50 protein-coding genes and 2 rRNA genes (2 of these 52 only partly in view) are annotated in these 57,399 nt (G+C 59.7%); 24 read left to right on the forward strand and 28 right to left on the reverse strand.

The annotated features are described in order from the left end of the window. The 8 genes from V8689_RS21395 to V8689_RS21430 all read right to left on the reverse strand — a co-directional run. Nucleotides 1–512: the 5' portion of a PfkB family carbohydrate kinase gene (locus V8689_RS21395; RefSeq protein ID WP_056786879.1), read on the reverse strand. The gene continues 400 nt to the left of window position 1, outside the view; only the first 512 of its 912 coding nucleotides appear in the window; its start codon is at nt 510–512; its stop codon lies beyond the left edge, outside the window. Further along, the gene (locus V8689_RS21400) at nt 505–1,971 is read right to left on the reverse strand and encodes a purine-cytosine permease family protein (protein ID WP_056786881.1); all 1,467 of its coding nucleotides are present in this window, start codon (nt 1,969–1,971) and stop codon (nt 505–507) included. The genes V8689_RS21395 and V8689_RS21400 overlap by 8 nt, the downstream gene beginning before the upstream one ends. Nucleotides 1,972–2,159: 188 nt before the next feature. Beyond that, nucleotides 2,160–3,161 carry an ADP-ribosylglycohydrolase family protein gene (locus V8689_RS21405; RefSeq protein ID WP_056786884.1) on the reverse strand — a complete coding sequence of 334 codons (1,002 nt, stop codon included), beginning with the start codon at nt 3,159–3,161 and terminating at the stop codon, nt 2,160–2,162. Beyond that, nucleotides 3,158–3,871, reverse strand: coding sequence for a GntR family transcriptional regulator (locus tag V8689_RS21410; RefSeq protein WP_056786886.1), 714 nt, complete (start codon nt 3,869–3,871; stop codon nt 3,158–3,160). Before V8689_RS21410 ends, V8689_RS21405 begins: the two co-directional genes overlap by 4 nt. A 70-nt stretch (nt 3,872–3,941) precedes the next feature. Further along, the gene (locus tag V8689_RS21415) at nt 3,942–4,502 is read right to left on the reverse strand and encodes a DUF1285 domain-containing protein (RefSeq protein WP_056786889.1); all 561 of its coding nucleotides are present in this window, start codon (nt 4,500–4,502) and stop codon (nt 3,942–3,944) included. A gap of 15 nt (nt 4,503–4,517) precedes the next feature. Beyond that, nucleotides 4,518–5,123, reverse strand: coding sequence for a DUF4823 domain-containing protein (locus V8689_RS21420; protein WP_003193513.1), 606 nt, complete (start codon nt 5,121–5,123; stop codon nt 4,518–4,520). 244 nt (nt 5,124–5,367) lie between these two features. After that, nucleotides 5,368–5,484, reverse strand: a complete 117-nt coding sequence (gene ccoM / locus V8689_RS21425) for a cytochrome c oxidase subunit CcoM (RefSeq protein WP_019817835.1) — start codon at nt 5,482–5,484, stop codon at nt 5,368–5,370. Nucleotides 5,485–5,627: 143 nt separating this feature from the next. Next, the gene (locus V8689_RS21430; RefSeq protein ID WP_003193515.1) at nt 5,628–5,789 is read right to left on the reverse strand and encodes a hypothetical protein; all 162 of its coding nucleotides are present in this window, start codon (nt 5,787–5,789) and stop codon (nt 5,628–5,630) included. Nucleotides 5,790–5,922: 133 nt separating this feature from the next. Between V8689_RS21430 and V8689_RS21435 the strand changes: the two genes are divergently transcribed. The 3 genes from V8689_RS21435 (at nt 5,923) to V8689_RS21445 (ending at nt 8,535) form a co-directional block, all read left to right on the forward strand. Continuing rightward, nucleotides 5,923–6,795: a LysR substrate-binding domain-containing protein gene (locus V8689_RS21435; protein WP_003193517.1), complete on the forward strand. Its 873-nt coding sequence runs from the start codon at nt 5,923–5,925 to the stop codon at nt 6,793–6,795. Between the two features lie 91 nt (nt 6,796–6,886). Further along, nucleotides 6,887–7,357, forward strand: a complete 471-nt coding sequence (locus V8689_RS21440; RefSeq protein WP_056786894.1) for a RidA family protein — start codon at nt 6,887–6,889, stop codon at nt 7,355–7,357. Beyond that, nucleotides 7,354–8,535, forward strand: coding sequence for an aminotransferase class V-fold PLP-dependent enzyme (locus V8689_RS21445; RefSeq protein WP_056786896.1), 1,182 nt, complete (start codon nt 7,354–7,356; stop codon nt 8,533–8,535). The genes V8689_RS21440 and V8689_RS21445 overlap by 4 nt, the downstream gene beginning before the upstream one ends. On the opposite strand, the gene V8689_RS21450 is transcribed toward V8689_RS21445, so the two are convergent. Next, nucleotides 8,532–8,873 carry a hypothetical protein gene (locus V8689_RS21450; RefSeq protein ID WP_032895681.1) on the reverse strand — a complete coding sequence of 114 codons (342 nt, stop codon included), beginning with the start codon at nt 8,871–8,873 and terminating at the stop codon, nt 8,532–8,534. The genes V8689_RS21445 and V8689_RS21450 overlap by 4 nt on opposite strands. 219 nt (nt 8,874–9,092) lie before the next feature. Here V8689_RS21450 and rapA point away from each other — a divergent pair, with 219 nt between their 5' ends. Further along, nucleotides 9,093–11,939 (forward strand): RNA polymerase-associated protein RapA, encoded by a 2,847-nt coding sequence (rapA, locus tag V8689_RS21455; RefSeq protein ID WP_032895680.1) that lies wholly within the window; start codon nt 9,093–9,095, stop codon nt 11,937–11,939. A 682-nt stretch (nt 11,940–12,621) separates the two neighbouring features. Here rapA and V8689_RS21460 read toward each other — a convergent pair. Then, entirely contained in the window at nt 12,622–13,968 is a 1,347-nt protein-coding gene (locus tag V8689_RS21460) for a spinster family MFS transporter (protein WP_056786899.1), read from the reverse strand. A gap of 253 nt (nt 13,969–14,221) precedes the next feature. On the opposite strand from V8689_RS21460, the gene V8689_RS21465 reads away from it, so the two are divergent. Both V8689_RS21465 and V8689_RS21470 read left to right on the forward strand, forming a co-directional pair. Next, nucleotides 14,222–14,590 carry a YkgJ family cysteine cluster protein gene (locus tag V8689_RS21465; RefSeq protein WP_056786902.1) on the forward strand — a complete coding sequence of 123 codons (369 nt, stop codon included), beginning with the start codon at nt 14,222–14,224 and terminating at the stop codon, nt 14,588–14,590. Nucleotides 14,591–14,729: 139 nt separating this feature from the next. Next, entirely contained in the window at nt 14,730–16,994 is a 2,265-nt protein-coding gene (locus V8689_RS21470; RefSeq protein WP_056786904.1) for a putative bifunctional diguanylate cyclase/phosphodiesterase, read from the forward strand. Between the two features lie 55 nt (nt 16,995–17,049). Here V8689_RS21470 and V8689_RS21475 read toward each other — a convergent pair whose 3' ends face one another. Together V8689_RS21475 and V8689_RS21480 are read right to left on the reverse strand one after the other, a co-directional pair. Then, nucleotides 17,050–21,267, reverse strand: a complete 4,218-nt coding sequence (locus V8689_RS21475; RefSeq protein WP_060766075.1) for a dermonecrotic toxin domain-containing protein — start codon at nt 21,265–21,267, stop codon at nt 17,050–17,052. A 251-nt stretch (nt 21,268–21,518) separates the two neighbouring features. Continuing rightward, nucleotides 21,519–21,824 (reverse strand): DUF2288 domain-containing protein, encoded by a 306-nt coding sequence (locus tag V8689_RS21480; RefSeq protein WP_032895676.1) that lies wholly within the window; start codon nt 21,822–21,824, stop codon nt 21,519–21,521. Nucleotides 21,825–22,165: 341 nt separating this feature from the next. Here V8689_RS21480 and V8689_RS21485 point away from each other — a divergent pair, with 341 nt between their 5' ends. From V8689_RS21485 to V8689_RS21525, 9 genes are all read left to right on the forward strand, one after another. Next, entirely contained in the window at nt 22,166–23,293 is a 1,128-nt protein-coding gene (locus V8689_RS21485; RefSeq protein WP_044267553.1) for a branched-chain amino acid ABC transporter substrate-binding protein, read from the forward strand. A 227-nt stretch (nt 23,294–23,520) separates the two neighbouring features. Beyond that, a complete protein-coding gene (gene livH, locus V8689_RS21490) occupies nt 23,521–24,444 on the forward strand; it encodes a high-affinity branched-chain amino acid ABC transporter permease LivH (protein WP_003193535.1) in 924 nt (307 codons plus the stop codon). Further along, a complete protein-coding gene (locus tag V8689_RS21495; protein WP_003193536.1) occupies nt 24,441–25,694 on the forward strand; it encodes a high-affinity branched-chain amino acid ABC transporter permease LivM in 1,254 nt (417 codons plus the stop codon). Before livH ends, V8689_RS21495 begins: the two co-directional genes overlap by 4 nt. Beyond that, the gene (gene livG, locus V8689_RS21500) at nt 25,691–26,458 is read left to right on the forward strand and encodes a high-affinity branched-chain amino acid ABC transporter ATP-binding protein LivG (protein ID WP_003193538.1); all 768 of its coding nucleotides are present in this window, start codon (nt 25,691–25,693) and stop codon (nt 26,456–26,458) included. The genes V8689_RS21495 and livG overlap by 4 nt, the downstream gene beginning before the upstream one ends. 1 nt (nt 26,459) lies before the next feature. Further along, nucleotides 26,460–27,161, forward strand: a complete 702-nt coding sequence (locus V8689_RS21505) for an ABC transporter ATP-binding protein (protein ID WP_003193540.1) — start codon at nt 26,460–26,462, stop codon at nt 27,159–27,161. A 267-nt stretch (nt 27,162–27,428) separates the two neighbouring features. Then, nucleotides 27,429–27,725, forward strand: coding sequence for a BufA1 family periplasmic bufferin-type metallophore (locus V8689_RS21510; protein ID WP_056786908.1), 297 nt, complete (start codon nt 27,429–27,431; stop codon nt 27,723–27,725). A gap of 22 nt (nt 27,726–27,747) precedes the next feature. Then, the gene (gene bufB, locus V8689_RS21515) at nt 27,748–28,626 is read left to right on the forward strand and encodes an MNIO family bufferin maturase (protein WP_056786911.1); all 879 of its coding nucleotides are present in this window, start codon (nt 27,748–27,750) and stop codon (nt 28,624–28,626) included. Beyond that, entirely contained in the window at nt 28,623–29,399 is a 777-nt protein-coding gene (locus tag V8689_RS21520; protein WP_056786914.1) for an HvfC/BufC N-terminal domain-containing protein, read from the forward strand. Before bufB ends, V8689_RS21520 begins: the two co-directional genes overlap by 4 nt. Further along, the gene (locus V8689_RS21525; protein ID WP_056786916.1) at nt 29,396–29,881 is read left to right on the forward strand and encodes a DoxX family protein; all 486 of its coding nucleotides are present in this window, start codon (nt 29,396–29,398) and stop codon (nt 29,879–29,881) included. The genes V8689_RS21520 and V8689_RS21525 overlap by 4 nt, the downstream gene beginning before the upstream one ends. On the opposite strand, the gene V8689_RS21530 is transcribed toward V8689_RS21525, so the two are convergent. After that, entirely contained in the window at nt 29,872–30,786 is a 915-nt protein-coding gene (locus V8689_RS21530; RefSeq protein ID WP_056786920.1) for a LysR family transcriptional regulator, read from the reverse strand. The genes V8689_RS21525 and V8689_RS21530 overlap by 10 nt on opposite strands. 217 nt (nt 30,787–31,003) lie before the next feature. Between V8689_RS21530 and V8689_RS21535 the strand changes: the two genes are divergently transcribed. The 3 genes from V8689_RS21535 to V8689_RS21545 all read left to right on the forward strand — a co-directional run bounded on the left by V8689_RS21535 (nt 31,004) and on the right by V8689_RS21545 (nt 34,070). Next, nucleotides 31,004–31,603, forward strand: coding sequence for a short chain dehydrogenase (locus tag V8689_RS21535; protein ID WP_056786923.1), 600 nt, complete (start codon nt 31,004–31,006; stop codon nt 31,601–31,603). A 96-nt stretch (nt 31,604–31,699) separates the two neighbouring features. After that, on the forward strand, nt 31,700–32,371 hold the full coding sequence (locus V8689_RS21540; RefSeq protein ID WP_056786925.1) for a COG3650 family protein: 672 nt from the start codon (nt 31,700–31,702) through the stop codon (nt 32,369–32,371). An 85-nt stretch (nt 32,372–32,456) separates the two neighbouring features. Then, entirely contained in the window at nt 32,457–34,070 is a 1,614-nt protein-coding gene (locus V8689_RS21545) for an NAD(P)/FAD-dependent oxidoreductase (RefSeq protein ID WP_056786927.1), read from the forward strand. Between the two features lie 598 nt (nt 34,071–34,668). Here V8689_RS21545 and V8689_RS21550 read toward each other — a convergent pair. The 3 genes from V8689_RS21550 to V8689_RS21560 are packed head-to-tail and all read right to left on the reverse strand — an operon-like array spanning nt 34,669 to nt 37,016. Beyond that, entirely contained in the window at nt 34,669–36,015 is a 1,347-nt protein-coding gene (locus V8689_RS21550; RefSeq protein WP_019817208.1) for an ATP-binding protein, read from the reverse strand. After that, complete coding sequence (locus tag V8689_RS21555; protein ID WP_003193559.1) at nt 36,012–36,689, reverse strand: response regulator; 678 nt, start codon at nt 36,687–36,689, stop codon at nt 36,012–36,014. The genes V8689_RS21550 and V8689_RS21555 overlap by 4 nt, the downstream gene beginning before the upstream one ends. 18 nt (nt 36,690–36,707) lie before the next feature. Beyond that, nucleotides 36,708–37,016 carry a hypothetical protein gene (locus V8689_RS21560; RefSeq protein ID WP_003193560.1) on the reverse strand — a complete coding sequence of 103 codons (309 nt, stop codon included), beginning with the start codon at nt 37,014–37,016 and terminating at the stop codon, nt 36,708–36,710. Between the two features lie 138 nt (nt 37,017–37,154). On the opposite strand from V8689_RS21560, the gene V8689_RS21565 reads away from it, so the two are divergent. Continuing rightward, on the forward strand, nt 37,155–37,871 hold the full coding sequence (locus V8689_RS21565; protein WP_056786930.1) for a 4'-phosphopantetheinyl transferase family protein: 717 nt from the start codon (nt 37,155–37,157) through the stop codon (nt 37,869–37,871). A gap of 103 nt (nt 37,872–37,974) precedes the next feature. Here V8689_RS21565 and V8689_RS21570 read toward each other — a convergent pair whose 3' ends face one another. Together V8689_RS21570 and V8689_RS21575 are read right to left on the reverse strand one after the other, a co-directional pair. Further along, on the reverse strand, nt 37,975–39,585 hold the full coding sequence (locus tag V8689_RS21570) for an ATP-binding protein (protein WP_056786933.1): 1,611 nt from the start codon (nt 39,583–39,585) through the stop codon (nt 37,975–37,977). Continuing rightward, a complete protein-coding gene (locus tag V8689_RS21575) occupies nt 39,582–40,307 on the reverse strand; it encodes a response regulator (protein ID WP_032895658.1) in 726 nt (241 codons plus the stop codon). The genes V8689_RS21570 and V8689_RS21575 overlap by 4 nt, the downstream gene beginning before the upstream one ends. Nucleotides 40,308–41,167: 860 nt before the next feature. Between V8689_RS21575 and V8689_RS21580 the strand changes: the two genes are divergently transcribed. Further along, the gene (locus V8689_RS21580; protein ID WP_032879843.1) at nt 41,168–44,062 is read left to right on the forward strand and encodes a ribonucleoside-diphosphate reductase subunit alpha; all 2,895 of its coding nucleotides are present in this window, start codon (nt 41,168–41,170) and stop codon (nt 44,060–44,062) included. Nucleotides 44,063–44,154: 92 nt separating this feature from the next. On the opposite strand, the gene V8689_RS21585 is transcribed toward V8689_RS21580, so the two are convergent. The 7 genes from V8689_RS21585 to V8689_RS21615 all read right to left on the reverse strand — a co-directional run bounded on the left by V8689_RS21585 (nt 44,155) and on the right by V8689_RS21615 (nt 50,490). Next, entirely contained in the window at nt 44,155–45,255 is a 1,101-nt protein-coding gene (locus tag V8689_RS21585; protein ID WP_177343006.1) for a hypothetical protein, read from the reverse strand. Between the two features lie 178 nt (nt 45,256–45,433). Next, nucleotides 45,434–46,744: a flagellar hook protein FlgE gene (gene flgE, locus V8689_RS21590; RefSeq protein ID WP_056786935.1), complete on the reverse strand. Its 1,311-nt coding sequence runs from the start codon at nt 46,742–46,744 to the stop codon at nt 45,434–45,436. Nucleotides 46,745–46,775: 31 nt separating this feature from the next. Further along, the gene (gene flgD, locus V8689_RS21595) at nt 46,776–47,501 is read right to left on the reverse strand and encodes a flagellar hook assembly protein FlgD (protein WP_032895651.1); all 726 of its coding nucleotides are present in this window, start codon (nt 47,499–47,501) and stop codon (nt 46,776–46,778) included. A gap of 16 nt (nt 47,502–47,517) precedes the next feature. Next, complete coding sequence (gene flgC, locus V8689_RS21600) at nt 47,518–47,961, reverse strand: flagellar basal body rod protein FlgC (RefSeq protein ID WP_044267590.1); 444 nt, start codon at nt 47,959–47,961, stop codon at nt 47,518–47,520. Between the two features lie 3 nt (nt 47,962–47,964). Beyond that, the gene (gene flgB / locus V8689_RS21605) at nt 47,965–48,372 is read right to left on the reverse strand and encodes a flagellar basal body rod protein FlgB (RefSeq protein WP_003193573.1); all 408 of its coding nucleotides are present in this window, start codon (nt 48,370–48,372) and stop codon (nt 47,965–47,967) included. Nucleotides 48,373–48,687: 315 nt separating this feature from the next. After that, entirely contained in the window at nt 48,688–49,515 is an 828-nt protein-coding gene (gene cheR, locus V8689_RS21610) for a protein-glutamate O-methyltransferase CheR (protein WP_434520616.1), read from the reverse strand. 42 nt (nt 49,516–49,557) lie between these two features. Beyond that, on the reverse strand, nt 49,558–50,490 hold the full coding sequence (locus V8689_RS21615; protein ID WP_003193578.1) for a chemotaxis protein CheV: 933 nt from the start codon (nt 50,488–50,490) through the stop codon (nt 49,558–49,560). Between the two features lie 74 nt (nt 50,491–50,564). Between V8689_RS21615 and flgA the strand changes: the two genes are divergently transcribed. The 4 genes from flgA (at nt 50,565) to V8689_RS21635 (ending at nt 53,159) form a co-directional block, all read left to right on the forward strand. Next, complete coding sequence (flgA, locus tag V8689_RS21620; RefSeq protein WP_032895647.1) at nt 50,565–51,329, forward strand: flagellar basal body P-ring formation chaperone FlgA; 765 nt, start codon at nt 50,565–50,567, stop codon at nt 51,327–51,329. Between the two features lie 141 nt (nt 51,330–51,470). Continuing rightward, nucleotides 51,471–51,794, forward strand: a complete 324-nt coding sequence (flgM, locus tag V8689_RS21625; RefSeq protein ID WP_056786938.1) for a flagellar biosynthesis anti-sigma factor FlgM — start codon at nt 51,471–51,473, stop codon at nt 51,792–51,794. Nucleotides 51,795–51,842: 48 nt separating this feature from the next. Then, a complete protein-coding gene (locus V8689_RS21630) occupies nt 51,843–52,313 on the forward strand; it encodes a flagella synthesis protein FlgN (RefSeq protein WP_056786942.1) in 471 nt (156 codons plus the stop codon). 96 nt (nt 52,314–52,409) lie between these two features. After that, complete coding sequence (locus tag V8689_RS21635) at nt 52,410–53,159, forward strand: flagellar brake protein (RefSeq protein ID WP_014719585.1); 750 nt, start codon at nt 52,410–52,412, stop codon at nt 53,157–53,159. 60 nt (nt 53,160–53,219) lie between these two features. On the opposite strand, the gene V8689_RS21640 is transcribed toward V8689_RS21635, so the two are convergent. The 3 genes from V8689_RS21640 to V8689_RS21650 all read right to left on the reverse strand — a co-directional run. Further along, complete coding sequence (locus V8689_RS21640) at nt 53,220–54,593, reverse strand: MFS transporter (RefSeq protein WP_056786944.1); 1,374 nt, start codon at nt 54,591–54,593, stop codon at nt 53,220–53,222. Nucleotides 54,594–54,925: 332 nt separating this feature from the next. Beyond that, nucleotides 54,926–55,041: ribosomal RNA gene (gene rrf / locus V8689_RS21645) — 5S ribosomal RNA — on the reverse strand. A 158-nt stretch (nt 55,042–55,199) separates the two neighbouring features. After that, nucleotides 55,200–57,399, reverse strand: a 23S ribosomal RNA gene (locus V8689_RS21650); it runs 692 nt beyond the window's last position.

The following is a 57,399-nucleotide window of genomic DNA, read 5'->3' on the forward strand; positions in this document are numbered from 1 at the left end:
GGCGCCTTGACCAGCGGGCCTGGGTCGAACACCACCACGATCTCTCGCGGCAGCGCCAGCAGCCAGTCGAGCAACGGCTGCGCCTTGCCTTCAAGCAGCAAGCTGTAGCCACTGACGTATACGTAGTCATCGAAACGCGGGACGATCTGAGCCAAGTCGCCGGCGCTCAGCTCACCCTCGGCGCCGAGATGGGAGATGAAGGTGCGCTCGGTGCTCGCTTCAGTCAGCGACACGCACAACCCGGTGTCTTTGCCAGCGCTGGCCGCCAAGGCTATTTCAATACCCTCAGCCTGCATCGCGGCACGCGCCAGCTCGCCAAAGCGCCCCTCGCCATGGCGACCCAGGTAAACCACCGGCAACCCATTACGCCGCGCCGCAGCCATCACATTGAAACCGCCACCCACTTGAAAACTGGCGGAGTTGGCCAGCACGTCACCGCCGCTTGCCGGCAGGGTGTCGAGGCCCATGACCAGGTCGACAATGACCTGGCCGCTATGCAGCAATCTAGACATTGGCGCTCTCGACTAAAGCCGGACGACGGTCAGACGCCCCGCCCAGTACCGCATATAATCCGCCCGCCACCAGGAAGGTCACGATCCAGCCCAGGCCGTTATGGCCCAGCCAGGAATCGGACAACGGCCCGGCAAACCAGATGTTTTCGGCGGTGGTGCCGATGGTGGTGAAGCTGAACCCCAGCACGATGGCCACAGCCCAGGCGCCAAATGCACGCCACTCCACGCCGCCGCGATACCAGTAGGCACTGCTGGGGCTGACGTCCAGCAGGTCGGTGGGGCTGTAGTAATGCCGGTGAATCAAGTCGACCACGAAGATCCCGACCCACGCCGTGATCGGCACCGCCAGCAGCGAAATGAAGGTGATGAACGGGCCATAGAAGCTGTCGGCGATCAACATGAAGTAGATGGAGCCGGCAAAGATCGCGACGATATCGACAATCACCGCATGCACGCGCTTGACCTTCAAACCCAGGGTCAAGGTGGTGAGGCCGGCCGAATACACCGACAGGTTGTTCGACAGCAACAGCCCGCCGAACGCGGTGATCAGGTACGGCACGGCCATCCAGGTGGGCAGCATGTCGCGGATCGCGATGATGGGGTCGGTGGCCGACGCCAGGTCATTGTTGCCCACCGACAAGAGGCCGCCGAGGGTGATCAACAGCACCAGCGGGATGCCTGCGCCAAACGCAGCGGAGGCCACCAGGCGCACGGCCTTGACGCTGCGGTGCTGGTAACGCGACATGTCTGCACCGGCGTTGGCCCAACCGATACCAGTACCGGCAGCCATGGTGCCCACGCCAATGATCATCGCGCTCAACGGCGCCGGGGTGGCGTTGAACACCGCGCTCCAGTCGATGGTGGCGCACAGAAAGCCGCCCACCAGAATGTTCAAGCCGCCGAAGACGTAGGTCGCCCACTTCTGGATCACCAGCAACGTGGCGTGGCCCAGGCCCGATACGGCCAGGGTCAGCAGCACGAAGATGGCGATGAAGATCAGGGTGAGCACCGGCGCGCTTTTCGCCTCCACGGCCGAGCCGAACAGGATGGAGCTTAACGACAACAACACGAAGGCTGCGGTGGTGGTGTTGACGGTTTCCCAACCCAGGCGAGACATCAGCGACACCAAGGTCGGGCCGATATTGCCGCGCACACCGAAGATGGCGCGGGACAAGGTCAGGCTGGGCGCGCGACCACGGCGGCCAGCGATGGAAATGATGCCCACCACGGCAAAGGAGCCAGCGGCGCCGAGAATCGCGACGATGATCGCCTGCCAGATGGCCAGGCCACGAAACGCCACCAGCGTCGCGCCGAGGGGCAAACCGAGGATGCTGATATTGGCGGCAAACCATACCCAGAACAGTTGCAGCGGATGGCCGTTGCACTCGCCTTCCGGGACCGGCTCGATGCCGCGTGTTTCCAATTGCCCAGCGCTTTGGCCGGAAGAAGGGCTGCTCATGAAAGGGTGCTCCTGGTGCCTGTATTGTTGTGGTTGTGGCAGCGAGTCGAATCTTTATCCGGTCTTCCTGACCCAACGCTTTTTAATGTGGGAGCTGGCTTGCCTGCGATTGCGGTGGGGCAACCAGCTCATCAGCCACTGGAAAACCGCTATCGCAGGCAAGCCAGCTCCCACAATTAGTTCCGTGTTTATCGCAAGGCCAATAAGGCTTGGACCAGCGGCTGCAAGTCCAGGCCATTGACCCGCTTGACCTGTTCAACCAACGCCTCAGGCCAGCACTGCATGCCCAGGCACGCCCCCAGCATGGCGCCGAGGATCGCGGCAATCGTGTCGGTGTCGCCGCCCAGACTGGCTGCCAGGCACAGGGCTTCGAAGGCATTCATGTCGCCAGACGCCACTTGCTGCGCCAGGGCAAACGACACCACTACCGATTCTTGGGAAGCCACCGAAGTACCAATCAACTCGTAAAGCAGGTCGGCAAACAACGCTTTATCGCCGCTGCCGACGCTTAGAGTGCGAGCCCAACTAATGCGGGTAGAAATGCGTCCGCCCGCGATCCAGTGACCCTGGCTTTCGGCCTGTCGGGCAATCTGGGTCCCGATATTCAGGGCTTCCCCCAGGTCCACGCCATTGATGCCGGCCGAGACCACCGCCGCCACGGCCGCAGCGCTGGAAATGCCCAGGCTGGTGTTATGGGTGACCTGGCACGCCTGGATCACCGCCTGGATAAACCGCCCCGGGTCGCCGACATCGGCGGCGATGCCCACCGGGGTGATGCGCATGGCCGCGCCATTGGTGGTGCCGTAGCGCCCGGATTCTTCCGGGGTATGGCCGGCGAGGATCATGTCGATCGCGCGCTTGGTGGACGGCCCGAGCAAGTCCTGGGAGCCTTTGGCGCGCATGTCTGCTTCCCAATCGATCAAGCGTTGGGCAAGCACGGCGGGCTCGATCTGGCCCTGGCCTTGCACCAATAACTCGGCGACCAGAATGGCTTGCTCGGTGTCATCGGTGATGGAGCCGGCAGGCATGTTCGGTGCAATGGGCTGGTCGGCGTCGGCGTCTTCCAGAGCGGTGATGGCACCGAAGCGCTTTTGTACCTGCTCGCGGCTCAAGGATTGGGTGGGCATGCCCAAAGCATCGCCCAGGGCCAGGCCATAGAAGGCGCCAAGGGCGCGATTTTCGCGGGTCATTTCGGCGCTCCAAACTGCAGATGCAGGCGAAAGTGCAGCGGGTCGAGCAGGCTTTCAACATGCTCCATGAAACGCTCGCGACGATCATAGGTGGTGCGCGCAGCCTTGAGAAATACTGTGCCGCTGGGACGCCCGAGTAATTCGGCATCTTCATCAGTCAGCGGCTCGGCACCGATCCACTGATCGCCCTCGGCCCCGACGTAGCCGTAGGCGGCCAGGGTGATGGTCAAGGAGTTATCGATCAGGCCAATGCGCGGCAGGCTTTCCAGGTCGCCAACGGCCGGCATCAGCGAGCGTTCCAGGGACACCGCTGTGCCGTCTGCGGTGCGCCGAAGGCGGTCGAGGGTAATGAACTGGTCGGTGCCGAAACGGCTGAACAGATCCGGGCGCGTGACTGCCTCGAAACGCAGGATGTCGGTGCTTACCTGGGCGCCCGTATCGGCCAAGGCCTGGGCCCAACCGCTACGTTGGTCCAGCACCATGCCGTCAAAGGTGACGATCGAGCCGACCCCACTCTGGGTGGCGATGTAGTTGCGACGCTTGAGCTCGGCCAGCGCCTCACGCAGCGTGCCACGGCTGACCGCAAACTCCTCGGCCAGTTGATGCTCGCCCGGCAACAGGAAGCCGTCGGCCATGACTCCACCCTCGATACGGCGGATGAGTTCGTCGACGACGCGTTTTTTCTTATCAAATCGAACATGTCTAATCATGTACAAATTGATAACCGAAAGCGCGCGTTTACCGCAAGAGGATTATTTCAGGCTGAAGACAAAAACCGCCTCAGGGCTCCAGGCCGATGGGGAAAAACTCCCCGCTGCTCCATACGCCAAGCCAGTTCTGACCGTTGATCGGACGGCTCACGGCCAGCTCCACCAACTGGTAAAAAGCGTTGCGATGCACGAGGGCTTCAAGATTGGCGCGCACGCGCACGTAGGGTGCGGGTTCCTGGGTGACGGGGTCGATCACCACCCGCAGCGGGTGTTCGAGGCCTGCCTCGACCTGTTCATCGACGTTGGTGGTAAAGCGCAAAACCTGGCTTTCGCCCTGCCCTTGCACGTCCAGGGTCACGGCGACAAAGGGCGCATCATCGACCTGGATGCCGACCTTCTCCACGGGTGTCACCAGGAAATAATCATCGCCATCGCGGCGGATGATGTTGGAGAACAGCTTGACCATCGGCTTTCGCCCGATGGGCGTGCCCTGATAAAACCAGGTGCCATCGCGGGCGATGCGTATGTCGATATTGCCGCAGAAAGCCGGGTTCCACAGATGCACCGGTGCCGGCCCCTTGCCCTTGGGCAGTTGGGCCAATAAATCATTGGCCTTGGCGGAATCGGTCATGACGGGCTCCTCTGTTTACTGATTGCTCATACCCAGCAAACCGCGGGCATATTGCGCCAGGGGGCGGGCGATCAGATCTTGTGGCGATGTGTCGTGGAACGTCAGTAAACCGCCACGACTGCGAATACGTGCAGTATCAATCAAATACTGGGTGCTGGTCTCGATCAACATGACCTGGATTACGCCGCTGTCCAGGCCAAGGCGGTCCAGGGCTTGTTGGTCGGTCCACTCGTCGGCGTTGCCGATACGGTCATCGGCTGCCGCAAAGCGGCAATACAGCAGGTAGTGAGCACCGGCGTCGCGGGCTTCGGCCATGGCTTGTTCCAGCCCTTCCGGCTGGCGGGCGCGACGGACCATGGGGAAATATTCGACGAAGCCATTGAATGCTTCCTCGGCCACCACATTGGGCCGCGGGTAGGCGCTGCCTGGCGGCACGAAGGCGCCTTGGGCGATAAACACAAAGGAGTCCGGCTGTATGCGCACCGAGGCAGTACGCCGCGTATCGCTGTGGTCGAGCAGCCCGGCATCGCTCATCTGATAGCGGGTGCCTTCGGCCATATCGCTGACGGTCATGCAACCGCCCAGGGCCAATGACGCCAGCAGCAAAACCAGACTACGCATCCTAATCCTCCAGAAGCCGGTGACAGGAAACCGGCGAATGGGGCGTGGGATGCAGGTTCTACGCCAGTTCGAGCAGCGCATGGCAAATGTGGGGCTTGCCTGCGATGCGCATAGGTATCTACACAACGTCGCTACGACGCTGGACCTGTGGCGAGGGAGCTTTTCATCCATCAATTGACAGCCAAAAAAAAGGGCGACCGAAGTCGCCCAAAATGCCTTGCGTGCTCATGTAACCCGGAAAAACTTAAGGTTTTTTACGCTTGTTCGCGTCTTTCCAGATAAAAAATCCAAACCCTACAAAAAACAGCACCATGAGGCTAACAGTCAGCACTCCGGCAAAAACCACATTATCGAAAAACATGACCGGCCTCCTGCACTTGCCCTGTTGCGATAGGGCTAAGTTAATGGAGAAGGCGCAGTGGGAAATTGACCAGGATCAATGTCGCCCACAACGGGGCGTAAAGAAGGGGAATAACTGACCTGCATCAACGGATGCAGGGTGTTTCAACGCTTTTTCGGTTTGTTCTTGGGCTTTTTCTTGGGTTTGCCCAAGGGCATGGCTTGTTCAAAAGCTTGGCGCACTTCATTCAAGCGTTTGTCATTGAGGTCGTGCACGCGCTTGGCGCGTTCGGCGTTCAGGTCGATCAGCTTGTCGTCATCACTCATGGCTTGGCTTACGTCGTGGCGGGAATGCCTCAATAATGCGGCCTGCCCCGCCCGACGGCAATTAAGCGGGCGACAAAATGCAGGCCATCGACCAGAATCGGCACTTTCTACCCTGCCCAGGAGGCGCATCCAGGTGGCCTTGCACAACGACCTTCCGCCACTGCTGGCCCTGCGCGCCTTCGAAGCCGTGGCGCGGCATTTGAGTTTTATCAAGGCGGCCAACGAGTTGTCGGTGACCCAAAGTGCGCTGAGCCACCAGGTGCATAAGCTCGAACACCACTTGGGCAAGCCGCTGTTTATCCGGCGAACCCGTGCGATTGACCTGACGTTGGCCGGGCAAGCGTACTACGAGCAGATCCGCCCTGCCCTGGACGCCATCGCCGCTGCAACGCGCAACCAACGGGGTGCGCCCAGCGCCAATGTGTTGCGTATCGGCTTGCTGGCGTCCTTTGCCACGCTGTGGCTGGCGCCGCGCCTGGCCGAGTTTCTACAGCGCTACCCGCATATCCAGGTGGAGTTGCTGCCCGCGATTCAATTGGCCAATGTCGCCACAGCCGAGGTTGACCTGGCCATCCGCTACGGCAAGGGCGACTGGCCCGACGTGCACGCCACGCGCCTGATGGCCGAAACCCTGTCACCGGTATGCAGCCCTGCATTCAAAGCCCGGCAGGTCGCCAGTGGCGCGTTATTGATGGCGACCTCCCACCGTCCTTTCGAGTGGACCGACTGGTCCGCCCATTACCAGGTCAACCTCGATCACCACCCCCGCGTAATGCTGCATGACTACAACATCGTGGTCGAAGCGAGCGTGGCCGGCCAAGGGATCGCCATGGGCCGCCATCGCCTGATCGAACGCAGGCTCCAGGACGGCAGCCTGGTGGAGGCTTTTGACTGGCCGCCCTATCACAGCGACATCGGCTATTGGCTGATCGCCCCCCAGGGGCCGCTCAGTGAGGCGGCTGAATGCTTCAGCCAGTGGCTAAAACAAGCGTGCGCCGACGCGTGAGTTTTTTCGATACGTCGAGTGAGATCTATCCGTTTGTCCCCCCTCGCCACCGCCAACATGCTGGAACCTTCTGACACCAGAGGGTTTCACCATGACCGACTCCATCCGCCAGCGCGTACACGCCCTCGGCCTGACACTGCCCACGCCCAGCCAACCCGCGGCCAACTACATCAATCATGTGAGCAGCCAGCATCAACTGTTCATCTCCGGGCAAATTCCCCTGCTCGATGGCAAACCCGCCTACCTTGGCCGCCTGGGTGACTCCCTCAGCGACGAAGACGGCGCCCAAGCGGCAGAACTGGCGGCGCTGGGCCTGCTGGGGCAATTGAGCGATGCGCTGGGCGATGACCTGTCGCGGGTGGTGCGCATCCTGCGTCTGGGTGTGTTCATTGCCAGCAGCGCCGATTTCCAGCGCCAAAGCCTGGTCGCCAATGGCGCCTCGAACCTGCTGGTCAACGCCCTCGGCGACAAGGGCCGGCACGTGCGCACCGCGGTAGGGGTCTGCAGTTTGCCGGCTGGCGTCGCCGTGGAGGTGGATGCCATTTTCGAGCTGCAGCCATGAGCCCGCTGCAAGTGCAGCACTTGCGGGATGCCACGCCCGGTTGCCAGTCGGGCATCGTGCACTTCAACCACGCCGGGGCGTCCTTGCCCAGCCAGGCGACGCTCGACGCCATCATCGAACAGTTGCAACGCGAAGCACGCGACGGCCCGATGGAGGCCGGAGAACAAGGTGCCGTCTTAGTGGAAAAGGCCCGCCGCGCCGCCGGGCAACTGCTCAATGCGCCCGCCTCGTCGATTGCCTTCACCACCAGTGGCTCGACAGCCTGGAGCATGGCCTTCCAGGCGCTGGGGCCGTGGCAGCCGGGCGATCGAATTCTTGTGGGGCGCCACGAATGGGGCGGCAACCTGGCGAGCATGGAACTGGCCGTTCAAGCCGGGGCGCGGGTGGAGGTCATCCCGTGCGATGCCAGCGGCGCCGCCTGCCCGGTGGCGCTGGAGGCGATGCTCGATGCCAAGGTGAAGCTGATCGACCTCACCTGGCTGCCGGCCAACGGTGGATTGATCAACCCGGCCCAGGCCATCGGCGATGTGGCCAGGCGGCATGCCATTCCCTATTTCATCGACGCGGGCCAAGCCGTCGGCCAGCTGCCGGTGGATGTGCAAGCCTTGCAGTGCGATGTGCTCAAGTCCGCCGGCCGCAAACACCTGCGCGGGCCTCGCGGTACCGCACTGCTGTACATCCGGCCGGAGTTTCTCCAGCACCTGAACCCGGCCCAACGCGACGTGTTTTCAGCGCCCTGGACCACCGAAGGCTTCGACCTGCGCAACGACGCGCGACGCTTTGAAACCAGCGAAGTGTCCTTCGCCCTGCTGGCCGGCCTGGGCAACGCGTTGCACGAGATCAATCAACTGGGGGTTGAGCGGGTATGGCAAAGAGTCTCGCAGACCAGCGCGCGAGTCCGCGAAGCACTGCGTCAGATACCGGGGATCAGCTTGCACGACTTGGGCAACACACATTCAGGCTTGATCGCGTTCAACCTGGCCGGCTGGGATAGTTTTGAACTCAAACAATGCCTGGGGTTAAAGCGCATCAACATCGGCGCCAATGGCGTGGCCTACACCCCGCTGGACATGCAAGCCCGTGGGTTGAGCAGCGTCGCGCGCATCTCCGTCAGCCCGCTTAACACCGATGACGAGATTGAGTTGCTGGTGAAGGCCCTGCGCGAACTGAAGGGTTAAACCTCGATATCCACCCACAGGCCCTGGCGCGGCGCGTCTTCGATCAGCGGCGCCACGGGCACGGTGTTATCAGCGTTGAGCAAGTCGCCGGGAATCGGCAAATGCTGCTGCTCGTCGTCGTCAGCTTCGCGCCGACGCTTCTGTTGCTCCTGCTGGCGCCGCTGCTCTTCGCGCAACAGAAAGGTCGATTGCTCGGCATCGCCTTTTTTCAGGTCGATCGTGCTCTCGTTGGAGCCCGCTTGAACGGGCACCACCGGCGGAATATCCGGCTTCTGGCGTGCCGGGTCGAGTTGCGACGTGACCGGCACAACACTGACGGGCAGCATGGGTGGCAGCATGATAATTATTCTCCTGATCAACAGGCTGTCGGCGGGTGGCAGGGTGACTTGAGCACCCGCGTGCCAAGCTGTGACTCAGTCGACACTCTCAAGTGCCCGCCATCCGTCGATTCAATTTCCGCCGGCCCGTACAAACAGCGTAGTTTTTGTCAGAGTTCTTGGGCGCCGGGCCGTGTTCCGTTAACATAGTCGGCTTTTTCACGGCGGGAGTCAGGCAGCATGGCGCAGCAGTATCAACCGGGGCAACGCTGGATTAGTGACAGCGAAGCAGAGCTGGGGTTAGGCACCGTTCTGGCACAGGACGGCCGCTTGTTGACCGTGCTCTATCCGGCCACTGGCGACACGCGCCAGTATGCGCTACGGAATGCGCCCCTCACTCGCGTGAGGTTTTCGCCGGGTGACACCATCACCCATTTCGAAGGCTGGAAAATGACCGTACAGGAAGTCGACGACGTCGATGGCCTGCTGGTCTACCATGGCCTCAATGGGCAGAACGAGCAGGTCACCCTGCCGGAAACCCAACTGTCCAACTTCATCCAGTTCCGCCTGGCCAGTGACCGTCTGTTCGCCGGGCAGATTGACCCGCTGGCGTGGTTCTCGCTGCGCTACCACACCCTGGAACACACCAGCCGCCAGTTGCAGTCCTCGCTGTGGGGCCTGGGTGGCGTACGCGCCCAACCGATTGCCCACCAACTGCACATCGCCCGCGAAGTCGCTGACCGCATCGCGCCACGCGTATTGCTGGCGGACGAAGTGGGCTTGGGCAAGACCATCGAAGCAGGCCTGGTGATCCATCGCCAACTGCTCTCGGGCCGTGCCAGCCGCGTACTGATCCTGGTCCCGGAAAACCTGCAGCACCAATGGCTGGTGGAAATGCGCCGCCGCTTCAACCTGCAGGTTGCGCTGTTTGATGAAGAGCGCTTTATCGAAAGCGATGCCACCAACCCGTTCGAAGACACCCAGCTCGCACTCGTTGCCCTGGAATGGCTGGTGGACGACGAGAAGGCCCAGGACGCGCTGTTTGCTGCCGGTTGGGACTTGCTGGTGGTCGACGAAGCCCACCACCTGGTGTGGCACGAAGACAAGGCCAGCGCCGAATACTCGCTGGTCGAACAACTGGCCGAAGTGATTCCTGGCGTGCTGTTGCTGACCGCTACCCCGGAACAATTGGGCCAGGACAGCCACTTTGCGCGCCTGCGCCTGCTGGACCCGAACCGCTTCCACGACCTGCAAGCCTTCCGCGCCGAGAGCGAAAACTATCGCCCGGTGGCCGAAGCCGTGCAGGAGCTGCTGGACAAGGGCCGCCTGTCGCCGACCGCGCACAAGACCATTCAAGGCTTCCTCGGTGACGAAGGTGAAGCCCTGCTCACCGCCGTCAACGATGGTGACACCGAAGCCAGTGCCCGCCTGGTCCGTGAGCTGCTGGACCGCCACGGCACCGGCCGCGTGCTGTTTCGCAACACCCGTGCCGCGGTGCAAGGCTTCCCCGAGCGCAAGCTGCACGCCTACCCGCTGCCGAACCCGGACGAATACCTCGAACTGCCCCTGGGCGAACACGCCGAGCTGTACCCGGAAGTCAGCTTCCAGGCGCAACCGGACATCGAGGAAGAGAACCGCTGGTGGCGCTTCGACCCACGGGTCGAGTGGCTGATCGACCAGTTGAAAATGCTCAAGCGCACCAAGGTCTTGGTGATCTGCGCCCACGCCGAAACCGCCATGGACCTGGAAGACGCCCTGCGCGTGCGCTCCGGCATTCCGGCCACGGTGTTCCACGAAGGGATGAACATCCTGGAGCGTGACCGCGCGGCGGCTTATTTTGCCGATGAAGAGTTCGGTGCCCAGGTACTGATCTGCTCGGAAATCGGCAGTGAAGGCCGCAACTTCCAGTTTTCCCATCACCTGGTGCTGTTCGACCTGCCGTCCCACCCCGACCTGCTGGAACAGCGTATCGGGCGTCTGGACCGGATCGGCCAGAAACACGTGATCGAACTGCACGTGCCCTACCTGGAAACCAGCCCGCAAGAGCGCCTGTTCCAGTGGTACCACGAAGCGCTCAATGCCTTCCTCAACACCTGCCCGACCGGCAACGCCTTGCAGCATCAGTTCGGCCCACGCCTGCTGCCCTTGCTTGAAGCCGCCGACGATGGCGAGTGGCAAGCCCTGATCGACGAAGCCCGTGCCGAGCGCGAGCGCCTGGAGCAGGAGCTGCATACCGGTCGAGACCGCTTGCTGGAACTCAATTCCGGCGGCGCCGGCGAAGGCGACGCGCTGGTCGAGGACATCCTCGAACAAGACGACCAGTTCGCCCTGCCGATCTATATGGAAACCCTGTTCGACGCGTTCGGCATCGACAGCGAAGACCATTCGGAAAACGCGCTGATCCTCAAGCCCAGCGAAAAAATGCTCGACGCCAGCTTCCCCCTGGGCGACGACGAAGGTGTGACCATCACCTACGACCGTAACCAGGCGCTGTCGCGCGAAGACATGCAGTTCATCACCTGGGAGCACCCGATGGTGCAAGGCGGCATGGACCTGGTGCTGTCCGGCTCCATGGGCAACACCGCCGTGGCGCTGATCAAGAACAAGGCACTCAAGCCAGGCACCGTATTGCTTGAGCTGCTGTATGTCAGCGAAGTGGTCGCCCCGCGCTCCCTGCAACTGGGCCGCTACCTGCCACCGGCCGCCTTGCGCTGCCTGCTGGATGCCAACGGCAATGACCTGTCGGGCCGCGTGTCGTTCGTGACCTTGAATGACCAGTTGGAAAGCGTGCCACGGGCCAGTGCGAACAAATTCGTGCAGGCCCAGCGCGACCAACTCACACCGCGCATCAACGCCGGTGAAGAGAAGATCGCCCCACGTCACGCCGAACGCGTGGCCGAAGCCAAGCGTCGCCTGGCGGCAGACACCGACGAAGAGCTGGCGCGCCTGACCGCGTTGCAAGCGGTCAACCCGACCGTGCGCGACAGCGAGCTGGTTGCCCTGCGCAACCAACGCGAGCAAGGCCTGGCCATGCTCGATAAAGCCGCGTTGCGACTGGAAGCGATTCGAGTGTTGGTGGCGGGTTGATAATCCGCTGAACGTAAAAGGCCCGCGCAATGCGGGCCTTTTTATTGGCCTTGCGGGCCTCATCGCGGCATAGGTATCTGAGGCGATCTACAGTAACCACGATGCGAAGCGAGTCGCTCTTGATCTGCTTTTGATCTGCTTTTGATCTTAGGCGCCCCGTTAAACCACGCTGGCCGAACGCAGGCTTGAATTCGTGGGTAACCCGGCAGGACGCCGGGTTAGCCGCCCCGCGCCATGGATGGCGCGTGGCGGCGGCCCACGGATTCAAGCCTGCGTTCGGGCACACCGAGCCCAAGCGAGGTGCCGAGTGGTGGGGCAAGAGCCTTTTGCTTACTTTTGGGCTCTTTTCAAAAGTGAGCCGCCGTCAGGGCGGAACCCTAGGTGGCCGTTACCGCAGGAATGGATATGTACTCGCTATAACAGCGTCGGCTGTCAGGTCGCATTCGCGAGCAAGCCCGCTCCCACAGTTGGATCGTGGGGTGTCTGGTATATAGGCGTTGGCTTTCAGGGCGTCATCGCAGGCAAGCCAGCTCCCACAGTTGGATCGCGGGGCGTCAGGTAGATAGGCGTCGGCTATCCGGCCATCACGGGCAAGCCCGGCTCTCACAAATTGACCACACAAGGTTCAGTCAACTCGGTCAAAGGTGGGAGCTGGCTTGCCTGCGAAAGGGTCACCTCGATCTCAAGCTGTAGCCGCAGCCGCCGGCACCTCAACCGCACTCAACCCTTCCTTCATCCGCTTGGCATCGCGCACAAAACTGCGCGAGGCCTGGAACAGAAACAGCATGGTCAAGAACAGCGCCACCGGAATCAGGTACATGGCGTCATGCAAGCCCACGGCTTTATAAGCCTCGGTCATCTGCTGCGCCCCGTCCGCATACATCGCCGAATGAGCAAAGTGATCAGACAGCGCCCCGACCACCACCGGCCCCATGCCACCGCCGAGCAAATACAGCCCGGCAAAAAACAGCGCCATCGCCGTCGCGCGCAAACGCGGTTCGACCACGTCCTGGATCGCGGTATACACGCAGGTATAGAAGTTGTAGGCAAACAACCAACCCACACTGAACAGCGCGACAAACACCCCGATCTCGACACGCCCGGCATGCAATGCCCAGGCGGTAGTGACCGTGGAGATGATCAAGCTGAACGCAGCAAACAACAATCGACCATTGGCGACCCGTTGATGAATCTTGTCGGCAATCCAGCCGCCCAGCGTCAATCCCACCAGGCCGGTGAGGCCGACGATGACGCCGGTTGCAACGGCCGCGTCCTGCAACGGCATGAGGAAATAGCGTTGCAGCATCGGCACCAGGAATGAGTTGCACGCATAGGTAGCAAAGTTAAAGCACAACCCGGCCAGCACCAGCCACAGAAAGGTCGGCACGGCCAGCACGCGGCGGATCGGGCGGTCGACGCGCGCCTGGGAAACTTGCACGGTTTCCGCTGCCCCCCGCTTGGGTTCTTTTATATAGAACATAAACACTGCCAGGATCAGCCCCGGCACCGCCGCGATAAAGAAGGGCGCGCGCCAGCTGTCGAACGCCTTGACCATCGCACCGATGGTGAAGAACGCCAGCAACAGGCCCAACGGCAGGCCAAGCATGAAAATCCCCATGGCCCGGGCGCGGCGGTGGGCGGGAAACAGGTCGCCAATCAGCGAATTGGCCGCCGGTGCATAGCTGGCTTCGCCAATGCCAATGCCCATGCGCACCAGCAGGAAGGTCCAGAAACTGCCGACCATGCCATTGACCGCCGTCAGCCCGCTCCAGGCAAACAAGCCCCAGCCCATCAACTTGCTGCGTGAACCGGTATCGGCCAGGCGCCCGAGCGGTAGCCCTGCAATGGCGTAGACGATGGTAAAAGCGGTGCCGATGATACCGAGCTGAAAGTCGCTCAAGTGCCATTCCATGCGGATGGGCTCGATGATGATCGCGGGAATGGTACGGTCAAAGAAATTGAACAGGTTGGCGAGGAACAGCAGGAACAGAATGCGCCAGGCATTCGCCGCTTGGGTCGAGTTCTGCATGGGTCCGTCTCTTTTATTGTTATGAGAGCTGCGATGCCCGATGCATCCTGCTCAGGTCACTGCAACATAGTCAGGCTGGCGGTGATTGTCTGTAATGATTCGTAAAGCTGATAGGGCATGATTTCACCCAGGCAACCGGGGATTTTGCCCACGAAAATATAAGTGCGTGCCCCTCTTCCCAACGGCCATGGCACGGATAGAATGGCGAGCCTTTCGCAGCACCCTCCTCCTACTTTTCTTATTGATGACGCCCATGTCCGAAGCCAGTCCGTGTCTGAATTGCGGTGCCTGCTGTTCACACTTTCGCGTGTCTTTCTTTTGGGGTGAGTGCGCCTCGTCCGGGGGCACGGTGCCCGATGAGCGGGTGGTGCAGATCAACCCCAGCCGCGTGGCGATGATCGGTACCGACCGCAAGCCGGCACGGTGCTGCAGCCTTGAAGGTGAAGTCGGACAAGCCACCAGCTGCTCAATTTATGAGCAGCGCTCCAGCGTGTGTCGCGAGTTCGAGGCATCCTGGAGCCAGGGCGTGCAAAATGTCGATTGCGACGCCGCCCGTGCCGCATTTGGCCTGGCCCCGCTGGAGGCTCCACACTTGGAACTCGACCTGCCTATCAGCGCTTAGCACCAAACGCTATGGAAGGCATATCAAAATAATTTGAGATCAAAACGCCATTACTGATGGCAAAGCTCGAGAGACTCCTATACTCGACCTCATAGGTCATCGCCGCTGGCAGTGACGAGGCTCTGTGACGGGATAAGCTATGGAATGGCTGGGGCAGCATTTTTTTACCGACCTTCCAGACAGCGGGCATTTATTGCTCAACTGCACTCATAACCCGTTTCTGGTGCTGCTGGCGTATCTGGTCGCCTGCGCGGCGGGTTTCGGTACGCTGGACATGGCCGAACGTGTGGGCCATGTCGAAGACCCCACCGCCCGCCGCCATTGGCGTTGGCTGGGTGCGGGATGCCTGGCAGGTGGCATCTGGTCGACCCACTTCATCAGCATGTTGGCCTTCCAGGCCCCCATTGCCATTCACTACGAATTGATCTTGACCTTCGCCTCGCTGCTGATCGCCCTGATCGCTTCGTTGCTCGCCATGCAGACCCTCAGTCATACCCACCTGCGTTTTCATCAGTACCTGGTGGCTTCGGTGTGGATGGGACTGGGTATCGCGTTGATGCACTACGTGGGCATGTCGGCCATGCGTTCCCAGGCCCAGGTGTACTTCGAAACACGGCTGTTTTTGGCCTCGGTGGCGATTGCCATGGGCGCCAGCCTGGCGGCGTTGTTGCTGTCCAGTTACCTGCGCAATGGGGCCGGCGTGTTTCACCAACTGCTCAAATACGCCGCCAGCCTGGTGCTGGGTGCCGGGATCCTGAGCATGCACTTCACCGGCATGGCGGCCATGCAAATGCTGGTGCCCAGCGGCACGGACCTTTCGTTGCGGGCCGATGACAACCCGATTCAACTGGGCCTTTCAGTCGCGATGATCACCTTGCTGGTGATCGGCAGCAGCGTCAGCGCAGCCCTGGCCGACAAGAAGCTGCAACACAAGGAGCGCGACCTGCGCCGGGTCAACGCGCTGCTCAGCGAACTCGACCAGGCCCGCGCCTCGCTGCAACAAGTGGCCCACTTCGACGCGTTGACCAGCCTGCTCAACCGCCGTGGTTTCAATCAGATCTTCGCGGAGAAAGTCGCGGAAAAAACCCGCACTCAGGGCATGATGGCGGTGATCTTCCTCGATATCGATCACTTCAAACGTATCAATGACAGCCTGGGCCATGATGCGGGCGACCAACTGCTCACGGTGCTGGCCGGGCATATCAAGGGTTCGATACGCAGCCATGAAGATGTGGTGGCACGCTTTGGCGGCGATGAGTTCTGCATCCTGGTCAATATTCATCACCGCGACGAAGCCCGGAACATGGCCCAGCGCATCATGCAGAAGATGAAAGAACCCATCGAACTGGCCGGCCGGCGCATGGTGATGACCACCAGCATCGGCATCAGCCTGTTTCCCGAAGACGGCCACACCTGCGAAGAACTGCTTAAAACCGCCGACCTGGCGCTGTACCAATCCAAGGATGCCGGGCGCAATTGTCTGAACTTCTTCAGTTCCAACCTTAAAACCCGTGCCTTTCTTGAGCTGCAACTGGAAGAAGAGCTGCGTGCCGCCTTGCGTACGCGCAGCCAGTTGGTGCTGTTTTATCAACCGATATTCGACATGAAGCTGGGCAAGGTCACGCGTCTGGAAGCCCTGGTGCGCTGGCAACACCCCCAACACGGGCTGCTGGCCCCGGACCGCTTTATCGGCATTGCCGAGAACAACGGGCTGATCGCCGAGCTCGACCACTGGGTATTGCGCCAGGCCTGTCACGACCTGAGCCTGTTGTCTGACCGGGGCTACACCGAGCTGATCATGGCGGTGAACTGCTCGGCGTTGAACCTGGCGCGTGACGAACTGGCCGATGAAATCGAAGATGCCCTGCGCTTCGCCGGCATCGGCACCAATCGCCTGGAACTGGAAGTCACTGAAAACGCGTTGATGGGCAATATCAGCAGCACCCTGGCCCTGTTGCGGCAGATTCGCGCCCTGGGTGTTTCACTGGCCATCGATGACTTCGGCACCGGCTATTCGTCGCTGGCTTACCTCAAGCGCTTGCCGCTCAACACCTTGAAGATCGACCGCTCGTTTATCCAGGACATCCCCAAATCCACCGCAGACAGTGAAATTGTCCAGGCGATTATTGGCATGGCCCACACCCTGCACTTGCAGGTGGTCACCGAAGGCGTGGAAACCCAGGCACAGTTCGAGTTGCTGCTCAAGCATGGCTGTGACTACATCCAAGGCTACCTGCTCAGCCCGGCGGTGCCCTTCGACGACATCATCGGCGTGATGCAGGGGATTGCCATGCGCAATCCGCTGTACCCGCTCAGCGTGGAAACCAACAGCGAAACCCCTGCCCCCAAGGATCCCGCTACGGAACGAATGGGTTCGCAGTCTATCGTCAGGCCGATTCGCTGATACCGCCTCCAGCCCAAAACAAGCCGTGTGCAGGGGATACACGTAGAACCAAGCGCTAGGTATCCAACCTGATAATGAACAGCTGAGAGGGCTGGACGCTACGCCTGTTGTGTTGGAGCCCGCCAATCAGATTAATGACCTTTTGGTTATTCAGCGCCGTACCGAAGTCCGTATTTCTGAAACTGGTGTACTGCAGCTCAAATTGCCCCCTACTCACCTCCCGATAGTCCCGGGGTCGCTGTAAGGATCTTCGGAACCCCCGGTCAGCGATAAACGCCTCCGACGTATCGACCAGGTGCAAACAATACAACCTATCGTCCCCGGCTCGCCTGAACAGCAGTTTGGTGCCTGACACCTCCAGAAGCTCTCCATGGGCAACCTTGGCCATGACTTCGGTCATCAATGCCCGCAGCGTCACCGGCCCCGGACGCGTGACGGCGTGATTGAAGTGCGGTTCAAAGCGATCCGAAGCAAAATCCACACGCCGCCAGGCTGCTGGCTGCGTACCTTCGTGCGCGCGCCCCAAAGGAACCCTCGGGTTCGATCCTATCGTGTGCCGCGTCAGTTCGAGCAGTGACAAAGGGGTATCCAAGGCTGTCTGCCCAGTGCGCCACACCCGCAGCATGTCCACATACTTGTAGTCCTGGCGATACTTATTGAATACAGCCCGAGCGATCTGCGTGTGGCTCACTGAAGTCAAGTCTGGAAACGCCTCTTGAACATAGGCCGTGATGGTTTTCTCAAACGGTCTTCTCTCCACTACCTGCCAGCTTTGTGTCGCCAGTTCTTTGGTGGCCCGATCACAGGTCGCGATCATCGGTTGTTCGGAGGGGTTGTTGCGCAGCATCAGCTCAAAGCTGTCAAAGTCATCATAGGTCGCACCCGGCTTGTAGATGCTTGCAGTACCTGTAAACCAGTCCGATTGGTCATGGGTGCGATAGTAAAGATCATCGACTTTAATAAAGATGCCCTCTTGCTGAGACCAACCCGTTTGCTGGCTGTAAACCGGTTTGTATTCCCAGGCCATGAACGCATCAGACTTACGCTGCAGCAAGGCAGGATCAATCTTCGTGCCCCAGGACTTCCATTGCTGAGTCACGATGACACTCGCGCGCGCCGCCGGCAGGGCAACAGGGGCGGTACGCCCTGGGTCTATACCCTGTAGCCGCAGCCTGGCCTGATCGAGCGTCGTGGTCGCATTGAGGTATTGACGAAATTCGACAGGAATATCGCGCAGCCCAATGGCTTGCAATTCCAGCGGGCCATCCCCCAGACGCCGCACCAGAGCAAGCTCCATGGCCCGTTCCCGCCCGGCAGGAAACTCGAACGAATCCAGGACCCGCGCCGCTTGCACATCACCAAGGTCTGGGTAGAGCCGCATCAGGTCATCACGTGCCATACGCGAGTGATAACCGCCCCTCAGGCCAATCTCGGGCGAGCGTATGATCCATTCGTTAGCCGTGTTGCGAGTAATAGGCGGCAGGTGATAGTGATGCCTACCGTCTCGACGAGGGTTCTGCAAACGCCAGGTTCCGACTGCCGTCGTCTCGTCATAGATGACCTTGAACCACTGGTCCTTTTCCTTGAGGAAATGCTGTCCGGGCGTCGAGCCTTTTCCCGCGCGGGTATAAAACCCTTGGCTTTCCCAGCCGGCCAATGGCGTGACGTCCTTGGGCGCCGTGTTTAGCGCCATCTGGTGCGGCAAGCCTGGCCGCGCAGAAGGAAGGCGCACAGGCGCGAACCCCACCGCACCGTCAATCAGCGCCCCCACCATATAGCCGAATGCCCTGACAAACTCATGAGTCGCCCCCACGCTGTCATCATTTTGCAAAGCATCCAGGGCGGCGCTCAACGCCATTGCGCTGCGCACCAAGCCAATGACAAACGTCACCTTGACCGGGAAAACCGCTAACGCCACTTCAACCAACCCTTCGACCACCGTCCAGGTGCTGCGCACATTTGACTCATGGGTACTGGTGGTCTTGCGGTCAGCCTGAGCGATGGCAGCGCGAGCCTCGAAATCGTAGGCACGCTCCAGAAAATTGCCCTTGATCCCCCACAGAGAGATCTCGCTTCGGAAAATCCCTCTTCTGAACGTGGTTCGCAGTCGTGGCAGCGCAGAACCATCCATGCGCTCAAATAAATAATCCTGCCACGCATTGTTATTGACGAACTGATCCAGCAGTTGCGTCATGCCGGTGTATTCGCGAAAGGCGCGCCCATCCGGGGACCGTGGGGTATACAAGGCGATCACATTGTTTTTTGGGTTGGCGCAGGTAACCGCCAGGACACCGCGCACATGAATATCACGTATATAAAGCGCCGAAACGCTGACTTCATAGCCCCCCGCCTTGGCCCGCTCCGCAGTCTGGGTGGGGTGGTCAAGCACGCTTTTGACCCGTGCATAACTGTCGCTCGTAAAGTCCTTGGCAATCTTGGCTTCAATCCCATCGACCCTGAGCTGCTTGCACATGACGTCGACGAAACTCTGCTTGAGCTGCCTGGCTTCGGCCGATGTCAGAAGACGTTTATTGAGAAACTCAATGTAGGAGCCGCCAATATCCACGTCACGTACCAGGTCCTTGACCTGTTGCGTGGTCAACGCCGTGTAGGGCTCCCCGTACAGGCTCAATTTGGACTTGGCCACAAACACCTCGTCCAGATAGTCGACATTTTCCAGGGCCAGCGCCGCCAGGCTTTTAGTGTCAGTGGAATAGTGCGGCTGGCCACTCTGCGGATTGGGCCTGGCGCCGGGAAAATAAAGACCCGGCGCGGGGTTGGGCCGACGAACAGTGACCTGAATATCGCACGGGTCCGTCTCGATGCCGTATTGGTTTTCCAGCGCCTGCGCCAGTTGCTCACTGCTGTAGGCCAATAGCGTCTGCTGGTCACCATACTGTAAAACCGAGGGCAGCCCCTCCCCGGTATAAGCACGTTCAAGTTCGCCCAGGTAGTCACGCGCGGCCGCTGCCCAGGCCTGTTTATCGGCCTCTGAGGCCGCGCTTAAAAACTGCTCGAGTTCGGCTTTGGAGCGTTTGGTTTCACGAGCGCGCAACACCTCACTGACGCCGAAGCACTTTTGCATGTCCATGGTTCGATCCAGGCTGACTGGCAGCTGGCTGAAGTCTTCATCGGTGCCCCGGCGCTGATACCGACTCACCATGAACGCAAAATCATCGACCAGCTTTTCATACTGCGCCGCCACGCTGGCGCTGAACACTGATTCAAGGATTTCTTTGTAGTCAAAGCAACCGGTGCTCTGTGCCTTGTCACGCAGGGCCGTCGCCGGCTCGTAGTGTTTGTCCGCAAGCAGGGAGAAGAGGCCATCGAACTCGTAGTCGGTGTTTAAGCGCCGATGCAGTTCCTGATCCAGAAGCGCCAAGGACTGGAACGCCTCCAGGCCGCGATTAGGTGTAAACAAAACGACGATACCCACATTGACGCTGGTTGTTACCGGGCGAGCCACGAGCGGTGCAAGCGGCTTACTCTTGTCGGAGGACGAATCGAAAGGATCCCTAGCGGTCAGCATCACCGCGCCATGCAAAGGCATATCAGCGCCAGCACCTGCGCCCTTCAACACCACGGCGTAGGCCGCTGGCCTGTTAGGCCTTGCTTGCCGCGCGACCGCATCGGGATATGCCACGAACGTCTCGACCAGGCGCAAGCCGTTGGTGTTCAGCGTCCCATCGGCCTTGAGCAACGAAGCCTCCACGCTTATCTGCTTGCTACGTGCCGAGATCACAGAATCCCGGGGCAAGCGCGGGTCGGTCGTACTGACTGCCTGTTTCCAGAAAGTATCCAGGCACGCCCGGTAGGCCGTCTGCAGCGAAGCCGACAGTTCATCGAGAAACGTGTCAAATGCGGCCGGTGTCAGCGATGAGGGCAACTGCTCGTCGGCTTCCTCGTCGCGGTCAAAGGTAAAAGTAGTGCTGCGGCTGGCAAAAGACGCGGGTTGCTGGTCAACGATTCGTCTGATGACAGCATCCATCACGCTAGGAAGCAGCCGAGTCGCCTGAACGGCGTCTTGCGCAACCACAACGCCGCTCGGATCGCTTTTGATAAATACCCGAGACGCGTCCAGGTTTGCGGTGGACGTGAATGTCGCATTTAACCGCTCGTTGATAAACGACGCGAAAGAGGGCCGAGTCCGCAGGAACTGCAGTGTGGTGTCGATGCCTTGGAGTTGATCGCGGTAATGGGTCTTGTATTCGTTGTCCTGCGTCGCCGCAAGGCTTGCGGCAGGCGTGGAGGACAATCGGTAAGTCGGTTGCATGGTCGAGCCCTGAGTCAATGATTTCAGGGCTGAGAATTACGGATGTATCGCTGGAAACAGCGTTACATACTTACCGGGACGATCCTGACATACGCTATAACAATTAAAACGACGTGGCAGAAGGCATACAACTGTGCCCGTGACGTTAACGTCACCCTTGCGTGTGACGTTTCTTCACGGCAAAGAGCCATCACGCTACTCGATTACACACTTTAACGCCTTGTCAGTTCGCGCCAAATAAGTGCAGCACCTCAGAGTCGTGCCCTTTCCTGGATCAGGATCCAGGGCGAGACCACCACCGCCCATAAACTCGGATCCCGTTCAACCAGGTCCAATGCCCGCGTCGCAGACACTTCGCCAAGGCTCCCGGCGGCTAGCCAGGCGGCGACTTTGTCCCGGTTGTCTTCGGCCATTCCCTCGGCTGCCTCGATCAAATCCAGGCTGGCATCGACCCACAATAGGGCACCCTTGGCAAAGAACGGCTCAAGCTCCTTCCAGGAAATTTCGGCGGTTTCACCGAGCAGCTTGGCATAGAGGGTGCTTGGTTCTTGCGTCATGGGAATTCACCTGAGTAAAAAATCGGCGCAATCATAGCCCCGTCGCTCAGGCAGAAAAACCCAGTAGCAAATGAAGTAACGATTGAAAGTGCCAGGAAAGCCAAGGAATGCCTTGAAAGCTGTTCGCAACCCGCCGCGATTCTGTCTTTTTCTTTCATTTAAGCGACATACCCAGGTTTTGCCCCCAGCTGCCAGCTTTTCAAGCGATCAGCCAGCGCTCTACACTGTACCGGTACAGTTGCCAGGGCAATGCCGGGGGGATATCCGCGATATCTGATCCGGTTCTGCAGCTCACAAGGCCGCTAGAACTATAAAAAATACAACAGTAAGAGTGGAGCACTATGAATAAGGCTACTAAGCAGATTTCCAAACTGTTTGCCGCTATGGTCCTGGCTGGGGTTGCCGGCCATTCGTTCGCAGCCGACACCATCAAGATCGGCATCGCCGGTCCCAAGACCGGTCCGGTAACGCAATACGGCGACATGCAATTCATGGGTGCCAAGCAAGCCATCAAAGACATCAACGCCAAGGGCGGCGTAGACGGCAAGATGCTTGAAGCCAAGGAATACGACGACGCTTGCGATCCAAAACAAGCCGTGGCCGTTGCCAACAAAGTGGTCAATGATGGCGTCAAGTTCGTCGTCGGCCACCTCTGCTCCAGCTCCACTCAGCCAGCGTCGGATATTTATGAAGACGAAGGCGTCATCATGATTACCCCGGCTGCCACCAGCCCTGAAATCACGTCCCGTGGCTACAAGCTGATCTTCCGCACCATCGGCCTGGACAGCGCGCAAGGCCCAGCGGCCGGCAACTACATCGCCGACCACGTGAAGCCGAAAATCGTCGCCGTACTGCACGACAAACAGCAATACGGTGAAGGCATCGCCACCGCCGTCAAGCAGACCCTCGAGAAGAAAGGCACCAAGGTTGCCGTCTTCGAAGGCCTGAACGCCGGTGACAAAGACTTCTCCTCGATCATCCAGAAACTCAAGCAAGCCAACGTCGACTTCGTCTACTACGGCGGCTACCACCCTGAGCTGGGCCTGATCCTGCGCCAAGCCAAGGAAAAAGGCCTGAACGCCAAGTTCATGGGCCCAGAAGGCGTGGGTAACGACTCCATCTCGCAAATCGCCCAGGGCGCTTCCGAAGGCCTGCTGGTGACCCTGCCGAAATCCTTCGACACCGACCCTGCCAACAAAGCCATTGTTGAAGAGTTCGCCAAGAACAAGCAGGACCCAACCGGTCCGTTCGTGTTCCCGGCCTACTCGGCAGTTGAAGTGATTGCCGGTGGTATTGCTGCGGCCAAAAGCGAAGACACCGCCAAAGTGGCCGAGGCCATCCACGCCGGTACCTTCAAGACCCCTACGGGCGACCTGAGCTTCGACGCCAAGGGCGACCTGAAGGACTTCAAGTTCGTGGTCTACGAATGGCACTTCGGTAAACCAAAAACCGAAGTTTCCCCTCAGTAAGCCAGGCGTTACTGGTCAACAAGCCCACTGTGCAAGCAGTGGGCTTTGTTTTACGAGGTTTATGGGCCATGTCACCCGCGATCCGGGCGCTGGCTCACCTGAAAATCTTAAAACCGTCACCAGCGGTTCGCTGGCAAACGCTTTGTGCAACCTGGTCACAGAACAGGGCACCGAGCCGGAAATGACTCCACCAGTGAAATGCGTATCGGGTTTTTAGGAGCGCTGTAATGCCTGAGATCTATCATTTTTTCCAACAGCTGGTTAATGGCCTGACCATTGGCAGCACCTATGCCTTGATAGCCATTGGCTACACAATGGTTTACGGCATCATTGGAATGATCAACTTCGCCCATGGCGAGGTGTACATGATTGGTTCCTACGTGGCCTTTATCGCCCTTGCCGGGTTGGCCATGATGGGGATCCACTCCCTGCCGCTATTGATGACCGCTGCGTTCCTGGCGTCGATCATCGTGACCAGTGCCTATGGCTACAGCATCGAGCGGGTCGCCTACCGCCCCCTGCGGGGCAGCAACCGTTTGATCCCGCTGATTTCCGCCATCGGCATGTCGATTTTCCTGCAGAACACCGTATTGCTGTCCCAGGACTCCAAGGACAAGTCCATTCCCAACCTGATTCCGGGGAGCATCTCCTTCGGCCCGGGTGGCGCACAAGAAGTGCTGATTTCGTACATGCAGATTCTGGTTTTCGTGGTCACCCTGGTGGCCATGCTGGGCCTGACGCTGTTCATCTCCCGCTCCCGTCTGGGGCGCGCCTGCCGGGCCTGCGCCGAAGACATCAAGATGGCCAACCTGCTGGGCATCAACACCAACAACATCATCGCCCTGACCTTCGTCATTGGTGCTGCGCTGGCAGCCGTGGCGGCCGTGTTGCTGAGCATGCAATACGGCGTGATCAACCCCAACGCCGGTTTCCTGGTGGGCCTCAAGGCCTTTACCGCGGCGGTATTGGGCGGCATCGGCAGCATTCCGGGCGCCATGCTCGGCGGGCTGGTGCTGGGTGTGGCCGAAGCCTTTGGCGCCGATATCTTCGGTGACCAGTACAAGGACGTCGTCGCGTTCGGCCTGTTGGTTCTGGTGCTGTTGTTCCGTCCGACCGGCATCCTGGGCCGTCCGGAGGTTGAGAAAGTATGAGCAGATATCTTAAATCGGCGTTTTTCAGCGCCTTGCTGGTCTGGGCCGTGGCCTTTCCGGTACTCGGTCTCAAGCTGAGCATTGTCGGCATCAACCTGGAAGTGCATGGCACCGGGCCCGTCACCCTGACCGTCATCGCGCTGTGTTCGGTGCTGATGTTCCTGCGTGTACTGTTCACCCAGCAGGTCGGAGCCTTGTTCAAGGGCAACCGTGGCCCGTTGGTGTCGCCCAAGGTCAGCCAATTTCTGACCCTGCCGCGCACCCAGCGCTACATCATCATCGGGCTGATCATCGCGGCGCTGATCTGGCCGTTCTTCGGCTCGCGCGGCGCGGTCGACATTGCCACGCTGATCCTGATCTACGTGTTGCTGGGCCTGGGCCTGAACATCGTGGTGGGCCTGGCCGGCCTGCTCGACCTGGGTTATGTGGGCTTCTACGCCGTGGGTGCCTACACCTACGCGCTGCTCTCGCATTACCTGGGCTGGAGCTTCTGGATCTGCCTGCCACTGGCCGGTATGGCAGCGGCCACGTTCGGCTTCCTGCTGGGCTTCCCGGTGCTGCGCCTGCGCGGTGACTACCTGGCCATCGTGACCCTGGGCTTCGGCGAAATCATTCGCCTGTTCCTGCGTAACCTTACCGACATCACCGGTGGCCCCAACGGCATCAGCAGCATCCCCAAGCCGACATTCTTCGGGCTGTCGTTCGACCGCAGCGCCGCCGAAGGCATGCAGACCTTCCACGAGTACTTCGGGATTGCCTACAACCCGGTGAGCAAAGTGGTGTTCCTGTACCTGGTCGCGCTGTTACTGGCATTGGCAGCCCTGTTCGTGATCAACCGCCTGCTGCGCATGCCCATCGGGCGCGCGTGGGAAGCGTTGCGCGAAGATGAAATCGCCTGCCGCGCCCTGGGCCTGAACCCGACCATCATCAAGCTTTCCGCATTCACCCTGGGCGCTGCGTTCGCAGGTTTTGCCGGCAGCTTCTTCGCCGCTCGCCAAGGCCTGGTGACGCCGGAATCGTTCACCTTTATCGAGTCGGCGATCATCCTCGCCATCGTGGTATTGGGGGGCATGGGCTCGCAACTGGGCGTGATCCTCGCGGCGATCGTGATGATCCTGCTGCCGGAAATGATGCGTGAGTTCAGCGAATACCGCATGTTGATGTTCGGCGCCATGATGGTGCTGATGATGATCTGGCGTCCTCAAGGCCTGCTGCCCATGCAACGTCCACACATGGAGCTGCGCAAATGAGCCGCGAGATCCTGAAAGTCGAAAACCTGAGCATGCGCTTCGGCGGTTTGCTGGCGGTCAATGGCGTGGCCCTGACCGTCAAAGAGAAACAAGTAGTAGCGCTGATCGGCCCCAACGGCGCCGGCAAGACCACGGTGTTCAACTGCCTCACCGGTTTCTACAAGCCGAGTGGTGGCAGCATCCTGCTGGACGGCCAGCCGATCCAGGGCCTGGCCGGCCACGAAATTGCGCGCAAAGGCGTGGTGCGGACCTTCCAGAACGTGCGGTTGTTCAAGGACATGACGGCGGTCGAGAACCTGTTGATCGCCCAGCACCGTCACTTGAACACCAACTTCTTCGCCGGCCTGTTCAAGACCCCGGCGTTCCGCAAGAGCGAGCGCGAGGCCATGGAATACGCGGCGTACTGGCTGGACAAGGTCAACCTGACCGAGTTTGCCAACCGCCCCGCCGGCACCCTCGCCTACGGCCAGCAACGTCGCCTGGAAATCGCCCGTTGCATGATGACCCGCCCGCGCATCCTGATGCTCGACGAACCCGCCGCCGGCCTGAACCCCAAGGAAACCGAAGACCTCAAGGCGCTGATCAGTGTGCTGCGTGAGGAAAACAACGCCACGGTGCTGTTGATCGAACACGACATGAAACTGGTCATGAGCATCTCCGACCATATCGTGGTGATCAACCAGGGCACGCCGCTGGCCAACGGGACGCCGGAGCAGATCCGCGACAATCCTGAAGTGATCAAAGCCTATTTGGGGGAAGCGTAAAATGCTGCAATTCGAAAACGTTTCCACTTTCTACGGCAAGATCCAGGCCCTGCACAGCGTCAATGTGGAAGTGCGCCAGGGTGAGATCGTCACCCTGATCGGCGCCAACGGTGCCGGCAAATCGACCTTGCTGATGACCTTGTGCGGTTCGCCGCAAGCCTACAGTGGCAGCATCCGCTATATGGGTGAAGAACTGGTGGGCAAGCACTCGGCCGAGATCATGCGCAAGAGCATTGCGGTGGTGCCCGAAGGCCGTCGGGTGTTTTCGCGCCTGACCGTGGAAGAAAACCTGGCCATGGGTGGGTTCTTTACCGACAAGGGCGATTACCAGGAGCAGATGGACAAGGTGCTGCACCTGTTCCCCCGCCTCAAGGAACGCTTCAGCCAGCGCGGCGGCACCATGTCCGGCGGCGAGCAGCAAATGCTCGCCATCGGCAGGGCGCTGATGAGCAAGCCCAAGCTGCTTCTGTTGGACGAGCCGTCCCTGGGACTGGCACCGATCATCATCCAGCAGATCTTCGACATCATCGAACAGCTGCGCAAGGACGGGGTGACGGTGTTTTTGGTAGAGCAAAACGCCAACCAGGCGCTGAAAATCGCTGACCGCGCCTATGTGCTGGAGAATGGCCGGGTGGTGATGCAGGGCACCGGCGAGCAACTGCTGACCGACCCGAAAGTGCGGGAGGCGTACCTCGGCGGCTAGAAAGAGTGAGTTCTAAAATGGGAGCTGGCTTGTGTGGGAGCTGGCTTGCCTGCGATAGCATCACCTCGGTGTATCTGAAGCACCGAGGTGCCTGCATCGCGGGCAAGCCCGACTCCCACACAAGCCAGTTCTCATTTTTTTGGTAAAAATAAATATGTGTTGTTTGCAGTTTTTTTCGATGGCCTTGTAACGAATTCCCTCCCCCTTTCTCTAGTGGTGCATGCAGGCAATCAAGCCTGCGCATTCAACCACTGCTGGAGACACATCATGACCACCAAACTGTCCGCTGCCACCCTCGTTCTGGCCCTCGGTTCTGCCCTGAGCCTCTCCGCCCTGACCACCACCGCCCACGCGGCCGACGACATGCAGAAGTGCTACGGCGTGGCTGAAGCCGGCAAGAATGATTGCGCCGCAGGCGCCGGCACTTCCTGCGCGGGCACCTCCAAAACCAAAGACCAGGCCAATGCCTGGAAGCTGGTCCCCGCCGGCACGTGCACCCAGACCCCAAGCACCACCTCACCGACCGGTTTTGGCCAGGAAGCGGCCTTCACCGCCAAATCCTGACCCCCGCGCAGCCTGAGTACTGATGATGACGCTTAAAGCCCAACACGCGGTCTCACCGGCTCAGGTGCCCGGCCTGCCCTCTCGGGCCGGGCTGGGGCTCAAGACCGAGCACTTCACCGAGGTGCTCGAGACCCGCCCCGACATCGGTTTTTTCGAAGTACACGCCGAAAACTACATGGTGGCCGGCGGCCCGTTTCATCACTACCTGGGGTTGATTCGTGCGCAGTACCCCCTGTCACTGCACGGCGTTGGCCTGTCCATCGGCGGCGAAGGCCCTCTGGACCGCGAGCACCTGGCACGCCTGGCCACGCTGATCGAACGCTATCAACCCCAGTCTTTTTCCGAACACCTGGCCTGGTCCAGCCACGGCCCGGTGTTTCTCAACGACTTGCTACCCCTGGCCTACGACGCCAGCACCCTGGACCGGGTGTGCGCACACGTCGACCAGGTACAAAGCACGCTCAAGCGCCCGATGCTGTTGGAAAACCCGTCCACCTATCTGCAGTTCCAGCGCTCTACCCTGGACGAAACCGACTTCATCAGCGAGATCGTCCGCCGTACCGGTTGCGGCCTGCTGCTCGACGTCAACAACGTCTACGTGTCCTGCATCAATCACCAGCGCGACCCGTTGGCCTACATCGATGCCCTGCCATTGCACACAGTGGGTGAGATTCATCTGGCCGGTTTTGCCGAAGACACCGACAGCCTGGGCGATCGCTTGCTGATCGATGACCACGGCGCGCCGATCGATAACGCCGTGTGGCAGTTGTACGCACAGGTATTGGCACGGACGGGAGCGGTGGCAACACTGATCGAGCGGGACAACCAGGTGCCCGCGTTCAGCGTGTTGCAAGCAGAGGCCAGACAGGCCGAAGGGTATTTGTCAGAGGTGGCCCGATGAGTATTCAGCAGGCATTTGCCCTGGCATTGCTGGCGCCGGACGCCAACTGCCCCGAGGGCGTGTTCAGCAGCAACGGTGCCGAGCCGGCGAGCCGCTTTGCGGTGTATCGAAACAATGTCCATAGCGCGTTGATCAATGCTTTGGCAGCCGCCTACCCGGTGGCACGGCAACTGGTCGGCGAGGAGTTTTTCCGCGCCATGGCCGGCCTGTATGTCCAGGCCCACCCGCCTATCAGCCCGTTGATCAGTGAGTACGGCAGCACGTTCGCAGACTTTATCCAGGCTTTCGAACCGGCCTCAAGCGTGCCCTACCTGGCCGATGTCGCCCGGCTGGAACGCTTACGGGTTCGCGCTTATCACGCGGCGGATTGCCAGGTCTTGGATCAGCACAGCGTACTTGAGCAACTTCAAGGTTGCGCGCAACTGGGGCAACTGCGTGTACGACTGCATCCGTCACTCGCCACGCTGGAATCTTCCTACGCGGTGGTATCGGTTTGGGCGGCGCACCAGACCGACGGGGCCGTCGCCAGCTTGAACCCCTGGTATGCCCAAAGCGCGCTGGTCTTGCGCCAAGGGTTGGCGGTCAAGGTATTCGCTGTCGACAGCGGATCAGTGACCTTTATCAACCGCCTCATCCAAGGCGCCGGGCTGGAAATGGCCATCGCTGATGCCCTGCAAGCCGCCACCGAATTCGATTTGCACCAATGTCTCACGCTGTTGATCAGCCACGACGCCATCACCCATTTGCACCTGCAACCCGAGGTATTGCCATGAACATTCCCGCTCCCTGCCTGGTAAAGCGAACCGTCGCACTGTTTGAAAAAATCCCCTACAGCCTGATCGCCTTTATCGCGCGCTTCTCCATTGCGGCGGTGTTCTGGAAGTCCGGGCAGACCAAGGTCGAAGGCTTTGCTATTGATCTGATCAGCGGCACCTTCCAATGGGGCGAGCCCAAACTTGCCGCCTCGACCCTGTTTTTGTTTCGCAGCGAATACCAACTGCCTCTGCTGTCGCCGCAGGTGGCCGCGCACCTGGCAACCTTTGCCGAGCACTTTTTTCCGGTATTGATCCTGCTGGGGTTCGCCACGCGCTTTTCGGCCCTGGCCTTGATCGGCATGACCCTGACCATCCAGCTGTTCGTCTACCCCGACGCCTATCCCACTCACGGCACCTGGCTTGCGCTGTTATTGCTGTTGCTTGCCAAAGGGCCGGGTTGGCTGTCCATCGACCACCTGATTGCCCGTCGCTATCGCTGAAGCCGATCCAGTGCCTCGCCGCTGCGCTTGAACCAGCCCACCAGGTAGTCGGCCAACACCTGGGTACGCCGTGGCAGGCCGCCCTGATAGGGATGCACCAGGTACATCGGCATGCTGCGTGTCTGATAGTCGCGCAGCAGCCAGCGCAATCGGCCGTCAGCCAGCTCCGCCGGTAGAACGTAGGACGGCAGGCGGGCAATACCGGCGCCGACCAACGCGGCTTTTTTCAGCAGGTTGTAGTGATTGGAGGCGAAGGTGCCGCTCACCTTTACCCGCAGCAGTTCGTGTTGCTGGTGGTACAACCATTCCTCGCGGCCGCTGTAATGGCTGTTGAGCAGACAGCTGTGCGCCGCCAGGTCCGCCGGGGTCTGTGGTTCGCCATGCTGTTCCAGATAAGCCGGGCTGGCGCAGGTCATTTCATGCCAGGCCAGCAAGGGTTTGGCCACCAGGCGTTCATGTTCGATGGCGCCGGAGCGTACGCCCAAGTCAAAGCCATCGCGTGCCAAGTCTCGGTAGCTGTTATTGAGCTCCAGCTCGATCTGCACCTGGGGATATTGCTTGGAGAATTCCAGCAACAAACCATCGAAGAAGGTTTCGCCCAACGACACCGGGACGGTCATACGCACAGGGCCGGCCAAATCATCTTTGAGTCGCGCCAATGCCTGGCGGGCGCGTTCCACCTGCACCACCAACGCTTGTGCCTGGGGCAGCAACGCCGCACCCGCAGCGGTGAGGCTCAGCTTGCGCGTGGTGCGATGCAGCAGGACCACGGCGAACTGCGCTTCCAACTGGCTGATGCGCTTGGACAACTGCCCTTTGCTGCAGCCCAATTGTGCGGCCGCCACGGTAAAACTGCCGGCCTCGATCAGCACGGCGAACGCCGCCAGGTCATCCATTTCGCTCATGGATTGTTTCCATTTGAAAACCAAAGGTTGCCTATTAGCGCGTTTATCCAGCTAAAAAGCCACACTAGACTGAGTGCGAACCCATACCCCTGTAGGAGCGAGCTTGCTCGCGAAAAACTCAAGATCGCCGCCGTGTAGTCAGTTTTACCGCGTGATCGTTGACGTTCTTCGCGAGCAAGCTCGCTCCTACAGGGCATCAGCCCAGAGGAACAGCACAATGAAAATCCTATTGATCGGTGCCAGCGGCACCATCGGTTCAGCGGTCAAGGCGGAACTGGCTCAGCGTCACGAAGTGATCAGCATCGGTCGCACCAGCGGCGACTTCCAGGTAGACATCAGCGATAGCGCCTCGATCCGCAGGCTGTTCGAGCAGACCGGCAAGTTCGACGCCCTGATCTGCGCGGCAGGCAGCGTCAACTTCGTGCCCCTGGCAGACATGCACGACAGCGATTTCGAACTGGGCCTGCGTGACAAGCTGATGGGCCAGGTCAACCTGCTGTTGATCGGCCGTGAATACGCCAACGATGGCGCTTCGTTCACGTTCACCAGCGGCATTCTGAACCGTGATCCGATCCGCACTGGCGCTAGCGCGGCATTGGTCAACGGTGCATTGGACGCCTTCGTCAAAGCGGCGGCCATTGAGTTGCCACGCGGCCTGCGCATCAACTCGGTCAGCCCGACGGTGTTGCTGGAAGCCATGGGCAGCTATGCCCCTTATTTCCGTGGCTACAAACCTGCCCCCGCCGCCGATGTGGCGCTGGCTTACGCAAAAAGCGTCGAGGGCCTGCAAACCGGTCAGACCTTTATCGTAGGTTGAAGGTGATATCCGTAAGAAACGCCTGAAGCTGGCAAGCGGGCTTGTGATGCACGGCCAGCCTGCGTAACGTGGCGGCACTTGCCTGGAGACCCGATAATGCGCGCCGCCCGTACCCTCGCCCTGTTTGCCTTGCTTCCTCTGTTCGCCGCTTGCCAAGTGTTTGAAAGCGAGCCGGCCAAGCCATCGACTGTCGGGCTGACCCGTATGCAGGGTGAGTTGACCGCGGTGGACGGCAAACTGCTGTTCCAGCCGTGTGGCGACCAGCGTAGCTACGTGGTCAACGACACCGGTGGCACCAGCGTCCTGCAGGAAGCGGCCTCGCTGGCCGGCCAGCAGGGCATGCTGTTTGCCGACCTGCGTGGCAAGTTTTCCGGGGTCGCCAGCGGCACCCAGGGTTCAGTGGACCTGCAACAGCTGTATCGCGTCGAACGCTCGACCTCAGCCTGCTCCGACCCGGACTTCAAGCGCATGATCCTGCGGGCCAACGGCCATAAACCCGCCTGGGCAATGAATGTCACGGCCAAGGGCATGGTGCTGGAACGCGAGGGCCAGCCACCTTTGGCAGTGCCGTACGTTGAGGAGCAACTGGGCGATGGCCGCTTCAACCTGATGACCGAAGCCAATAACCAGCACATCGAACTGTGGGTGGCGCCCCAGCGCTGCGTCGACAGTGTAAGCGGCAGCCTGCAACACATGAGCGCCGAGTTGCGCGTGAACGGCCAGGTGCAGCGTGGTTGCGCGGCGTTCGGCGGCTCGCGGGACGATTAACCTGACGGAAAGTTGCCATTGGGGCTTATAATCGCCGGTTTGCAAAACAGCCGGCCTCCTTGCCCGCCGCCTACCGGACCCTGTCATGTTACGAATCACCGAACTCAAGCTGCCCATCGACCATCCCGAAGAAGACCTGCGCACTGCCATCGTGCAGCGCCTGGGCATCGCCAGTGATGACCTGCTCGATTTCACCCTGTTCAAGCGCAGCTACGATGCGCGTAAAAAGACTTCTGAGCTGTGCTTCATCTACACCGTTGACCTGAACGTGAAGGGCGAAGCCGCCCTGCTGCTCAAGTTTGCCGACGACCGCAACGTCAACCCGGCACCGGACGTCAGCTACAAGGTGGTGGGCCAGGCGCCGGAAGGCCTGGTTGAGCGGCCAATCGTGGTGGGCTTTGGCCCCTGCGGGATTTTCGCCGGGCTGCTGCTGGCACAGATGGGCTTCAAGCCGATCATTCTCGAGCGCGGCAAGGAAGTGCGCCAACGCACCAAGGACACCTGGGGCCTGTGGCGCAAAAGCGTGCTCAACCCCGAGTCCAACGTGCAATTCGGTGAAGGCGGCGCAGGCACCTTCTCCGACGGCAAGCTGTACAGCCAGATCAAGGACCCGAAATTCCACGGTCGCAAAGTGCTGCACGAGTTCGTCAAGGCCGGTGCGCCGGAAGAAATCCTCTACGTCAGCAAGCCGCACATCGGTACCTTCCGCCTGACCGGCGTGGTGGAAAACATGCGCGAGCAGATCATCGCCCTGGGCGGTGAAGTGCGCTTCGAACAGCGGGTCACCGACGTGCTGATCGAAGACGGCCAGTTGAACGGCGTGGTCATCGACGGCGGCGAGCAGATCCTCTCCAAACACGTGATTCTTGCCCTGGGCCACAGCGCCCGTGACACCTTCCGCATGTTCCACGACCGTGGCGTGTACATGGAAGCCAAGCCGTTCTCGGTGGGTTTCCGTATCGAGCACCCGCAGTCGCTGATCGACGCCGCGCGCCTGGGCAAATACGCTGGCCACCCGAAGCTGGGCGCAGCGGACTACAAGCTGGTGCACCACGCCAAGAATGGCCGTTCGGTCTACAGCTTCTGCATGTGCCCGGGCGGCACCGTCGTGGCTGCGACCTCGGAACCTCATCGCGTCGTGACCAACGGTATGAGCCAGTACTCGCGTAACGAGCGCAATGCCAACTCGGGCATCGTGGTAGGCATCACCCCCGAGGTGGATTACCCGGGCGGCCCGTTGGCCGGTATCGAGTTGCAGGAACGCCTGGAGTCCCACGCCTACATCCTCGGCGGCAGTAACTACGAGGCCCCCGCGCAACTGGTGGGCGACTTCATCGCCGGCAAGCCCTCCACCGCGCTAGGCAGTGTGGAGCCGTCCTACAAACCTGGCGTGTCGTTGGGTGATCTGGCACTTGCTTTGCCGGACTTCGCCATCGAAGCCATCCGCGAAGCCTTGCCGGCGTTCGAGAAGCAGATCAAAGGCTACTCGCTGCACGATGCGGTGCTGACCGGCATCGAGACCCGCACCTCGTCCCCGTTGCGCATTACCCGCAATGAGTCGATGCAGAGCCTGAACGTCAAAGGCTTGTTCCCGGCCGGTGAAGGCGCGGGGTATGCCGGTGGGATTCTATCGGCGGGTGTCGACGGGATCCGGATCGCCGAGGCGCTGGCGCGGGATATGCTCGGCATCGAGGCCTAAAGCACACTGGCGGCAAGCATACATCCAATGTGTGGCTTGCCTGCGATGAGCATAGGTATCTACACAACTCTGGTGCGACGCTGGACCTGTGGCGAGGGAGCTTGCTCCCGTGACGGCCCCGGCGGCCAGTGCATATCTACTTGACGCCCGGCGATCCAAATGTGGGAGCGGGCTTGCTCGCGAAGGCGGCCTGACAGCCGATCAAGATGTTGGGTCTGACCGCGTACATATCCATTATTTAGGTAACGGCCACCTAGGGTTCCGCTCTGACAGCGGCTCACTTTTGAAAAGCGCAAAAGTAAGCAAAACGCTCTTGCCCCACCACTCGGCACCTCGCTTAGGCTCGGTGTGCCCGTAATCCGCCAGTGATTTGGGGGGCCGCCGCCACGCGCCATCCATGGCGCGGGGCGGCTAAACCGGCATCCCTGCCGGTTTACCCCCCAAATCACTGTCGAATTACGGCCAGCGTGGTTTAACGGGGCGCTTAAGATCAAGATCACAAGCAGATCAAGATCAAGAGCGACTCGCTTCGCATCGTGGTTACCATTGAGCGCTACAGAGTTGTGTAGATACCATGCTGCGATGAGGCCAGTGCAGATCACAAGGCAGGAAAGTGAATCCTGAACGCCGCCCCACCCAACGCTGAATCCCCCAGCGTCAACCGCGCGTGATAGCTTTCGATGATGTCCTTGACCACCGCCAGCCCTATGCCCTGCCCCGGGTGCTGGCGGTCGAGCCGTTCGCCGCGCTGCAGGATCCGTGCACGCTGGTCCGGTGGCACGCCAGGGCCGTCGTCTTCGATACACAGCTCAATGCCATCCAGGTTTTCCACCAGGCTGATACGCACTTGCTTGAGGCACAGGCGGTAGGCGTTTTCCAGCAGGTTGCCGAGCATTTCAAGCAACGCGCCCTTTTCGATGGGCACCTCGCAGGCCTGCGGCAGATCAAACGTCACGGTGACCCGCTTGTCGCGATAAACCTTTTCCAATGTATCGCACAGGCTTTGCACCACCGGTTCCAGGCGTACCTGGTGACGCACCAGGCCACTTTTACGCAGGCTGGCACGCTGCAACTGGTAACCGATCTGCTGGCTCATGCGTTCGATCTGCGATTGCAGCACCCACGCCTGGCTACGTTCTTCGGGGCGCTGGGCCATGTCTTCGCTCACGCCCTGCAACACCGCCAGTGGCGTTTTCAGGCTGTGGGCCAAGTCATCGAGGGAGTCGCGGTAGCGCGCACGCTGTTCGCGCTCGCTGTGCAGCAAACGGTTGAGGGAGCCGGTCAGGCGCAGCAGTTCGCGGGGGTGTTCTTCGCTGAGGCTTTCGCGGGTGCCGCCTTCGATCTGGTCGAGTTCATGGCTCAGGCGCCGCAGGGCTTGCAGGCCCCAGGTCAGGCCCAGCCACAACAGCGTCAACAACACCAACAAAGCGGCGCCGAACCCGAGGTAGAGGTTCTCGCGCAGGCCTTCGAGGGTCAGTTGGTATTCGCGTACCGGCTGCAGGGCGACAATGCTGAACGCCGCGCTCTTGCCTCCCAGCAGCCGCACCTCGACGTCATACACAAAAAATTCCTGGCCATTGGCCTCGCGAATGCGCGCAAACTCGTTGCCGCGCCCGTCGTAGCGCGGTTTGTAGTTGATGTTTTCTTCCTGGGTCGCCCGCGAGCGCCATACCAGATGGCCTTCACGGTCGTAGATATAGCCCAACAGCCGACTGTCGGTGAGGTTGAAACGCTCATCGGGCAACTGCGCCGGCATCAGCAGGCGGTTATTGTCGACCCGCGCCGCGGAAATCAGCGTGGTCACGTCCGACGCCAGGCGCTGTTCGATGGAATCCTGCAGCGCCAGGCTGAATGCGCCTTGCATGGCCGGCAACAAGCCGAGCATAAACAGCACGGCCAGGGTGGCGGCCGCCAGCATCAGGCGCACACGTAGCGAACGAATCAACGGCAGCGCTCATTGAACAGGTAGCCCAGGCCACGCACGGTATCGATCGGTTTGAACCCGGCCGGGCCTTCCAGCTTGCGACGCAGGCGGCCGACCAGCACTTCGATCACGTTTGGATCGCGCTCGTCGTCATCCGGGTACAGTTGCTCCATCAAGCGGTCCTTGGCGACCACTTGCTGATGATGACGCATCAAGTATTCGAGGATCCGATACTCGTAGGCGGTCAGCGCCAGGGGTTGCTCGTCCAGGGAGGCTTGCTTGCGGTTGAGGTCCAGCAACAGCGGCCCGGCAACAATAGTCGATTGGGTAAAACCGCTGGAGCGGCGCAGCAAGGCGTTCATGCGCGCCTCCAGCTCTTCGAACTGGAACGGTTTGACCACGTAGTCGTCTGCCCCGGCCGCCAGGCCTTCCACCTTGTCCTGCCAGTTGCCGCGGGCGGTCAGGATCAGGATCGGGAAGGTCTTGGTCTGGGTGCGCAACTGGCGAATCAGGTCCAGGCCGCCCATACCGGGCAGGCCAAGGTCGATGATCGCCAAATCATGGTTGAACTGGCCGGTCTGGTACAGGGCTTCTTCGGCATTGGCCACGGCTTCGACCACATGCCCGCTGTCGGTCAGGCGGGTAAACAGGTGATGACGCAGCAGCGCCTCATCTTCCACCACCAGCAATTTCATAAGGTTCTCCACTGCAATTCAACTAGCCGACAGGGGGATATCATAGCGGCCCTGCAGCTCTTGGGGGCGCAGTTTTATGCCATTGTAGTGGCCGGTCAGGTGCGCGTAGCCGCTGCGATAGTCGGGTTGCGCAGGGGTAGCGCCCAGGGCCTGGCCCCACGGCGCGGCCTGGGTGCCGGCGTCTTCGAAGCTGACACGATGGATCAGGTTGCTGGATTTCTTGGTTTTCTCGCTGCCAAAGGCCGCAAAGGCGCCATCGGACGCCTGCACGCCGGCAGTGGCGCCAAGCATGGTCAAGGCCAACATCAGCTTTTTGATCGCAGTCATGGTGGTTACCTCATACGCGTTTGGGCTGTGGGGTCCAGACTACGCAGGCGCCCCTGAACTCCCCCTGAACAGGCTCTGAACCGCAGCTGAACCGCACCGGGCTATCCACTGGCGCGCCAACTCGGCAAAATACCGCGCATGACGCCCCTACCCGCTTGCTGCACCCCACTCGATGATCATTGGCCGTTGCCGGTTCCCTTGCCGGGCACGGTGTTTTTGAGCACGCGATTCGACCCGGCTTTATTGAGCCCAGGCGATTTCCAGCGCTGCGATGTGCCGCCGCCGGCGAGCATCCAACGCTCGGTCGCCAAGCGCCAGGCGGAATTTCTCGCCGGCCGCCTGTGCGCACGCGAAGCGCTGCAACGACTCGATCATCTGCACTGCATCCCGGCGATCGGCGAAGACCGCGCCCCGGTCTGGCCAGGGCATATCAGTGGTTCCATCACCCACAGCACCGGGCACGCTGCGGCGATTGTCGGGCACAAGGCTCAATGGCGCGGGCTGGGCATGGACCTGGAGCATTTGCTGTCACTGGAACGGGCCGAACGCCTGGCCGGGGAAATTTTGACGGCCGACGAGCTGCAGCGCATGGCCGCCCTGCCCCGTGCGCAACAGGCCTTGCTGGTGACGCTGACGTTTTCGGTGAAGGAAAGCCTGTTCAAGGCGCTCTATCCGATCGTGCACAAGCGCTTTTATTTCGAGCATGCCGAGGTGTTGGAGTGGTCAGCGGCTGGGAGGGTGCGGTTGCGGTTGCTGACCGATCTTTCGCAAGAATGGAAGCATGGCAGAGAGCTGGAAGGGCAGTTTGTGGTGCAAGGGAAGCAGTTGTTGAGCCTGGTGGCTATCGCCATGTAGGAGCGAGCTTGCTCGCGAAAAACTCTCAGGCGCCGCGTTTATTCAGGCAGCACGCGTTATCGTTGAGGTTTTTCGCGAGCAAGCTCGCTCCTACAGTTGGGTTTCAGGGTTTATCTTGATCTCTGGGCCAGCTCAGGCTGAAGCACGCCCCGCCCAGGTTGTTGCTCTTGCTGATCAACGCCCGCCCGCCGTGCCAATAGATAATCCGCCGCACGATCGACAAGCCCAGGCCATGCCCGCCCGAGGCGCGGGTACGGCTGTCGTCCAAGCGCAGGAACGGCGTGAAGATCCGCTCCCAGGCGCTTTCCGGCACGCCGGGGCCGTCGTCTTCCACATCGATGCGACAACGCACCTGCCCTACCTGATAACTGATCAGCACCTGGCCCTTGGCATGGCGCATGGCGTTACTCACCAGGTTTTGCAGGGCGCGGTGCAGGTAGCGCGGTTCGGCATCGACCCAGGCGTCATTCCAATGCGCCGAGGACAGGCAAATACCCCGGGTGACGGTGACCTGCGGGCGCAATGGCGACAATTCGCCAATCACCTGGTCGAGCAATGCATTAAGGTCCACGCGCTGGAAGCTCAGCTCCGGCGCACCCTGCTCCAAGCGGGCATAAGTGAGCATCTCGTCCACCAGGCCATCGAGGTCCTGAATATCGCCGTCCATGCCTTCCAGGTATTTGCGCCGGGCTTCGGGCGTGGCGGCGTCACCGATCATCTCCAGGCCAAAGCGCAGGCGCGCGACCGGTGTGCGCAGCTCGTGAGACACCGCCCGCACCAGCTCGCGCTGAATCGCCAGCAATTGCTGCAAGTGCTCGGCCATGCCATTGAAAGCTGCCGCCAGGCGTCCGACCGAGTCGGCACCGCGAGCGGGTACGCACACTTCCAGGTTGCCCTTGGCGATACGCGTGGCCGCCGCCTCCAGGCCTTTGAGCCGGCGCTCCAGCTGACGCACCAGCAGATAGACGATCAAGCCGATCAGGGTCAGGCCGATCAATGTGATCAGGATCAGCCATTGCGCCGGGTACGGGTTCATCTGGTACAGCGGGCCGATCTCCAGCACCCACGGGGTGCCGACCATGCCGGCAAACACGCGAATCGAATCGCCGCCCTTGCCCAGCGCCATCACCGTATCGCCCTCCGCCACGCGACGACGCTGGTCGTCGTCCATGTCGGCCTGGTCAAGGGCCGTCAGGTGCATTTCAAAACCAAAACCCTTGGCGTGTTTAATGTCGGCCAGGCGCTGGGGCTGTTCGGCCACCGGGAAACGCACCAGTTCGTCGGCCAGCAGGTAAATAGTCGCACGGGCCAATTGCTCGCTGATCTGCTGCACTTCGCCGGTGAGCACCAATTGCTCTTGCTCGCTGACCAACCGCAGCACCCGCGCGGCGTGGGGGCCGGTCTGTTCCACCAGGACCTGGCCGCGTTGCAGACGGTTGCGCTGGCCCAGGTCCAATTGGGCGTCGGTGAACGTGCGCAGCTCCAGCGGAATGCCCAGCAAACGCTCCCACACCGCCAAGGCGCGCTGGCGTTCAATGGCGCTCATGGGTTGCAGGTTATCGCCCATCAACGCAAAGGTGCCGTGGGCCAGGCGCTCACGGTACTGGCCGCTGCGCACGTCATTAAGCAGGTGCAGCGCCAGGGCGCCGAGCAACGCCACCAGGATCAGCGCCGCGCACATGCCGCCGTAGATGCGCAGGAAGATCGAGTTCACAGCGGCATATCGGCAGCGGCTTCGGGGACGAACAGGTAGCCTTTGCTGCGAATGGTCTTGATCAGGCGTGGATGGATCGGATCGTCGCCGATCTTTGGCCGAATGCGCGAGATACGCACGTCAATAGAGCGATCCTGGCCGTCATAACCGATGCCGCGCAGGGCGATGAAGATTTCTTCGCGGGACAGGATGCGCCCGGCGTTCGCAACCAGCAGCCACAAGAGGTCGAATTCCGCGCTGGTCAGTTCGATGCTGCCTTCCTGCAACCAGGCTTCGCGCAAGGCATTGTCCACCACCAGCGGGCCAAACTGCAGGCGGCGCTGGGTTTCCACTGCAACGGGCAACACCGGTTCGCTGCGGCGCAGCAGCGCCTGGATACGCGCCAGCAACAAACGCGGGCGCACGGGTTTGCACACATAGTCGTCGGCGCCCATGTCCAGGCCCAGCACCTGGTCCATGTCGTCGGTGCGCGCGGTGAGCATCAGGATCACGCCGTCATAACGCTCGCGCACCTTGCGGCAGATGCTCAGGCCGTCTTCGCCGGGCAGCATCAGGTCGAGGATCACAAGGTCCGGCTGCTCGGCGATGATGCGCGCCACGGCCTTGGCACCATCGCCTTCTACCGACACGCGCAGGCCGTTGCTTTCCAGGTACTCACGGGTCAACTCGGCGAGTCGCTCGTCGTCCTCGACGATCAGTATCTGCCAGGCTTCTTGCTCCATGCGCTACCTCGTTGTTATTAGAATTTCTTCTGACCGACACAATCGAATGTGAAATACGGTCGGTGTGGGAGCTGGCTTGCCTGCGATGGCGGTGGGTCAGCGAGCCTGTGGGTGGCTGATACACCGCCATCGCAGGCAAGCCAGCTCCCACATATTGATCTTCAGCAGGCATAGCCTGTTTGTCATGTTTTGAGGGCATAACAAAGGCCGATTGTAGCCATGCACCCGCCCTTGAACACAAGCCGGGAAATCCATTCGGTCATGGCGATTTTTTGTGGTAGGGTTCGCGCCCTCAAAATTCCCGCCGGCAGTTTCTACCCGGGAATATTCGGTGACAAACGGTGTAATCCAGTAGTAATGCGGCCTACACGGGTGTTCCATGATTCATACACATTTTACCCACAGCGTTATCCACAGGTAGTGCGTTGCTAAGCCCCCCAAAACGCATTATCTTGTACCTCGGCGCTAAAAAAACCCTACATGTAGGGTTTTCAGCGAAAAGACCAAACACATATCCGGCAAGAAACTCAAGCGCTTTCTTGCTCGCGTTTGGTTGAACCAAAGCATTTTTTGAAAGCCCAAACCGCGCACGCGGATGGCAACCGTTTTCCAGCCCGATTGGCAGAAAACGGTACGGGTGTTGCAGGGCTTGAATAGGGCCACTGTCACCCACCAGGAATACGGCGAAGGGCTCCCCGGCCCCGAACCAAAGACTTCGGCATGGAAGCGGCGCGATGAGCTCCCTTCCTCCTGTCCCGAAGTTGTTATGCCAGGCCCAGGCCTGCTGTAAGTGCTTCAGGACGGAACGGTGGGCACCGTGATGGTGCCCAAATAAATATAGAATGTGGAGACACCCCCTCATGCAAACCGACACAACTCGCGAGAACCCGCAAGGCTCCGTGCCGCAGGCCGCTGATTCGAACCTGGATCTGTCCGCCACTGCACCTGGCCAACTGCGCGTGATCAAGCGTAACGGCACTGTCGTTCCTTATACCGATGACAAAATCACCGTCGCCATCACCAAAGCGTTTCTTGCAGTTGAAGGCGGCACCGCTGCCGCTTCGTCGCGCATCCACGATACCGTTGCCCGCCTGACCGAACAGGTCACCGCGACCTTCAAGCGTCGCATGCCATCGGGCGGCACCATCCACATCGAAGAAATCCAGGACCAGGTCGAACTGGCCCTGATGCGTGCCGGCGAGCAGAAAGTGGCCCGCGACTACGTGATCTACCGTGATTCGCGCGCCAAGGAACGTGCCGTACGTTCCCCGGCCGAAGAAGCCGCCGTTCAAGCGCACCCATCGATCCGCATCACCCTGGCCGACGGCAGCTTCGCACCGCTGGACCTGGGACGCCTGAACACCATCATCACCGAGGCCTGCGAAGGCCTGGAAGAAGTCGACGGTGACCTGATCCAGCGCGAAACCCTGAAGAACCTGTACGACGGCGTGGCCCTGACCGACGTCAACACCGCCCTGGTGATGACCGCCCGTACCCTGGTCGAGCGTGAGCCGAACTACTCGTTCGTGACCGCCCGCCTGCTGATGGACACCCTGCGTGCCGAAGGCCTGGGCTTCCTGAAAGTCGCCGACAGCGCCACTCACCACGAGATGGCCGACCTGTACGCCAAGGCCCTGCCGGCCTACATCGCCAAAGGTATCGAATTCGAATTGCTGAACCCGATCCTGGCCACCTTCGACCTGGAAAAACTCGGCAAGGCCATCAACCACGAGCGTGACCAGCAGTTCACCTACCTGGGCCTGCAAACCCTGTACGACCGCTACTTCATCCACAAGGACGGTATCCGCTTCGAACTGCCGCAAGTGTTCTTCATGCGCGTGGCCATGGGTCTGGCGATCGAGGAGAAGAACAAAGAAGACCGCGCGATCGAGTTCTACAACCTGCTGTCGTCCTTCGACTACATGTCGTCGACCCCGACCCTGTTCAACGCCGGTACCTTGCGTCCACAGCTGTCGAGCTGCTACCTGACCACCGTGCCGGATGACCTGTCGGGCATCTACCACGCGATCCACGACAACGCCATGCTGTCCAAATTCGCCGGCGGCCTGGGTAACGACTGGACACCGGTGCGCGCACTGGGTTCGTACATCAAGGGCACCAACGGCAAGTCCCAGGGCGTCGTACCGTTCCTGAAAGTAGTGAACGACACCGCCGTTGCCGTGAACCAGGGTGGCAAGCGCAAAGGCGCTGTGTGTGCCTACCTGGAAACCTGGCACATGGACATTGAAGAGTTCATCGAGCTGCGCAAGAACACCGGTGATGACCGTCGTCGTACCCACGACATGAACACCGCCAACTGGATCCCGGACCTGTTCATGAAGCGCGTCTTCGATGACGGCAAGTGGACCCTGTTCTCGCCATCCGAAGTACCGGACCTGCACGACCTGACCGGCAAGGCCTTCGAAGAGCGCTACGAGTACTACGAAGCCCTCACCGAGTACCCAGGCAAGGTCAAGCTGTTCAAGACCATCCAGGCCAAAGACCTGTGGCGCAAAATGCTGTCCATGCTGTTCGAAACCGGCCACCCATGGTTGACCTTCAAGGACCCATGCAACCTGCGCAGCCCGCAGCAGCACGTGGGCGTGGTCCACAGCTCGAACCTGTGCACCGAGATCACCTTGAACACCAACAAGGACGAGATCGCCGTTTGCAACCTGGGCTCGATCAACCTGCCGAACCACATCGTCAACGGCAAGCTGGACACCGCCAAGCTGGAACGCACCGTCAACACCGCCGTTCGCATGCTCGATAACGTGATCGACATCAACTACTACTCGGTGCCACAGGCGCAGAACTCCAACTTCAAGCACCGTCCGGTTGGCCTGGGCATCATGGGCTTCCAGGACGCTTTGTACCTGCAGCACATTCCTTACGGCTCCGATGCAGCCGTCGAGTTCGCCGATAAGTCCATGGAAGCGGTCAGCTACTACGCGATCCAGGCTTCCTGCGACTTGGCCGACGAGCGTGGCGCCTACGAGACGTTCCAGGGTTCGCTGTGGTCCAAGGGCATCCTGCCGCTGGATTCGCAACAGATCCTGATCGAAGCCCGTGGCCAGAAGTACATCGACGTTGACCTGAACGAAACCCTGGACTGGGCGCCGGTACGTGCCCGTGTGCAGAAAGGTATTCGTAACTCCAACATCATGGCCATCGCACCGACCGCCACCATCGCCAACATCACTGGCGTGTCGCAGTCGATCGAACCGACCTACCAGAACCTGTATGTGAAATCGAACCTGTCGGGCGAATTCACCGTGATCAACCCGTACCTGGTTCGCGACCTCAAGGCCCGCGGCCTGTGGGACTCGGTCATGATCAACGACCTGAAGTACTACGACGGTTCCGTGCAGCAGATCGAGCGCATCCCGCAAGAACTCAAAGAGCTCTACGCGACCGCGTTCGAAGTGGACACCAAGTGGATCGTTGACGCCGCCAGCCGTCGTCAGAAGTGGATCGACCAGGCCCAGTCCCTGAACCTGTACATCGCCGGCGCTTCGGGCAAGAAGCTGGACGTGACCTACCGCATGGCGTGGTACCGTGGCCTGAAAACCACTTACTACCTCCGTGCCCTGGCCGCCACCAGCACCGAGAAGTCGACCATCAACACCGGCAAGCTGAACGCAGTGTCCAGCGGCAACCACGGTGATGACTCGGTACTCGCAGCACCAGCCGGCCCGGCACCTGTGCCAAAGGCCTGCGCGATTGACGAGCCCGATTGCGAAGCTTGCCAATAAGCTGAGCCAGTCCAGGGGTATTGACCCACCGGATTGAAAAAGCCCGATAGACCCCGACTGCATAGGGTTTATCGGGCTTTTTGCTGATCGCCTTAGAGAAACGCGTACGCAATACCCTGCTTTGGCGCGCCACCTCGGCGGCCCCACAACTCCACGCGCCCGTCGATGACCGCCATCGAATGGCGATCGTAGGCCACGACACCGAGCTTGCCGCTCGCCAGCTCACTGCTTGAAGACTGCCGGTAAAGACCTTTCAAACCCAGGCGATCCAATGCTTCGTGGGGCATTTCGCCGTTGTTCAAACTTTGCATCGCATGGGCGAAGCTTCTTTTTGACTGACTAGGGTCGTCGTCCAGGCCATTCCCTTCCATCTGCGCCCGCTTGGCGCTCGCTGCGAACATGAAGTTGGCATCGGTCAGCATGCCCGGATTGTCACCCTTGAACTGTGCATACCTGGCCGCTTGCTTTAATTCATCCTTGGAGAGATTAAGTTCGAAGCCGTCGCGCATCTTCACGTGATAACCGTCTGCCGTCTCTTTTACCTCCTTGAAAACGTCGGTGGGTTTCTGGCCAAACTTCATCATTGCGCCCTTTATCGCTGACACCGTGACGCAGTTGCCATCGGGCCCCTGGCTGAATCCGCTCCAGATGTTGTCCGGCTTTTTCCCTGGGTTACTTTGATCAGGCTTGTAGTTGAAGTGCTTGGAGCCTTCGGTAATCGGCAGATTACTCATGGGCTCACTGGGCCCGAAATTGCCGGGGCTTGGCCTGCCACCACCGCCTCCGCCACCTCCCCCTCCTGGCGACGGGCCAGGAGAAGGTGGCGAAGGTTTGGGTGATATATCGTCGGTTTCCGGAAACCATTCCTTCATCAGGCGCCGCAGCATCTCCAGCCACGAGACGTCCGCCTTCGCGATCAACTCCTGCATGATCTCTTTGAATTTTTCGTCACCTAGCTCTTGGCGCTTCTCGTTCAACTGGTCACGAAGGTATTGGACGGTCTGGCTCTTGGATGTTTTCTCGGCATCCCTCAGTTGATCGAGCAGTTGCCTGACCGACTCAGCATCAGAGGACTTGCCTCCCCCGGGTTCATCCGACTGACTTTTGCGTCCGTATACACCGGCACTGAAATCACTCGGGACAAACCGATGGCTGCCTGCTGGTACCCCTTCCCACTGCTTGTACATCGCCATGCCTCTCTCCCGCTGGTCGATGGGCGACAGGCGCCCGTGCCCCGTACGTGGCGCAATGGGCGCTGGGCGTTCCAGCAGCAAGGCGAGATGAAACAGGCGGTAAACTATTAACGCGCGCACACAAAAAAGGCCCCTCGATCGAGGGGCCTTTTTGTGTGCGGGTATTAGCGCGGTGGCATCAGGTCATCTGAATGATGGTCTGCATGATGGTGCTTTGAGTGGAGATGGTCTTGGCGTTCGCCTGGTAGTTGCTCTGGGCCTTGATCAGGTCAACCAGCTCGCTGGTCAGGTTGACGTTGGAGTTCTCCAGGGAGTTGGCCACGATCGAACCCAGGGTACCGGCTTGCGGGTTGTCATAACCCGGCTGGCCCGAGGCGAAGGTCTCTTTCCAGGTGGTCGCACCGGCTGGCTGCAGGCCCTGCTCGTTGTTGAAGCTGGCCAGGGAGATCTGGCCGATGGCCTTGCTCTGCTGGTTGCTGAAAGTGGCGAAGAGGACGCCGCTGCCGTCGATCTTCAGGCCGGTGATCTGGCCGGTGGCATAGCCATCGGTGACCGGAGGGTTACGGTAGGTGGCCGAGTTGTACTGGGTAATGTTGGCCATGTTGATGGCGATACCACCCGGGTTGGCATCCGCACCGTTAGCCTTCCATACGCCGTCAGTTACCTTGCCGGGAACCCAACCGGCAACGGTCAGGGTCTTGTCGGACACACCATTGGTGACGACGGTAGTCAGATTGCCAGCGCCGTCAAAGGTCAATGTCGACGGCACAGGTGGCGTCGAAGGGGTGCCGGTCGGGGCCGAACCATCGGGGTTGCGACCGTCAATCAGGGTATAGGCATTCCACTTGTTGCCGTCGGTTTTCACCAGGTACTGCACCATCGGGTGCGCGTTACCTTGGGAGTCGTACAAGGTGGTGCTGTACTGGGTAGTGAAGGTTTCTGTCTTGGTTGGATCAAACGGCTTGGCCGCCTGGTCGATCACCGGCTCCGAGGAGTTCAGGTTGCTGGTGGAGTCGACCTTGGTGGACGCTTTGGGTGGCAGGTTCGCCAGGTTCAGTTGCAGGTCGACCAAGCCACCCTTGCTGATCTTGCCATTATCGTCCGCGGCATACCCTTGCAAGCGGGAAGTGCCGGTGTTGTTGGTGATGTAGCCGTCCTTGTCCGCACGGAAAGCGCCGCTACGGGTGTACTCCAGCGAACCGTCGCTGCCCTTCTGTACGAAGAAGCCACCGCCCTGGATCGCCATGTCGAGGATGCCGCCGCTGCCGTTGACGTCGCCCTGGGTGAACTGCTGGGACACCGCCGCCAGGTTCACACCGTTGCCGATGCTGTTCTGGCCAGTGCCCAGCTTGGAAGCCGCGTAGATATCGGCGAATTCCGCACGGGATGACTTGAAGCCAGTGGTCGCGACGTTGGCGATGTTGTTGCCGGTCACGTCCAGTTGTTTGTTGGCCGCATAGAGGCCGCTAAGGCCGATATTAAAAGACATGTTTCTCTCCCTCTGCCGTATTTAGCCGGCTCTATGTACCGATAGTCTGAATTTGCGACAGCTTGACGCTGCCCATGCCGCCTGCAAGGTTGAGCAGCATTTCGCCGCCGGTCTTGCTCAGGGTCACGCTGGTGACCGTGGCGGGCAGCGAAGTGGTCAAGGCCACTGCGTCGCCTTTGTCGTTCTTGGTGGTGGCATTGAAGGTGTAGGTGCCAGCTGGGGCAACCTCGCCCTTGTCGTTCTTGCCATCCCAGATAAAGCTCTGGGCACCGGCACTCTGGGCACCCATGTCAACGGTGCGCACCACATTGCCGTCTTTGTCGGTGATCTTGACGGAGACATTGCCCACCGCCGCGGTCACATCCACCGAACCGGTCATGCTCTTGCTGGTATCCACCATGGCCTTGTCGGTCTGGATGATGATCGAGCGCCCCACCAGCGACGAAGCCTGCAGCGCCTGCGACGAGCTGAAGTTGCTGGAGATGTTGTTCACCGAGTCGTTCAGGGTGTTGATGCCTTCCAGGCTGCTGAACTGTGCAAGCTGCGCGACGAACGCGCCGTTGTCCTGGGGCGACAGCGGGTTCTGGTTTTTCAGCTGGGTGACGAGCAGTTGCAGGAACGCATCCTTGCCCAGCGACTGATTGCCCGTCGCCGTCTTGGAAGCGTCGCTGACGCTGCTGTTGTTCGTCGCGGTCTTGACCTTGGAATTGAAAAGGTCCTGAACCGCCGTGTTGTTTGACGTATCAACGATGGCCATTATTTGGCGCCCCTTATCACTGACCCAGGGTCAGAACCTTCTGCATCATGGTTTTGGCGGTGTTCATCATTTCCGCGTTGGTCTGGAACGAGCGACTGGCGGAGATCATGTCAGCCATTTCCTCGACCACGTTGACGTTGGGGTAGTAGACGTAGCCCTTTTCGTTCGCGGCCGGGTGGTTGGGCTCGTAACGGGCCTCCAGGTTGCTCTGGTCTTCGACCACGCCCAACACCTGCACACCGGAGCCGGCGGCGTCCTGGTTCTGGAACAACGAATCGCTGCCGCTTGCCTGCCCCCCCTGGAACATGGTGGCGAACACCGGGTGGCGGGCGCGATAAGTCTGGTCAATGCTCGAGGAGACGGTTTCGGCGTTGGCGATGTTACTGGCGACGGTGTTCAAACGCGTGGTCTGCGCGCTCATGCCACTGCCGGCAATATTGAAAACACTGGACAGGGACATGGCTTACTCTCCACGCAGGGCTGACATCAGCCCTTTGAATTTGCTGTTGAGCAGGGTGAAGCTGGCCTGGAAGTTCACCGAGTTTTCGGCGTAGTTCGATTGCTCCAGCTGGGCGTCGACGGTGTTCTGGTCGATCGACGGCTGCATCGGTGTGCGATACAGCAGCGACTCGTCACCCTTGCTCAGGCCTTGCGCTTCAATATGACGGCTGTTGGTCATATTCAAGGCGAAGGTGCCGTTCTTGGTCTTGTCCTGTTGTGCGGCGAGCACAGCGGAGAAGTCCAAGTCCCGAGCCTTGTAGTTCGGGGTGTCGGCGTTGGCAATGTTGTTAGCCAGGACTTCGGCACGCTGGGCGCGGAAGCCCAGGGCTTGTTCGTGGATACCGAGCGCTTTATCGAAGCTGATGCTCATGGCGGAAACCTTTAGGCTGACCTGCTGTTCGTTAGCAGGGTTATAGCAAGGTGCATGCCAATCTTGCGGGAGCCCGTATATCAAGGGTTTCGAGGGGAGTTGCCGGTGGCTCTGCCAGAAAAGCGGCAAGCGATTTCCGCGTAGTGCCAGTAAAGCGGCAATCGGCAGTTGCCGCTTTACGCCAGCTTGCCGAGAAAACAAATGTGGGAGCTGGCTTGCCTGCGATGGCGGAGTACCTGCCGACCTATTCATCGACTGACACACCGCCATCGCGGGCAAGCCCGGCTCCCACAGTTCTATTGCCTACACCAAGGCTTACTTGGCCTGGTAGATGATCCCCGGGCTGCATTGCACCATCTGGAAGTGATCCGGCAGCCCATTGAGCGCCTCGGAAGCACCGAGGAACAAATAACCTCTACGCTTGAGCGTGCCATGGATACGCAACAGGATGTCTTTCTTCACTTCAGCCGAGAAATAGATCAGCACGTTGCGGCAGAACACCATGTCGAACTTGCCCAGGCTGGCGTAGCTGTCGAGCAGGTTGAACGAGCGAAATTCGACGCGGTTCTTGATCGGCGCCTTGATCGCCCAACGCCCTGCCCCTTTGGGATCGAAGTAGCGTTGCAGGCGTTCCTGGGACAACCCTCGGCCCAGCGCCAGGCTGTCGTACTCACCGGTCTTGCAGTTGGTGAGCATGGTGCCGGACAAATCCGTGGCCACAATTTGCGCGCCGGCTTTCAACTGGCCCATGTTGGTCCGCTCGAACTCATCGATGGACATCGAGATCGAGTACGGCTCCTGCCCCGAAGAACAGGCCGCCGACCAGATACGCAGGCGCTGGCCCGGGCTGGCCTTGATGGCTTCGGGCAACACTTTGTTCTTGAGCACTTCAAAGGGATAGGTATCGCGAAACCATAAGGTTTCGTTGGTGGTCATGGCATCGACCACCATTTCCTTGAGCCCACTGCGCGGCTGACCCTGGATCCGCTGGACCAACTCACCCAGGGATTTGATGCCCTGCTGTTCCATCAGCTTGTTGAGGCGGCTGGATACCAGGTACTGCTTGTTTTCACCGAGCAATATGCCACAGGCTTTTTCCAGGAAGACCCGGAACTGTTCGAAATCCAAATTACCCGTAGACAATGATGCCGCCTCTTAAATCGTGTGACCGCCAGGGGACATCCCCTAGCCGTGATCTGCTGCCTTGATCCGGTCGACTACCCGGGATGCGAGGTCATCAGGACGGAATTTGGCCAGGAAGTCATCCGCACCGACCTTCTTGACCATTGCCTGATTGAATACCCCCGACAACGAAGTATGCAGGATGATATGCAATTTTTGCATGCGTGGATCGTTACGTATCTCGGCCGTGAGTGTGTAGCCGTCCATTTCCGGCATCTCGATGTCAGAGATCATCATCAAGAATTCTTCTTCGGGCTTCTTGCCTTCGTCCGCCAGCTTGCGCAGGTAATCCAGGGCTTGTCGGCCGTCATTGAGGGCTACCACCTCCACCCCGACGGTTTGCAGGCAACGTGTGACCTGCTTGCGCGCCACGGAAGAGTCGTCCACGGTCAACACGCGCAGCGAAACCGCCTTATGTGCCGTTTCGGCATCCACCACGCCAACGGAGATGGTTTCCGAGGTGGGAGCCACTTCGGCGAGGATCTTCTCCACGTCGATGATTTCCACCAACTGATTGTCAACCCGCGTCACCGCCGTCAGGTAGTGATCGCGTCCCGTGCCCTTGGGCGGCGGATGGATCTCTTCCCAGTTCATATTGACGATGCGCTCCACCGAGCGCACCAGGAAACCCTGGGTCTTGGTGTTGTATTCGGTGATGATCACGAAAGGGTTCTGGCGGTCTTGCAAACCCGCGGCCCCCGTGGCCATTGCCAGGTCAAGAATCGGAATGGTCGCGCCACGAATGTTGGCCACGCCACACACTACCGGACTGGACTTGGGCATGATCGTCAATTTGGGACATTGCAGCACTTCACGCACTTTAAACACGTTGATGCCATACAACTGATTGCCATCCAGGCGGAAAAGCAACAACTCCAGGCGATTCTGCCCTACCAGCTGTGTGCGCTGGTTTACTGAATCCATTACACCTGCCATGCCCAGACTCCTAAATCCTAGGGGTACGACGCGTACCCAACACTAAACGGCACGAGCTTTGCTATTTACTGAGTATGGATATTAAAACGACAGTTTCCCGACACCCTGGCCGCTCACGCTACCGCAGACTGCTCTGCGCCGCGATGGCGCTGCTTGTCTCGGGCCTGGGCGTCACGGCCCGCGCCGACAACGTTACCCTGCCTGATCTACTTATCGGCGTCACCCAAGGCTTTCTTGAGTTCACTGTAGAAGATTATCTGGCGACCACCCAGACGCCGGGGCGTTATGAAATTCAGGTCAACCAGTTAGACCCACGCTTGCGCATGCCACTGTGCGACAAGGAATTGACAGCCACCCTGGAAAGCCCCGCCCAGCCCATCGGCCGTGTGACCGTAAAGGTGCGCTGTGAGGGCGCCTCGCCCTGGACGGTTTTTGTACCGGCTCAGGTCAAGCTGTTTCGCGATGTGGTGGTCGTGGCGCGACCGTTGAAGCGCACTGGCATCATCGGCTACGACGATGTGGCGTTGCGCGAGCGGGACATCAGCCTGATCAACCAGGGCTACCTGACGTCGCTGGACCAGGCCGTCGGGCAGAAACTTACGCGCCCCGTAGTCACCGACCAAGTCCTCACGCTGGTTCATCTGGAACAGGCCGAGGTGATTCGCAAGGGTGACCAGGTGGTGATTTCCGCCAGCAGTGGCGGCCTGAATGTCAGAATGCCAGGCGAGGCGTTGTCCAACGGCGGCATGAGCGAACAGATCCGCGTCAAGAACCTCAACTCCAATCGCGTGATCAAAGCACGGGTCACGGCGCCAGGCCAGGTCGAGGTGGCGCTATAGATGACTGGAATCAAATGCCAGCTTTTCCTACACTGTGTGCTGGATATTGAGCCGAACAGGTTTATTGTCAATCGAGCCTAAAGTTTGCCCGGGTATGGCCGAAAACATGGCAAGCGTCCAAATACCCAGAGGTTTTTCAACATGGTCATTGATTTCAGTCGTTTGAATAACGCCCCGGCCTTGCCCGGCAGTACGCGCACCGGCGGTGCCAAGGACAGCGTAGAAGCCAAGCCGCAGCCCTTGCCTGCCAAAGCAGAACAGGCCGCCGCCAGCCAGAGTGGGGAATCGGTACACCTGAGCAATGAGGCTCAACAGTTGCAGAAGGTCACTGACTCGCTGCGCGATCAACCCGTCGTCAACAAAGCCCGCGTGGCCGAGTTGAAACAGGCGATCGCCGATGGCAGCTATAAAGTCGACAGCAACCGTGTAGCCAGCAAGCTGCTCAACTTCGAAGCCGAGCGCTAGGCAAAGGCCTGCGCAAGGCTTTTGGACGCTTAAAACCCAAGGCCAGCCATGCACCACGACGAATATTTGCTCCAACTGATCATTGATGATCTGGCACCGACGCAACAATTGCTCGAGTTGCTTAAGGAAGAATCCCTGGCCTTGTACGGCCGAGATATGCCCTTGCTGGAAGAAATCCTGGCGCGCAAACAATCGCTGATTGTATTGCTTGAACAGCATGGCAAGAAGCGCAGTGAGATTCTGATCAGCCTGGGCCTGCCTGCCGATCATGACGGCCTGGCGCAACTGGCCAGCCACTCTTCAGTGGGCGATCAACTGCTGGCACAAAGCAAAGAACTCAATCATTTGCTCGCCCAGTGCCAGGACGCCAACCTGCTCAACGGTCAGTCGATCCAGCTTCAGCAAGCCACGACCGCCAATCAGTTGCGCATACTGCACGGCGGAGAGCCTCCGGCGCTTTACAACGCCCAAGGCTCCACCTCACGCCTGGTCAAGCCAAGCACCCGCAGCCAAGCCTGACGCCGGTTTACAGCGCGACCTATCCAAGGCGCGCTACATACTGGCAAAATGCCGGTTCTTGCGTGTAGTCGTATTTTGCCTGGAGATGGAAGAACCGTGTTCAACGCCCTTAATGCGGAAGATGCACCGCAGCCACCCAAGGTACTCACCACGCCTCTGGAAATCGCCAGCACGTTGCGGATGCTGCAAGAAAGTCATGACCCGCTGATCATCACTTTCCACGAACGCAGCCAGCGCTTCCAGAGCTACCTGGTGGACATCGACCGGGACAGCAAGACGCTGGTACTGGACGAAATGATTCCCCGTGACGGTGAACGCTATCTTGAGAATGGCGAAGCTTTCCGTATCGAAGGTTTCCATGAGGGTGTGCGGGTTGCCTGGGAAAGCAATGGCACGTTGACCATCAGCGAAAAAGGCGGCCACCGTATCTACAGCGGCAGCCTGCCCGGCGAAGTGGTTTACCATCAACGACGCAATGCCTTCCGCGCTGCTCTCAAGCTCGCGCAATTGGTGGACATTCAGTTGGGTGGCGAGAAGCTCAAGGCACCTATCAGCGGTAAGCTGCTGGATATCTCGGCAACCGGCTGCAAATTGCGCTTTGAAGGCGATATCTCCGAGCGTCTGCAGCTGGGCCAGGTCTATGACCGCTTTATCGCTGCCCTGCCCTTCGGCAGCATGACCACCTCTGTGGAACTGCGCTACCTGCACTTCGAAGACAAGATCAACACCACCTTTGCCGGCGTGCGCTTTCACAACATGAGTGGTCTGGTGCAGCGGCAAGTGGAACGCTTTGTCTACCAATTACAGCGTGAAGCTCGGCGCTTCGATAAAGACGACGATCTTTAAGCGTTAGACGCAGAGATAAAAAAACGGGCAGATCCTGATGGGATCTGCCCGTTTTTTTGTTCAGGGGCGTGCCCTGCTTAAGTCATGGGGATGCTCGTCCGGGTCTGGTGGCTCGTGCGGCTCTTCGCTCGTCGGCTCCTCGGTTTCAGGGGCAGGCTCTGGATCAGGCACAGTCACTTGCATCTGGTCCTGTACCACCTGCTCATCCACCCGCGGGTCAAGGGCAGCCACCAAAGGTGAACTGGACATGCTGTCGGGCATTGCCACGTGATGCAGCGGTGCGTCGTCGACCTGATGCAGGTTGGTCACCGCCTTGGGTCGAATGCGCCACACCAGGATCAACGCACACAAGCTGAAAAACGCATAGAGCATCTGGCTGCCGAATAGCTTCATCACCACACCGGCCAACAGTGGCCCCACGCTGGCGCCGATCCCGTAGGTCACCAGCAGCATGGCCGTCAGTGATACCCGGCGATCGCCTTCCACATGGTCGTTGGAAAAGGCCACTGCCAAAGGGTAAAGACAGAACTGCACCAGCGAACAGAAGAAGCCTGCCACGAACAGTACTTCCAACGGTACCTGCGTCATGATTGCCAACGGCAAGGCCGTCACCGCCAGGCACAAGGCAAAGCAGCGAATCAGCAGCGCGCGATCATAGCGGTCCGACAACCAGCCCAGCGGCCACTGCACGACCAATCCAGCAAAAATGCAGCTACCCATGAACAGGCCGACTTGCTCAGTCGTCAGGCCCTGCTGAGAGGCGTAGAGCGGTGCCAAGCCGTAGAACGAACCGACGATCAACCCGGCGCCCAACACGGTGCTGAGCGACTGCGGCACGCGCTTGATAAAAAAGCGCGGCTCCATCGGGGCCGGGTGCAGTGGGGCCGGGTGAATGCGCCGGGTCATGGCCACCGGGACCAGACACAGCGCGAAGCACAGCGCCACGAGCATTAACAGCTCAAGCCCCAGATGGGGATGCATGACCAGGATCAACTGGCCCAGAACCAGCCCAAGGTAGGACGCAATCATGTAGCCGCTGAACACTACGCCACGCTGCTTGGCATCCGCCTGCTCATTGAGCCAACTCTCGATAACCATGTACTGGCACATCATCCCCAGGCCCACGATCATCCGCAGCACAATCCAGGCTGGCAGCCAATCAACCAAACCGTGACCCAGCACTGCTGCGCCGACGATCCCCGCGCAGGTGGCGTAGGCACGAATATGCCCGACCCGGGCAATCAGGCGGTGCCCGAGCTTGCCGCCCAGCACCAAGCCAAAATAGTTGGCAGCCATCAGCGCACCGACCCACAAGCTGTCGACATTGTCTGCTGCCAGACGCAAAGCCAGATAAGTACTAAGCAGGCCGGAGCCGATCAGCATCATCAAGGAGGCGAAATAAAGGGCTCGAAAAGATTTCCAGATCTGGCGCATCGGCGTTCCGAGCGGCTCCTTGCAGTGAGGGGTAGGGCTATCAGCATGATAGTCCGGGGCGGTTGAGTCCGGACAGGCGGCAGGGCCTGTTTCCGGGGATTATTTTGTTTCACAGCTCAGACGCTACGTGGATGTCAGTGAGGTACATAACCGTGGAGATAAATACACGGCGCACCACCTGTGAACCTTGATCACACGCAAGGTTCGACTCGTATTAGGGTATCTGCACAAAAGACTTCGATAGAACACTGTGCAAGCTTCGCAGGCGTCCGACTTTCAAGCGCCCAAAACAAAACCCCAACTGCTTTCGCAATTGGGGTTTCGGAATTTAATCTTGACGATGACCTACTCTCACATGGGGAAACCCCACACTACCATCGGCGATGCATCGTTTCACTGCTGAGTTCGGGATGGGATCAGGTGGTTCCAATGCTCTATGGTCGTCAAGAAATTCGGGTACTGAGTCGTGGCCAGTTGGCCTCGCTTCAGCAAATTGGGTATGTGATAGATCTCGGTGTTTTGTGAGCGTCGAACTTTCGGTTCATCTTCGTCTTCACACACCGCAATCTGATGCTCGTTAGAGTAGTCAAATTGCTTGGGTGTTATATGGTCAAGCCTCACGGGCAATTAGTATTGGTTAGCTCAACGCCTCACAGCGCTTACACACCCAACCTATCAACGTCGTAGTCTTCGACGGCCCTTCAGGGAACTCAAGGTTCCAGTGAGATCTCATCTTGAGGCTAGTTTCCCGCTTAGATGCTTTCAGCGGTTATCTATTCCGAACATAGCTACCCGGCAATGCCACTGGCGTGACAACCGGAACACCAGAGGTTCGTCCACTCCGGTCCTCTCGTACTAGGAGCAGCCCCTCTCAAATCTCAAACGTCCACGGCAGATAGGGACCGAACTGTCTCACGACGTTCTAAACCCAGCTCGCGTACCACTTTAAATGGCGAACAGCCATACCCTTGGGACCGGCTTCAGCCCCAGGATGTGATGAGCCGACATCGAGGTGCCAAACACCGCCGTCGATATGAACTCTTGGGCGGTATCAGCCTGTTATCCCCGGAGTACCTTTTATCCGTTGAGCGATGGCCCTTCCATACAGAACCACCGGATCACTAAGACCTACTTTCGTACCTGCTCGACGTGTCTGTCTCGCAGTCAAGCGCGCTTTTGCCTTTATACTCTACGACCGATTTCCGACCGGTCTGAGCGCACCTTCGTACTCCTCCGTTACTCTTTAGGAGGAGACCGCCCCAGTCAAACTACCCACCATACACTGTCCTCGATCCGGATAACGGACCTGAGTTAGAACCTCAAAGTTGCCAGGGTGGTATTTCAAGGATGGCTCCACGCAGACTGGCGTCCACGCTTCAAAGCCTCCCACCTATCCTACACAAGCAAATTCAAAGTCCAGTGCAAAGCTATAGTAAAGGTTCACGGGGTCTTTCCGTCTAGCCGCGGATACACTGCATCTTCACAGCGATTTCAATTTCACTGAGTCTCGGGTGGAGACAGCGCCGCCATCGTTACGCCATTCGTGCAGGTCGGAACTTACCCGACAAGGAATTTCGCTACCTTAGGACCGTTATAGTTACGGCCGCCGTTTACCGGGGCTTCGATCAAGAGCTTCGCGTTAGCTAACCCCATCAATTAACCTTCCGGCACCGGGCAGGCGTCACACCCTATACGTCCACTTTCGTGTTTGCAGAGTGCTGTGTTTTTAATAAACAGTCGCAGCGGCCTGGTATCTTCGACCGGCATGAGCTTACGGAGCAAGTCCTTCACCCTCACCGGCGCACCTTCTCCCGAAGTTACGGTGCCATTTTGCCTAGTTCCTTCACCCGAGTTCTCTCAAGCGCCTTGGTATTCTCTACCCAACCACCTGTGTCGGTTTGGGGTACGGTTCCTGGTTACCTGAAGCTTAGAAGCTTTTCTTGGAAGCATGGCATCAACCACTTCGTTACCTAAAAGGTAACTCGTCATCAGCTCTCGGCCTTAGAATCCCGGATTTACCTAAGATTCCAGCCTACCACCTTAAACTTGGACAACCAACGCCAAGCTGGCCTAGCCTTCTCCGTCCCTCCATCGCAATAACCAGAAGTACAGGAATATTAACCTGTTTTCCATCGACTACGCTTTTCAGCCTCGCCTTAGGGACCGACTAACCCTGCGTCGATTAACGTTGCGCAGGAAACCTTGGTCTTTCGGCGTGGGTGTTTTTCACACCCATTATCGTTACTCATGTCAGCATTCGCACTTCTGATACCTCCAGCAAGCTTCTCAACTCACCTTCACAGGCTTACAGAACGCTCCTCTACCGCATCACTTACGTGATACCCGTAGCTTCGGTGTATGGTTTGAGCCCCGTTACATCTTCCGCGCAGGCCGACTCGACTAGTGAGCTATTACGCTTTCTTTAAAGGGTGGCTGCTTCTAAGCCAACCTCCTAGCTGTCTAAGCCTTCCCACATCGTTTCCCACTTAACCATAACTTTGGGACCTTAGCTGACGGTCTGGGTTGTTTCCCTTTTCACGACGGACGTTAGCACCCGCCGTGTGTCTCCCATGCTCGGCACTTGTAGGTATTCGGAGTTTGCATCGGTTTGGTAAGTCGGGATGACCCCCTAGCCGAAACAGTGCTCTACCCCCTACAGTGATACATGAGGCGCTACCTAAATAGCTTTCGAGGAGAACCAGCTATCTCCGAGCTTGATTAGCCTTTCACTCCGATCCACAGGTCATCCGCTAACTTTTCAACGGTAGTCGGTTCGGTCCTCCAGTTAGTGTTACCCAACCTTCAA

This window comes from Pseudomonas sp. AK181 (assembly GCF_051122975.1).
In the GTDB taxonomy this organism is placed as follows: domain Bacteria; phylum Pseudomonadota; class Gammaproteobacteria; order Pseudomonadales; family Pseudomonadaceae; genus Aquipseudomonas; species Aquipseudomonas lactis.

What these genes read in the sequence shown, in the direction of transcription:
- V8689_RS21400 (WP_056786881.1), bottom strand. Translation starts at nt 1,971, where the DNA reads ATGAGCAGCCCTTCTTCCGGCCAAAGCGCTGGGCAATTGGAAACACGC.
- V8689_RS21405 (WP_056786884.1), bottom strand. Translation starts at nt 3,161, where the DNA reads ATGACCCGCGAAAATCGCGCCCTTGGCGCCTTCTATGGCCTGGCCCTG.
- V8689_RS21410 (WP_056786886.1), bottom strand. Translation starts at nt 3,871, where the DNA reads ATGATTAGACATGTTCGATTTGATAAGAAAAAACGCGTCGTCGACGAA.
- V8689_RS21415 (WP_056786889.1), bottom strand. Translation starts at nt 4,502, where the DNA reads ATGACCGATTCCGCCAAGGCCAATGATTTATTGGCCCAACTGCCCAAG.
- V8689_RS21420 (WP_003193513.1), bottom strand. Translation starts at nt 5,123, where the DNA reads ATGCGTAGTCTGGTTTTGCTGCTGGCGTCATTGGCCCTGGGCGGTTGC.
- ccoM (WP_019817835.1), bottom strand. Translation starts at nt 5,484, where the DNA reads ATGTTTTTCGATAATGTGGTTTTTGCCGGAGTGCTGACTGTTAGCCTC.
- V8689_RS21430 (WP_003193515.1), bottom strand. Translation starts at nt 5,789, where the DNA reads ATGAGTGATGACGACAAGCTGATCGACCTGAACGCCGAACGCGCCAAG.
- V8689_RS21440 (WP_056786894.1), top strand. Translation starts at nt 6,887, where the DNA reads ATGACCGACTCCATCCGCCAGCGCGTACACGCCCTCGGCCTGACACTG.
- V8689_RS21445 (WP_056786896.1), top strand. Translation starts at nt 7,354, where the DNA reads ATGAGCCCGCTGCAAGTGCAGCACTTGCGGGATGCCACGCCCGGTTGC.
- V8689_RS21450 (WP_032895681.1), bottom strand. Translation starts at nt 8,873, where the DNA reads ATGCTGCCACCCATGCTGCCCGTCAGTGTTGTGCCGGTCACGTCGCAA.
- rapA (WP_032895680.1), top strand. Translation starts at nt 9,093, where the DNA reads ATGGCGCAGCAGTATCAACCGGGGCAACGCTGGATTAGTGACAGCGAA.
- V8689_RS21460 (WP_056786899.1), bottom strand. Translation starts at nt 13,968, where the DNA reads ATGCAGAACTCGACCCAAGCGGCGAATGCCTGGCGCATTCTGTTCCTG.
- V8689_RS21465 (WP_056786902.1), top strand. Translation starts at nt 14,222, where the DNA reads ATGTCCGAAGCCAGTCCGTGTCTGAATTGCGGTGCCTGCTGTTCACAC.
- V8689_RS21470 (WP_056786904.1), top strand. Translation starts at nt 14,730, where the DNA reads ATGGAATGGCTGGGGCAGCATTTTTTTACCGACCTTCCAGACAGCGGG.
- V8689_RS21475 (WP_060766075.1), bottom strand. Translation starts at nt 21,267, where the DNA reads ATGCAACCGACTTACCGATTGTCCTCCACGCCTGCCGCAAGCCTTGCG.
- V8689_RS21480 (WP_032895676.1), bottom strand. Translation starts at nt 21,824, where the DNA reads ATGACGCAAGAACCAAGCACCCTCTATGCCAAGCTGCTCGGTGAAACC.
- V8689_RS21485 (WP_044267553.1), top strand. Translation starts at nt 22,166, where the DNA reads ATGAATAAGGCTACTAAGCAGATTTCCAAACTGTTTGCCGCTATGGTC.
- livH (WP_003193535.1), top strand. Translation starts at nt 23,521, where the DNA reads ATGCCTGAGATCTATCATTTTTTCCAACAGCTGGTTAATGGCCTGACC.
- V8689_RS21495 (WP_003193536.1), top strand. Translation starts at nt 24,441, where the DNA reads ATGAGCAGATATCTTAAATCGGCGTTTTTCAGCGCCTTGCTGGTCTGG.
- livG (WP_003193538.1), top strand. Translation starts at nt 25,691, where the DNA reads ATGAGCCGCGAGATCCTGAAAGTCGAAAACCTGAGCATGCGCTTCGGC.
- V8689_RS21505 (WP_003193540.1), top strand. Translation starts at nt 26,460, where the DNA reads ATGCTGCAATTCGAAAACGTTTCCACTTTCTACGGCAAGATCCAGGCC.
- V8689_RS21510 (WP_056786908.1), top strand. Translation starts at nt 27,429, where the DNA reads ATGACCACCAAACTGTCCGCTGCCACCCTCGTTCTGGCCCTCGGTTCT.
- bufB (WP_056786911.1), top strand. Translation starts at nt 27,748, where the DNA reads ATGATGACGCTTAAAGCCCAACACGCGGTCTCACCGGCTCAGGTGCCC.
- V8689_RS21520 (WP_056786914.1), top strand. Translation starts at nt 28,623, where the DNA reads ATGAGTATTCAGCAGGCATTTGCCCTGGCATTGCTGGCGCCGGACGCC.
- V8689_RS21525 (WP_056786916.1), top strand. Translation starts at nt 29,396, where the DNA reads ATGAACATTCCCGCTCCCTGCCTGGTAAAGCGAACCGTCGCACTGTTT.
- V8689_RS21530 (WP_056786920.1), bottom strand. Translation starts at nt 30,786, where the DNA reads ATGAGCGAAATGGATGACCTGGCGGCGTTCGCCGTGCTGATCGAGGCC.
- V8689_RS21535 (WP_056786923.1), top strand. Translation starts at nt 31,004, where the DNA reads ATGAAAATCCTATTGATCGGTGCCAGCGGCACCATCGGTTCAGCGGTC.
- V8689_RS21540 (WP_056786925.1), top strand. Translation starts at nt 31,700, where the DNA reads ATGCGCGCCGCCCGTACCCTCGCCCTGTTTGCCTTGCTTCCTCTGTTC.
- V8689_RS21545 (WP_056786927.1), top strand. Translation starts at nt 32,457, where the DNA reads ATGTTACGAATCACCGAACTCAAGCTGCCCATCGACCATCCCGAAGAA.
- V8689_RS21555 (WP_003193559.1), bottom strand. Translation starts at nt 36,689, where the DNA reads ATGAAATTGCTGGTGGTGGAAGATGAGGCGCTGCTGCGTCATCACCTG.
- V8689_RS21560 (WP_003193560.1), bottom strand. Translation starts at nt 37,016, where the DNA reads ATGACTGCGATCAAAAAGCTGATGTTGGCCTTGACCATGCTTGGCGCC.
- V8689_RS21565 (WP_056786930.1), top strand. Translation starts at nt 37,155, where the DNA reads ATGACGCCCCTACCCGCTTGCTGCACCCCACTCGATGATCATTGGCCG.
- V8689_RS21575 (WP_032895658.1), bottom strand. Translation starts at nt 40,307, where the DNA reads ATGGAGCAAGAAGCCTGGCAGATACTGATCGTCGAGGACGACGAGCGA.
- V8689_RS21580 (WP_032879843.1), top strand. Translation starts at nt 41,168, where the DNA reads ATGCAAACCGACACAACTCGCGAGAACCCGCAAGGCTCCGTGCCGCAG.
- V8689_RS21585 (WP_177343006.1), bottom strand. Translation starts at nt 45,255, where the DNA reads ATGGCGATGTACAAGCAGTGGGAAGGGGTACCAGCAGGCAGCCATCGG.
- flgE (WP_056786935.1), bottom strand. Translation starts at nt 46,744, where the DNA reads ATGTCTTTTAATATCGGCCTTAGCGGCCTCTATGCGGCCAACAAACAA.
- flgD (WP_032895651.1), bottom strand. Translation starts at nt 47,501, where the DNA reads ATGGCCATCGTTGATACGTCAAACAACACGGCGGTTCAGGACCTTTTC.
- flgC (WP_044267590.1), bottom strand. Translation starts at nt 47,961, where the DNA reads ATGTCCCTGTCCAGTGTTTTCAATATTGCCGGCAGTGGCATGAGCGCG.
- flgB (WP_003193573.1), bottom strand. Translation starts at nt 48,372, where the DNA reads ATGAGCATCAGCTTCGATAAAGCGCTCGGTATCCACGAACAAGCCCTG.
- V8689_RS21615 (WP_003193578.1), bottom strand. Translation starts at nt 50,490, where the DNA reads ATGGCAGGTGTAATGGATTCAGTAAACCAGCGCACACAGCTGGTAGGG.
- flgA (WP_032895647.1), top strand. Translation starts at nt 50,565, where the DNA reads ATGGATATTAAAACGACAGTTTCCCGACACCCTGGCCGCTCACGCTAC.
- flgM (WP_056786938.1), top strand. Translation starts at nt 51,471, where the DNA reads ATGGTCATTGATTTCAGTCGTTTGAATAACGCCCCGGCCTTGCCCGGC.
- V8689_RS21630 (WP_056786942.1), top strand. Translation starts at nt 51,843, where the DNA reads ATGCACCACGACGAATATTTGCTCCAACTGATCATTGATGATCTGGCA.
- V8689_RS21640 (WP_056786944.1), bottom strand. Translation starts at nt 54,593, where the DNA reads ATGCGCCAGATCTGGAAATCTTTTCGAGCCCTTTATTTCGCCTCCTTG.